General features: G+C 70.8%; 35 protein-coding genes. 33 read left to right on the top strand and 2 right to left on the bottom strand.

Annotation, left to right across the window (positions count from 1 at the left end):
- The first annotated feature begins 151 nt into the window (after positions 1-151).
- From ACIBBH_RS39720 to ACIBBH_RS39605, 24 genes are all read left to right on the top strand, one after another.
- A complete protein-coding gene (locus ACIBBH_RS39720; RefSeq protein ID WP_399413434.1) occupies positions 152-1666 on the top strand; it encodes a bifunctional folylpolyglutamate synthase/dihydrofolate synthase in 1515 nt (504 codons plus the stop codon).
- 11 nt (positions 1667-1677) lie between these two features.
- Positions 1678-2037, top strand: coding sequence for a DUF4233 domain-containing protein (locus ACIBBH_RS39715; protein ID WP_399413432.1), 360 nt, complete (start codon positions 1678-1680; stop codon positions 2035-2037).
- A gap of 64 nt (positions 2038-2101) precedes the next feature.
- The gene (gene ndk, locus ACIBBH_RS39710) at positions 2102-2515 is read left to right on the top strand and encodes a nucleoside-diphosphate kinase (protein WP_399413430.1); all 414 of its coding nucleotides are present in this window, start codon (positions 2102-2104) and stop codon (positions 2513-2515) included.
- 691 nt (positions 2516-3206) lie between these two features.
- Positions 3207-4226 (top strand): rod shape-determining protein, encoded by a 1020-nt coding sequence (locus ACIBBH_RS39705; RefSeq protein WP_132851700.1) that lies wholly within the window; start codon positions 3207-3209, stop codon positions 4224-4226.
- A gap of 111 nt (positions 4227-4337) precedes the next feature.
- A complete protein-coding gene (gene mreC / locus ACIBBH_RS39700; protein WP_399413428.1) occupies positions 4338-5276 on the top strand; it encodes a rod shape-determining protein MreC in 939 nt (312 codons plus the stop codon).
- Positions 5277-5290: 14 nt separating this feature from the next.
- On the top strand, positions 5291-5968 hold the full coding sequence (gene mreD / locus ACIBBH_RS39695; RefSeq protein WP_399413426.1) for a rod shape-determining protein MreD: 678 nt from the start codon (positions 5291-5293) through the stop codon (positions 5966-5968).
- Between the two features lie 160 nt (positions 5969-6128).
- Complete coding sequence (gene mrdA / locus ACIBBH_RS39690) at positions 6129-8378, top strand: penicillin-binding protein 2 (protein WP_399413425.1); 2250 nt, start codon at positions 6129-6131, stop codon at positions 8376-8378.
- Positions 8375-9571 (top strand): rod shape-determining protein RodA, encoded by a 1197-nt coding sequence (rodA, locus tag ACIBBH_RS39685; protein ID WP_399413423.1) that lies wholly within the window; start codon positions 8375-8377, stop codon positions 9569-9571. Before mrdA ends, rodA begins: the two co-directional genes overlap by 4 nt.
- Before the next feature lie 37 nt (positions 9572-9608).
- Positions 9609-11108: a CHAD domain-containing protein gene (locus ACIBBH_RS39680; RefSeq protein WP_399413421.1), complete on the top strand. Its 1500-nt coding sequence runs from the start codon at positions 9609-9611 to the stop codon at positions 11106-11108.
- Positions 11109-11228: 120 nt separating this feature from the next.
- Entirely contained in the window at positions 11229-13184 is a 1956-nt protein-coding gene (locus ACIBBH_RS39675; protein ID WP_399413419.1) for a TIGR03960 family B12-binding radical SAM protein, read from the top strand.
- 170 nt (positions 13185-13354) lie between these two features.
- On the top strand, positions 13355-15985 hold the full coding sequence (locus ACIBBH_RS39670) for an amino acid permease (protein WP_399413417.1): 2631 nt from the start codon (positions 13355-13357) through the stop codon (positions 15983-15985).
- 100 nt (positions 15986-16085) lie between these two features.
- Entirely contained in the window at positions 16086-16634 is a 549-nt protein-coding gene (locus ACIBBH_RS39665; protein ID WP_399413415.1) for a hypothetical protein, read from the top strand.
- Between the two features lie 12 nt (positions 16635-16646).
- Entirely contained in the window at positions 16647-17531 is an 885-nt protein-coding gene (locus ACIBBH_RS39660) for a hypothetical protein (protein WP_399413413.1), read from the top strand.
- Between the two features lie 46 nt (positions 17532-17577).
- Positions 17578-18375 (top strand): TIGR03936 family radical SAM-associated protein, encoded by a 798-nt coding sequence (locus ACIBBH_RS39655; RefSeq protein WP_399413411.1) that lies wholly within the window; start codon positions 17578-17580, stop codon positions 18373-18375.
- Between the two features lie 256 nt (positions 18376-18631).
- Entirely contained in the window at positions 18632-22807 is a 4176-nt protein-coding gene (locus ACIBBH_RS39650) for an Rne/Rng family ribonuclease (RefSeq protein WP_399413409.1), read from the top strand.
- 246 nt (positions 22808-23053) lie between these two features.
- Positions 23054-23374, top strand: a complete 321-nt coding sequence (gene rplU / locus ACIBBH_RS39645) for a 50S ribosomal protein L21 (RefSeq protein WP_399413407.1) — start codon at positions 23054-23056, stop codon at positions 23372-23374.
- A 14-nt stretch (positions 23375-23388) separates the two neighbouring features.
- Complete coding sequence (gene rpmA, locus ACIBBH_RS39640; RefSeq protein ID WP_023550764.1) at positions 23389-23643, top strand: 50S ribosomal protein L27; 255 nt, start codon at positions 23389-23391, stop codon at positions 23641-23643.
- 127 nt (positions 23644-23770) lie between these two features.
- The gene (gene obgE / locus ACIBBH_RS39635; RefSeq protein ID WP_399413405.1) at positions 23771-25207 is read left to right on the top strand and encodes a GTPase ObgE; all 1437 of its coding nucleotides are present in this window, start codon (positions 23771-23773) and stop codon (positions 25205-25207) included.
- Positions 25208-25400: 193 nt separating this feature from the next.
- A complete protein-coding gene (locus ACIBBH_RS39630; RefSeq protein ID WP_399413403.1) occupies positions 25401-26888 on the top strand; it encodes an FG-GAP and VCBS repeat-containing protein in 1488 nt (495 codons plus the stop codon).
- 204 nt (positions 26889-27092) lie between these two features.
- Positions 27093-28640, top strand: coding sequence for an alkaline phosphatase D family protein (locus tag ACIBBH_RS39625; protein WP_399413401.1), 1548 nt, complete (start codon positions 27093-27095; stop codon positions 28638-28640).
- A 105-nt stretch (positions 28641-28745) separates the two neighbouring features.
- Positions 28746-29912, top strand: coding sequence for a hypothetical protein (locus ACIBBH_RS39620; protein ID WP_399413399.1), 1167 nt, complete (start codon positions 28746-28748; stop codon positions 29910-29912).
- A 194-nt stretch (positions 29913-30106) separates the two neighbouring features.
- On the top strand, positions 30107-31603 hold the full coding sequence (locus ACIBBH_RS39615; RefSeq protein ID WP_399413397.1) for a D-ribitol-5-phosphate cytidylyltransferase: 1497 nt from the start codon (positions 30107-30109) through the stop codon (positions 31601-31603).
- 197 nt (positions 31604-31800) lie between these two features.
- A complete protein-coding gene (locus tag ACIBBH_RS39610; RefSeq protein ID WP_399413438.1) occupies positions 31801-33891 on the top strand; it encodes a hypothetical protein in 2091 nt (696 codons plus the stop codon).
- Positions 33892-34164: 273 nt separating this feature from the next.
- Positions 34165-35376 (top strand): glycosyltransferase family 2 protein, encoded by a 1212-nt coding sequence (locus tag ACIBBH_RS39605; RefSeq protein WP_399413395.1) that lies wholly within the window; start codon positions 34165-34167, stop codon positions 35374-35376.
- Positions 35377-35396: 20 nt separating this feature from the next.
- On the opposite strand, the gene ACIBBH_RS39600 is transcribed toward ACIBBH_RS39605, so the two are convergent.
- Entirely contained in the window at positions 35397-36815 is a 1419-nt protein-coding gene (locus tag ACIBBH_RS39600; protein ID WP_399413393.1) for a polysaccharide pyruvyl transferase family protein, read from the bottom strand.
- A 231-nt stretch (positions 36816-37046) separates the two neighbouring features.
- Here ACIBBH_RS39600 and proB point away from each other — a divergent pair, with 231 nt between their 5' ends.
- The 5 genes from proB to ACIBBH_RS39575 all read left to right on the top strand — a co-directional run bounded on the left by proB (position 37047) and on the right by ACIBBH_RS39575 (position 41931).
- Positions 37047-38153 (top strand): glutamate 5-kinase, encoded by a 1107-nt coding sequence (gene proB, locus ACIBBH_RS39595; protein WP_399413436.1) that lies wholly within the window; start codon positions 37047-37049, stop codon positions 38151-38153.
- A gap of 137 nt (positions 38154-38290) precedes the next feature.
- Positions 38291-38716, top strand: a complete 426-nt coding sequence (locus ACIBBH_RS39590) for a hypothetical protein (RefSeq protein WP_399413391.1) — start codon at positions 38291-38293, stop codon at positions 38714-38716.
- A gap of 95 nt (positions 38717-38811) precedes the next feature.
- Positions 38812-40098 carry a glutamate-5-semialdehyde dehydrogenase gene (locus tag ACIBBH_RS39585; protein ID WP_399413389.1) on the top strand — a complete coding sequence of 429 codons (1287 nt, stop codon included), beginning with the start codon at positions 38812-38814 and terminating at the stop codon, positions 40096-40098.
- A gap of 86 nt (positions 40099-40184) precedes the next feature.
- A complete protein-coding gene (locus ACIBBH_RS39580; RefSeq protein WP_399413387.1) occupies positions 40185-40772 on the top strand; it encodes a hypothetical protein in 588 nt (195 codons plus the stop codon).
- 88 nt (positions 40773-40860) lie between these two features.
- On the top strand, positions 40861-41931 hold the full coding sequence (locus tag ACIBBH_RS39575; protein ID WP_399413385.1) for a hypothetical protein: 1071 nt from the start codon (positions 40861-40863) through the stop codon (positions 41929-41931).
- A gap of 75 nt (positions 41932-42006) precedes the next feature.
- Here the strand turns inward: ACIBBH_RS39575 and ACIBBH_RS39570 are convergent, their stop codons facing one another.
- Complete coding sequence (locus ACIBBH_RS39570; RefSeq protein ID WP_399413383.1) at positions 42007-43104, bottom strand: M48 family metallopeptidase; 1098 nt, start codon at positions 43102-43104, stop codon at positions 42007-42009.
- 102 nt (positions 43105-43206) lie between these two features.
- On the opposite strand from ACIBBH_RS39570, the gene ACIBBH_RS39565 reads away from it, so the two are divergent.
- The 4 genes from ACIBBH_RS39565 (at position 43207) to ACIBBH_RS39550 (ending at position 46113) form a co-directional block, all read left to right on the top strand.
- Positions 43207-43368, top strand: a complete 162-nt coding sequence (locus tag ACIBBH_RS39565; protein ID WP_399413381.1) for a hypothetical protein — start codon at positions 43207-43209, stop codon at positions 43366-43368.
- A 130-nt stretch (positions 43369-43498) separates the two neighbouring features.
- Positions 43499-43663: a hypothetical protein gene (locus ACIBBH_RS39560; RefSeq protein WP_399413379.1), complete on the top strand. Its 165-nt coding sequence runs from the start codon at positions 43499-43501 to the stop codon at positions 43661-43663.
- Between the two features lie 46 nt (positions 43664-43709).
- On the top strand, positions 43710-44396 hold the full coding sequence (gene nadD, locus ACIBBH_RS39555; RefSeq protein ID WP_399413377.1) for a nicotinate-nucleotide adenylyltransferase: 687 nt from the start codon (positions 43710-43712) through the stop codon (positions 44394-44396).
- A gap of 16 nt (positions 44397-44412) precedes the next feature.
- Entirely contained in the window at positions 44413-46113 is a 1701-nt protein-coding gene (locus ACIBBH_RS39550; protein ID WP_399413375.1) for an LCP family protein, read from the top strand.
- Positions 46114-46204: the final 91 nt, after the last annotated feature.

Genomic DNA, 46204 nt, shown 5'->3' with positions numbered 1-46204 from the left:
AACGCTCGGCTGGGAAACCCCAGCCGAGCGACTGCATAAACTGCTCGCCGTCTGACACAACCGATCATGTGTTGCGACGATCCCTAGAATCCGCCTTCAGCTCCGGGGGCCTTGGCCCACGTCTGTCAGCGACGCTCCGTAGACTGGCCCCGTGAGTGACCTCCCCGGCAACAGTGAGCAGCCCGACCCCCTCGACTCCTTCGAAGAGATCATCGCGGCGGAGACCGACCGCGACCCCGATCTCGCGGTGATCGAGGCCGGCAGCCGCACCCTGCGCACGCAGGGGGGGCCGCCGCAGGCGGACGTACCCGCGCGGCCCGAGGACCCCGAGGTCGACAAGGCGCTGCGCGAGGTCGAGGCGGAGCTGGCGACGCGCTGGGGCGAGACCAAGCTGGAGCCCTCCGTCGGCCGGATCTCCGCGCTGATGGACGTCCTGGGCGAGCCGCAGCGCTCGTACCCCTCGATCCACATCACGGGGACGAACGGCAAGACCTCCACGGCCCGCATGATCGAGGCGCTGCTGGGCGCCTTCGAGCTGCGCACGGGGCGGTACACCTCGCCGCACGTGCAGTCGATCACCGAGCGGATCAGCCTGGACGGGGCGCCCATCTCCGCCGAGCGGTTCGTCGAGACCTACCAGGACATCAAGCCGTACGTGGAGATGGTCGACGCGCAGCAGGAGTTCCGGCTCTCCTTCTTCGAGGTGCTCACCGGCATGGCGTACGCGGCGTTCGCGGACGCGCCCGTGGACGTGGCCGTCGTGGAAGTGGGGATGGGCGGTTCCTGGGACGCCACCAACGTCATCGACGGGGATGTCGCCGTCGTCACGCCGATCGGCCTCGACCACACCGACCGGCTCGGTGAGACGCACGCCGAGATCGCCACGGAGAAGGCGGGCATCGTCAAGCAGGGCGCGACCGTCATCCTGGCGCAGCAGCCGGTGGACGCGGCGCAGGTGCTGCTGAAGAAGGCGGTGGGGGTCGACGCGACCGTGGCCCGTGAGGGGCTGGAGTTCGGCGTCGTGGCGCGGCAGGTGGCGGTCGGCGGGCAGTTGGTGACGCTGCGCGGGCTGGGCGGTGAGTACCCGGAGGTCTACCTCCCGCTGCACGGGGCGCATCAGGCGCACAACGCGGCCGTCGCGCTCGCCGCCGTCGAGGCGTTCTTCGGGGTCGGCGCGCGGCGGGCGGAGCCGCTGGACGTCGACACCGTCCGCAAGGCCTTCGCGGCCGTCTCCTCGCCGGGTCGGCTGGAGGTAGTACGGCGGTCACCCACCGTCGTCCTGGACGCGGCGCACAATCCGGCGGGCGCGCAGGCGACCGCGGAGGCCGTGCGGGAGGCGTTCGACTTCAGCCGGCTGATCGGGGTCGTGGGCGCGAGCGGCGACAAGAACGTGCGCGGGCTGCTGGAGGCCTTCGAGCCGCTCTTCGCCGAGGTCGTCGTCACTCAGAACTCCAGCCACCGCGCCATGGACGCCGACGAGCTGGCCGCGATCGCCGTCGAGGTGTTCGGCGAGGAGCGGGTGCAGGTCGAGCCGCGGCTGCCGGACGCGCTGGAGGCGGCCATCACGCTGGCCGAGGAGGAGGGCGAGTTCGCCGGCGGCGGCGTCCTCGTCACCGGTTCCGTCATCACGGTCGGCGAGGCCCGACTGCTGCTGGGGAAGGGCTGAAGGGGACTCCCATGCGAACACTCTGTTCTTCCACCCTGATCGGCGAGTTCTTCGTCATCGGCTTCGCCGGGCTGGTGGCGATGAAGGACGACGACCTGTCGACGTCGACGGTGTGGACGGTCTGCGGCATCGCGATGTTCCTGAGCGTGGCGCTGTGCGGCATGGTGACCCGGCCCGGGGGCGTGGCCCTCGGCTGGGCCCTGCAGATGGCGCTGGTCGCCTCCGGGTTCTTCGTGCCGATGATGTTCTTCCTGGGGGCGGTGTTCGCGGCGCTGTGGTGGGCGTCGGTGCATTTCGGGCGGAAGGTGGACGAGGCCAGGGCGAGATTCGCCGCGCAGGGGGAGTCCTCCACCACAGCTGACGCTGCGTAACAGGCGTACGGACACGCCCTGTAACCTCGTCCCACCGCACACGTCCGTCAGAAGGAGTCCTCCCGTGACCCAGCGCACCCTCGTCCTGCTCAAGCCCGACGCCGTCCGTCGCGGCCTGACCGGCGAGATCATCAGCCGTATCGAGCGCAAGGCCGGCTGGCAGATCACCGCGCTGGAGCTGCGCACGCTGGACCAGGAGACGCTGGAGCAGCACTACGGCGAGCACAAGGGCAAGCCCTTCTACGAGCCGCTCGTGGAGTTCATGGCCTCCGGTCCGGTCGTGGCCATGATCGTCGAGGGCGAGCGCGTCATCGAGGGCCTGCGCGCCCTGGCCGGCCCCACCGACCCGATCGCCGCGCCCCCCGGCTCCATCCGCGGCGACTACGGCGTCATCGTCCGCGAGAACCTGATCCACGCCTCCGACTCCGAGGAGTCGGCCGACCGCGAGGTGAAGATCTTCTTCCCGGGCCGCGCCTGACGGCTCCGCTGTGCCGCCGGGGCTGCGCCGGGCCGGAACCGGGCACCGTGACCGCGCGTGTCCACCGCCGCCGGCCCACGAGCCCCGGCAGACCGGCCCGGCCACCGGCGCCCGCGCCGCCGTTCGGGTGACGCGCGCGCTCGGCCCGCCCCGTGTTCGGGCCTGCGGTGCCGTCCTCGGGCGGCCGATTCGCCCCGCCCCGAACCGGCTCCACCCCCGAGCCACCGGCGCCCCGCCCCGCCGTCGCACCGTCCGACCCACGCGCCGCCCGCCTCCGAGCGGTCCGGCCCGCACATCGCGCTCTGCGAGAAGTCAAATCCGCGCACCCGGACGGCCCCGCCCATGCCCACCCCGGGGCCCCGAAGGAGGCCGCACCAGCCTCTCGCGAAGCGAATTCCCCAGGGTTTTTTCTGAGGGGCCGTCACCTCGGCCCGCCCCTTGACCTGCTCCACCCGTACCTTTTCGGCCGCCGCTTGGCATATGCGTGCCGATCGGGGGAACGCGTGCCCCCGTTGGGCCGTCTCCACAAGCGAGGCGCTCGGCCATCTGCTGACAATGGCGAAGACCCTCGCGCAGTGTTCGTGCAGGCGCGTTTACGATGGAAGCCTTCACGTCACAGCACCCACCTCGCCGACCTGAAAAGCCCTCAAAAGCTCGTGGGAAGGCCAGACGAATCCTGATGGGGAACTCAATGTCGTTCATCGGCCGTGACATGGCTGTCGACCTCGGGACCGCCAACACGCTGGTGTACGTCAGGGGTCGCGGGATCGTACTCAACGAGCCGTCCGTCGTCGCGATCAACACGAACACCGGTGGCATCCTCGCGGTCGGGGCCGAAGCGAAGAAGATGATCGGGCGGACCCCGGGCAACATCGTTGCCGTACGCCCGCTGAAGGACGGCGTCATCGCCGACTTCGAGATCACCGAGCGGATGCTCCGCTACTTCATCCTGAAGATCCACAAGCGGAGGTATCTCGCGAGGCCGCGCGTCGTGGTCTGTGTGCCCTCCGGCATCACCGGCGTCGAGCGCCGCGCCGTGATTGAGGCGTCGTCCCAGGCCGGTGCCCGCCAGGTGCACATCATCGAGGAGCCCATGGCGGCAGCCATCGGCTCCGGCCTGCCGGTCCACGAGGCCACCGGCAACATGGTGGTGGACATCGGCGGCGGTACCACGGAGGTCGCGGTCATCTCGCTCGGCGGCATCGTCACCGCCCAGTCCATCCGCGTCGCGGGCGACGAACTGGACAACGCGATCATCCAGCACATCAAGAAGGAGTACAGCCTCCTCCTCGGTGAGCGGACCGCCGAGCAGATCAAGATCACGATCGGCTCCGCGTACGAACTCGACACTGACGAGCACACCGAAATCCGCGGCCGGGACCTCGTCTCCGGGCTGCCGAAGACCGTCGTCATCTCCGCCGCCGAAGTGCGCAAGGCGATCGAGGAGCCCGTCAACGCGATCGTCGACGCCGTGAAGACGACCCTCGACAAGTGCCCGCCGGAGCTGTCCGGCGACATCATGGACCGGGGCATCGTCCTGACCGGCGGCGGCGCCCTGCTGCGCGGGCTCGACGAGCGGCTGCGCCGGGAGACCGGCATGCCGATCCACATCGCCGAGGACCCGCTGGACAGCGTGGCGCTCGGCTCCGGCAAGTGCGTCGAGGAGTTCGAGGCGCTCCAGCAGGTCCTGGACGCCCAGCCGCGCAGATGACGTAACTCTTCGATTCCGCCGTACGAGATGATCTCCTCTCGTACGGCGGATCGTTGATATAGAGGCACAAGCTCCCAGAAATTCCTATGAGGAAGGGCACGGCCGCCGCACGTGAGGGACACGAAAGAGAGCCGGCTGCTCCTGGTGCTGCTGATCGCCATCGCCTTCGCGCTGATCACGGTGGACATCCGCGGCGGCCAGAACTCCCCGGTCGACGGTGCCCGGCAGGCCGCGGCCGCGGTCTTCGGCCCGATCGAGAACGGGGTGTCGTCGGCGGTCGACCCGGTCGGCAACGCCGTGTCCGCGGTCCGTGACTCCGGTGCGCGGCACGACCGGCTCGCCCGGCTGGAGAAGGAGAACGCGGCTCTCAAGGCGAAGCTCGGCAGCGACGAACGCAACCGCAGCCGCCTGAAGCAGCTCGACAGGATGCTGAAGATCGCGGGCGAGGGCCAGTACGGCATCAAGGGCGCCGAGGTGATCGCCATAGGCTCGGCCCAGGGCTTCTCCTGGACCATCACCATCGACGTCGGCGCGAACGACGGCATCAAGCGGGACATGACCGTGCTCAACGGGGACGGCCTGGTCGGGCGCGTCACCACCGTCGGCCCGAACACCTCCACCGTGCTGCTGGCCAACGACCCCGACTTCACCGTCGGCACCCGGATGGAGGGCAGCGACGAACTCGGCTTCGCCTCCGGGCAGGGCGACCGCCCGCTGCGCGTCGAACTCCTCAACGGCAAGGCGGAGGTGAAGAAGGGCGACCGGCTCGTCACCTTCGGCTCCCAGGCCGACAAGCCGTTCGTGCCCGGCGTGCCCGTAGGCGTCGTCTCCCGGGTCGACCCCTCCGGCGGCGGCCTGACCCGCACCCTGTACGTCACGCCGTTCGTCGGCTTCACCAAGCTCGACATCGTCGGTGTCGTCGTCGAGGCGCCGAAGAAGGACCCGCGCGACGAGGTGCTCCCGGCCAAGCCCCAGCCGACCCCGACGCCGACGGTGACCGTGACGGTCACCCCGTCCGCCGACGCGACCGCCAACGACCAGCAGCAGTAGGAGCTCGAAGTCCCATGCGTCTCAACCGGATCCTGCTCTCCACCGCGCTGGTCGTCGTCGCCCTGGTCATCCAGGTCAGTGTCCTCGCCCGCCTCCATCTCCCGGGCGCCGTACCCGACCTGCTGCTGCTCACCGTGCTGGGCCTGGCGATCGTCTACGGCCATGTCGGCGGCGCCCTCGTCGGCTTCGGTGCGGGACTCCTCGCCGACCTCGCCCCGCCCGCCGACCACGCCGCCGGCCGGTACGCGCTGGTGCTGTGCGTCGTCGGCTACTTCGCCGGGCTCATCAAGCCGGAGAACGGCCGCCTGAAGTCGGCCACCGGCCCGATGGTCGTCGTGGTCGCCGCCGCGATCGGCTCGACGCTGCTGTACGCCGGGGTGGGCGCCCTCGTCGGTGACACCGCCGCCCGCCATGTCGGCCTCGTCAGCCTGCTGACCACGGCCGCCGTGTACGACCTGCTGCTCGCGCCGTTCGTCGTGCCCGGGATCATCGCCCTGGCCCGCCGTGCCGAGAACGACCCGCTCGCGGAGACCACCTCCGCGACCAAGGCCACCGACATCTCCTCGGGCTGGCTCTCCTCCGGTACCGGCCTGCGCATCGGCAGCCAGCGCGGCGGCCTGGGCGGCCTGAAGGCCAAGGCCCGCACCCGCACCACGCGCGTGGGCCGCATCAAGGGAGTCAAGCGGCCGTGAACGCCGGTGAGTTGACGACCGTGAGCGCGTCCGGGCCGCGCGGAGGCGCGCACAGCTCCGTCGTATATGACACATACACACACTGAGAGGGGGAGGCAGCCGCAGTGACCAGTGCCCACCCGTCTCCCACCACCACCCTTCCAAGGAATGGGCTTCGCCCATGACAAATATTCCGGAGACCGGACGGACCCCACGGGTCCAGACCCGGCTCGTCGTGATCCAGATCCTCGTCCTCTCCCTGCTCGGCACCCTCGGCGGGCGCCTGTGGTACCTGCAGATCCGTGAGGGCGCCGAATACCAGAAGGAAGCCTCCGGCAACCACGTCCAGCAGGTCGTCCAGCCCGCCGTACGCGGCTCGATCCTGGACGCGCGGGGCGTGGCCCTCGCCGACAACGAGACCCGGCTGGTGGTCTCCGCCTCCCGTACCGACCTGCTGAAGCAGAAGGACGGCGGCAAGGCCGTCCTCACCAAGCTGGCCGGGGTCCTCGGCATGGACCCCGAGGAGGTCATGCAGAAGGTCCGGCTGTGCGACGCCAAGACCCCGCAGCCGTGCTGGAACGGCTCCCCGTACCAGCCGATCCCGATCACCGACGAGGCCACCCCCAAGCAGGCCCTGCAGATCCGCGAGCGCGCCGAGGACTTCCCCGGCATCACCGCCGAACCGGAGGCCGTGCGCCGCTACCCGGCCCCCGGCAAGGCCAACACCTCCCAGGTCCTGGGCTACCTCTCGCCGGTCACCGACAGCGAGATCCAGCAGGCCAAGGACACCGACTCGCCCTACCTGCGCTCCGACATGGTCGGCCGCAACGGCCTGGAGCGCCAGTACGACAAGGAACTGCGCGGCAAGGCCGGCGTCACCCGCTACGAGGTCGACAACCTCGGCCGCGTCATCGGCAAGGCCGAGGCGGACTCCGCCGAGCCCGGCGCCAACCTCGTCACCAGCATCGACTCCCGGGTCCAGCGGGTCGCGGAGTACGAGCTGGACAAGGCCATGAAGATCGCCCGCCAGCAGTACGACAAGATCACCGGTGAGAACTACAAGGCCGACTCCGGCGCGGTCGTGGTGATGGAGGCCAAGACCGGCCGGATCGTCGCCATGGCCTCGGCCCCGGCCTACGACCCGAACGTCTGGGTCGGCGGCATCTCCGCCAAGGACTACAAGAAGCTCACCGGGAAGAACAGCGACTACCCGCTGCTCAACAGGGCCATACAGGGTCAGGCCGCGCCCGGTTCGACCTTCAAGGTGGTCTCCACGGCCGCCGCCGTCCAGGCCGGCTACGAGTGGGACGGCGGGTATCCGTGCACCAGCTCGTACTCCGTCGGCGGTCAGGTGTTCAAGAACTTCGAGGGGGAGAGCTTCGGCCCGATCTCGCTCGGCCGGGCGCTGGAGGTCTCCTGCGACACCGTCTTCTACGGCCTCGCCGACAGGGAGTGGAAGAGGGACGGCGGCATCAACCCCAAGAAGGGCCAGCCCAAGGACTACTTCTTCAAGACCGCCCACCAGTTCGGCCTCGGCAAGGAGACCGGCGTCGACCTGCCCAACGAGGTCACCGGCCGCGTCCCGGACCGCCAGTGGAAGCTGGCCTACTGGAAGGCCAACAAGGACGCCTGGTGCAAGACCGGCAAGAAGGACGGCACGTACGTCGAGAAGATCGCCTACGAGAACTGCCTCGAGGGCAACAAGATGCGCGAGGGTGACGAGATCAACTACTCCATCGGCCAGGGCGACACCCTCGTCACGCCGATCCAGGAGGCCATGATCTACGGCGCCCTCGCCAACGGCGGCACCGTCCACACGCCGACCATCGGCAAGGCGATCATCAGCGCCGACGGCCGGACGGTCCAGGAGATCAAGCCCCGGACCCGCGGCAAGCTGCCGGTCAGCCGGGCCACGCTCAAGGGCATGGACTCGGCCCTCGCCGGCGTCATCACCCGCGGTACCGCCGCCTGGAAGTTCGGCGGCTGGCCCCAGGACAAGATCGAGCTGCACGCAAAGACCGGTACCGCCGAGGTCTACGGCAAGCAGACCACGTCGTGGCTGGCCACCTACAGCAAGGACTACACGGTCGTCATGACGATCGCCCAGGCCGGTACGGGTTCCGGCGCCTCCGGTGAGGCCGTGCGCAACATCTACAGCGCGATGTACGGCGTCCAGGCGGACGGCTCGATCGACAAGAAGAAGGCGCTGCTGCCCACCCCGCAGAAGGGCCTGCCGAAGGTCCGTACGGACGGCACGATCAAGTCGCCGAAGGTCTCCGACGACCCCGCCAAGGACGTCCAGGCCACCCCGACGGACTCGGCGTCCCCGGACGAGTCGCAGCCCGCGGCGACCACCGCCTCGCCCGACACCGGCAACCGCGACACCCGCAGGCGGCGACGCGGGCGGGGAAGCCGGAGGATGCTCACATGACCGGCGCCAACAGCTTCTCCGTCTCCGGGTACGGCCCCGAGCGGCCCGGTTGGACCCGGATCCTCGCCCGCGACTCGATGGCCCGCCGGCTGGACTGGCCGATACTGCTGGCGGCCCTCGCGCTGTCCATGCTCGGCTCGCTGCTGGTCTACTCCGCGACCCGCAACCGTACCGAGATCAACCAGGGCGACCCCTACTTCTTCCTGGTCCGGCACCTGATGAACCTCGGCATCGGGATCGCCCTGATGATCGGCACGGTCTGGCTCGGCCACCGGGCCCTGCGCAACGCCGTGCCGATCCTCTACGGCGTGTCGGTGCTCCTCTCCCTGGTGGTCCTCACCCCGCTCGGCGCGACGATCAACGGCCAGCGCAACTGGCTCGTCATCGGCGGCTTCTCGCTCCAGCCCGCCGAGTTCCTCAAGGTGACGATCATCCTGGGCATGGCGATGCTGCTGGCCGCGCGGGTGGACGCGGGCGACAAGCCGTACCCGGACCACCGGACCGTGTTCCAGTCCCTGTGTCTGGCCGCCGTACCGATCCTGATCCTGCTGCTCATGCCCGACCTCGGCTCGGTCCTGGCCATGGTGGCGATCATCCTGGGCGTGCTGCTCGCCTCGGGCGCCTCCAACCGCTGGGTCTTCGGCCTGCTCACCGCCGGGGTCATCGGCTGCATCGCCATCTGGCAGCTGCACATCCTGGACGAGTACCAGATCAACCGCTTCGCGGCGTTCGCCAATCCCGACCTCGACCCGGCCGGCGTCGGCTACAACACCAACCAGGCGCGCATCGCCATCGGCTCCGGCGGCCTGACCGGCGCGGGCCTCTTCCACGGCTCGCAGACCACCGGCCAGTTCGTGCCCGAGCAGCAGACCGACTTCGTCTTCACGGTCGCGGGAGAGGAGCTGGGCTTCCTCGGCGCGGGCCTGATCATCCTCCTGCTGGGCGTGGTCCTCTGGCGTGCCTGCCGCATCGCCCGCGACTCCACCGAGCTGTACGGCACGATCGTCGCCGCCGGGACAGTGGCCTGGTTCGCCTTCCAGTCCTTCGAGAACATCGGCATGACCCTGGGCATCATGCCGGTCACCGGCCTGCCGCTGCCGTTCGTGTCGTACGGCGGCTCGTCGATGTTCGCGGTGTGGGTGGCGGTGGGCCTGTTGCAGTCCATCAGGGTGCAACGGCCGATGTCCGCATAGGGGGATTACCCAGGTGAATCGCGGCTAGATTCGGTTCATGGCGGATACGAAGCGGGAGATCGAGCGCAAGTACGAGTCCGACGAGAGCGGTCTGCCCGACCTGACCGGCGTCGCCGGGGTGGCGGGCGTGCTCGACAAGGGCGTCGTGGAGCTGGACGCCACCTACTACGACACCCTCGACGAACGCCTGGCCGCCTCCCGCCTCACCCTGCGCCGCCGCACCGGCGGCTCCGACGCCGGCTGGCACCTGAAGTTCCCGGTCGGTCCGGGTGTGCGCGACGAGATCCGGGCGCCGCTGTCGGACACGGTCCCGGACGACCTCATGGCCCTGGTCCGCTCCCGTGTCCGCGACGCGGAACTGCTCCCTGTGGTCCGGCTGCGCTCCGTCCGCGACGTACGCCACCTCGTCGACGCCGACGGGCGGCTGCTCGCCGAGGCCAGCGTGGACGCCGTGACGGCGGAGCGCCTCACCGGCAGCGGCGGCCTGGCCCAGTGGACCGAGATCGAGGTGGAGCTCGCCGACGACGGGGACCCCGCCTTCCTCGACAAGGTGGAGAAGCGGCTGCGCAAGGCGGGCGTACGACCGTCCACGTCACCCTCGAAGGTGGCCAGGGCACTGGCGGAAACCGCGCCGCAGAAGAAGGGACGGCAGCGGCCCGCCGAGCCCGTCACCGCCGGCGACCACGTCCTCGCCTACCTCCGCGCGCAGCGCGACGCCATCGTCGAAGCCGACCCGGCCGTACGCAGGGACGTCGAGGACTCCGTGCACCGCATGCGGGTGGCCACCCGCCGGGCCCGCAGCGCCCTGCGCGCCCACCGCAAGCTGTTCGACCGGGCCGTCACCGACCCGATCGGAGACGATCTGAAGTGGCTCGCGGGCGAACTGGGCGCCGACCGCGACCGGGAGGTGCTGGCCGAGCGCCTGACGGCGGCCCTGGACGAGCTGCCGGACACGCTGGTCCGCGGCCCCGTGGGCGACCGGGTGCACGCCTGGGCGGAGGGCGGGCGCGGCGGATCGCGGTCCCATGTCATCGGCGTCCTGGACTCCGAGCGGTACCTGGCGCTGCTCGACACCCTGGACGCCCTGCTCGCCGACCCGCCCCTGCGGAAGCGGGCCGGGAAGAAGCCGTCCAAGGTGATCTCCAAGGCCGTACGCAAGGAGCTGCGCCGGGTCTCCCGGCTCGTGGAACAGGCGATCGACACGCCGCCCGGCCACGACCGCGACACCGCCCTGCACGAGGCCCGCAAGAAGGCCAAAAGCACCCGCTACACGGCGGAGGCCGCCACACCCGCCCTCGGCTCCCCGGCCGCGACTCTGGCCAAGTCCATGAAGTCCCTGACGAAGCTCCTCGGCGAACACCAGGACAGCGTCATGGCCCGCCAGACCCTGCGCGAGCTGTCCGCGGTGGCGCACGCGGCGGGGGAGGACACGTTCACGTACGGGGTGCTGTACGGGCGGGAGGAGCAGCGGGCGGCGGCGGTGGAGGCGGAGCTGCCGGAGACCTGGAAGAAGACCCGGTCCCGGGCGTCCGTCTGAACGTCTCCCGGGCGCCTCCTCGGGCGTCTCATGGGGCATCTCTTCGGGCGTACGGGGGAGGCCCCCGGCCGGGTTACGCTAGATGGTCACCCCTGTCAGCTCACGAAGGTAACCCCCGCGATGTCTGTCGAGTCGGTCTTCCCACAGCTCGAGGCCCTGCTCCCGCATGTGCAGAAGCCGATCCAGTACGTAGGCGGCGAGCTCAACTCCACCGTCAAGCCGTGGGACAGCTGTGACGTCCGCTGGGCGCTCATGTACCCGGACGCGTACGAGGTCGGCCTGCCCAACCAGGGCGTCATGATCCTCTACGAGGTCCTCAACGAGCAGGAGGGCGTCCTCGCCGAGCGCACCTACAGCGTGTGGCCGGACCTGGAGGCGCTGATGCGGGAGCACGGCGTCCCGCAGTTCACGGTGGACAGCCACCGCCCGGTGAAGGCCTTCGACGTGTTCGGTCTGTCCTTCTCCACGGAGCTGGGCTACACGAACATGCTCACGGCCCTGGACCTGGCGGGCATCCCCCTGGAGTCCAAGGACCGCACGATCGACGACCCGATCGTGCTCGCGGGCGGCCACGCGGCCTTCAACCCCGAGCCGATCGCCGACTTCATCGACGCGGCCGTCATCGGTGACGGCGAGCAGGCCGTGCTCGACATGACCCGGATCATCCGCGAGTGGAAGGCGGAGGGCCGCCCCGGCGGCCGCGAGGAGGTCCTCTTCCGCCTGGCGAAGACCGGCGGGGTGTACATCCCGGCCTTCTACGACGTCGAGTACCTCCCCGACGGCCGTATCGCCCGCGTGGTCCCGAACAAGTCGGGCGTCCCGTGGCGCGTGTCGAAGCACACGGTCATGGACCTCGACGAGTGGCCGTACCCCAAGCAGCCCCTGGTCCCGCTCGCCGAGACGGTCCACGAGCGCATGTCGGTGGAGATCTTCCGGGGCTGCACGCGCGGCTGCCGCTTCTGCCAGGCGGGCATGATCACCCGCCCGGTCCGCGAACGCTCCATCACGGGCATCGGCGACATGGTCGACAAGGGCCTGAAGGCGACGGGCTTCGAGGAGGTGGGCCTGCTGTCGCTCTCCTCGGCGGACCACTCGGAGATCGGCGACATCGCCAAGGGCCTGGCCGACCGCTACGAGGACGACAAGATCGGCCTTTCGCTGCCCTCCACCCGCGTCGACGCCTTCAACATCGACCTGGCGAACGAGCTGACGCGCAACGGCCGCCGCTCCGGCCTGACCTTCGCCCCGGAGGGCGGCTCGGAACGCATCCGCAAGGTCATCAACAAGATGGTCTCGGAAGAGGACCTGATCAGGACCGTCGCCACCGCCTACGGCAACGGCTGGCGCCAGGTGAAGCTGTACTTCATGTGCGGCCTGCCGACGGAAACGGACGAGGACGTGCTGCAGATCGCCGACATGGCGACCCGCGTCATCCAGAAGGGCCGCGAGGTCTCCGGCTCCAACGACATCCGCTGCACGGTCTCGATCGGCGGCTTCGTCCCCAAGCCCCACACCCCGTTCCAGTGGGCCCCGCAGCTGTCGGCCGAGGAGACGGACGCCCGCCTCGAAAAACTCCGTGACAAGATCCGCGGCGACAAGAAGTACGGCCGCTCCATCGGCTTCCGCTACCACGACGGCAAGCCCGGCATCGTCGAGGGCCTGCTGTCCCGGGGCGACCGCCGCATCGGCGCCGTCATCCGCGCCGTGTACGACGACGGCGGCCGCTTCGACGGCTGGCGCGAGCACTTCTCCTACGACCGCTGGATGCGGTGCGCGGAGAAGGCGCTTGCCCCCTTCGGCGTCGACGTCGACTGGTACACCACCCGCGAGCGCACCTACGAGGAGGTCCTGCCCTGGGACCACCTCGACTCCGGCCTGGACAAGGACTGGCTCTGGGAGGACTGGCAGGACGCCCTCGACGAGACCGAGGTGGAGGACTGCCGGTGGACGCCTTGCTTCGACTGCGGGGTGTGCCCGCAGATGGACACGGCCATACAAATCGGCCCGACCGGCAAGAAGTTGCTTCCCCTGACGGTCAAGAACGCCGCGCCGGCGCCCAGCGGTCACACGCACTGAGGTGAGCGAGGCACTCCACACCGGGTGACGGAAGCGCTGGCCATGTGACCTTCTTGGGCCCCTTCCTGTTCCGGAAGGGGCTCAGTGGTGCGCGGCGAATCGGGTGACCGGCGGCTTTCCGACTGCCCCTGCTCTGTTGCGGAGGGGGTGGCCCGGCGTTGGAATCAAGTGTGAGGCACTTTCGCGGCGCCGTGTCCGCCGGCCGCCCCGCTCCCGGGACGGGGGCCGGCCGGAAGGGGCTCCAGAACGACGCCCTGGGCATGTTCTCCTCGGTGGTCATCGGGCTGGCCTCCACCGCCCCGGCCTACAGCATCGCCGCGACGCTGGGCCTCATCGTGGCGGCGGTCGGCCCGCAGGCCCCGATCGTCACGATGGTGGCGTTCGTCCCGATGCTGCTGATCGCGTACGCCTTCCGGGAGCTCAACGCGAGCAACGCCGACTGCGGAACCACCTTCATCTGGACGACCCGGGCCTTCGGCCCACGCACCGGCTGGATGGGCGGCTGGGGCATCATCGTCGCCAACGTCATCGCCATGGCGAGCCTCGCCGAGATCGCCGGCACCTACAGCTTTCGGTTGGCGGGCCTGAACGGACTGGCGGAGGACCGGCTGTGGACCACCGTGGCGGGCATCGTCTGGATCACCGTGATGACCACGGTCTGCTATGTCGGCATCGAGCTCTCGGCCGCCGTCCAGCGCTGGCTGCTGTGCCTGGAAGCGGGGATGCTGGTCCTTTTCGCCGTGGCCGCGCTGGTCAGGGTCTACACCGACCCTCCCCCGACGGCGATCCATGTCTCCGCCTCCTGGTTCAACCCCTTCGAGGTGTCCTCGGCGAAGGCCCTCACTTCGGGCCTCCTGGCGGCGGTCTTCATCTACTGGGGCTGGGACACCGCCGTCTCGATCAACGAGGAAACCGTCGACAGCACACGCATCCCCGGGCGTGCCGCGGTCATGTCCACCGTGCTGCTCCTGATCATGTACGCGTTCGTGACCACCTCGGCGCAGTCCTTCGCCGGAGTCGGCTCCTCGGGCGTCGGGCTGGGCAACACCGACAACTCCGACGATGTGCTCTCCGGACTGGGCGACGCCGTCTTCGGGAGCCACGACACAGGGCTTCTCCTGTCGAGACTGCTGATCCTCATGGTGCTGACCTCGGCGCTGGCCTCCACCCAGACCACCATCCTGCCGCTGGCCCGGACCGTCTTCTCCATGGCGGTCCACAAGGCCCTCCCCTCCCGGTTCGCCCGGGTCCACCGCAGGTTCCTCACCCCGACCTGGTCGACCGTCGGCATGGGGGCGGTCTCGATCGCCTTCCTGGTCCTGCTGGCCTCCTTCAGCGGGAACGTGCTGGCCGACTCGATCGATTCGGTCGGCCTCGCGATCACGTTCCAGTACGGGCTGACCGGGTTCGCCTGCCTGTGGTACCACCGCAAGATCCTCACCCGCAGCACCAAGGACCTGGTCTTCAAGGGCGTATTGCCAGGGCTGGGCGGGCTGATCATGCTCTGCCTGTTCCTCTACGCCACCTTCGTCTACGCGGCCCCGGGGTACGGTGCGACCAGCGTCGACCTGCCGCTGATCGGACCGACCGGCGGGGTCACCGTTCTGGGCCTGGGTGCCCTGCTGCTCGGTGTCGTGCTGATGCCGGCAGTCACCCGTGGCCACGCGGTGGCCCTGAAACTCCAGCGGAGCCTGCTTCCGCGCCGTCTGCCGCCGCACACCGCCCTCGACTCGGCGAGCCGCTACCTGCCCGCCGACAGCGGGTCCGGGGTGGGCGGCGACTGGTACGACGTAATCCCCCTGTCGGGCACCCGGGTCGGCCTGGTCGTCGGGGACGTGCTCGGTCACGGCCTGCGCGCCGCGGCCACCATGGGACGCCTGCGTACGGGTGTGCGGGTCCTGGCCCGGCTGGACCTGAGCCCGGACGAGCTCCTGGCCCGCCTGGACGACCTGGTCGAGCAGACCGCGCACGAGCGCGAGGCCGGCCACGGTCCGGGCCACCCGAGGCCGCAGGCCGACGAGGCCCGGGGGGTGAGCTGCCTGTACGTGGTGTACGACCCCGTCTCGGGGAGGTGCAGCCTGGCGCGGGCCGGGGAGTCGGTGCTGGCGGTCGTCGAACCGCACACGTGCGTCGTCGACTATCCGGAACTGCCTCCCGGACCGCCGCTGGGAATCGGTGGCCTGCCCTACCGGAGCACGGAACTTCAGCTCTCGCCGGGCAGCCTCGTCGCCCTCTTCACGGGAGGCCTCCTCCAGGCGGCCGACGGCCGGGACGCCGGGCTCGGGCAGCTGTCCCAGGTTCTCGCCGACGGCGGAACGTCCCTGGAAGAGCTGTGCGACCGGGCGGTGACCACCCTGCTGCCCGGGCCGGTCGACGAGGACGCGACGCTGCTCGTGGCCCGCACACGCCTGCTCGACCGGAACCAGTTCACCCAGTGGGAACCGCCCCCGGACCCGGCGGCGGTGGCCACCATCCGCACCGCCGTCAGCAAGCAGCTCGGCGACTGGGGGCTGGACGACCTGGCGTTCACCAGTGAGCTCATCGTCAGCGAACTGGTCACCAACGCCATCCGCTACGTCGGCGGCCCGATCCAGGTACGCCTGATCCGTGACCGGACCCTGATCTGCGAAGTCTCCGACACCGGCCACACCGCGCCCAATCTGCGGCACGCCGCGAGCGACGACGAGGGAGGCCGGGGCCTGTTCATCATCGCGCAGTTGACCCACCACTGGGGCACCCGCTACACCTCCACCGGCAAGACGATCTGGACCGAGCAGGACCTGCCGCCGAGCGGGGAGTGACCGGTACGCCGAGCCCGGTGGGCTTTCGCACGGATAATCTACTGACACGAAGGGCCGACGTCGGGGAGGTCCGTATGGGGCGTTTGGGGAGACTGGTCCAGTGTCGAGGCGTAGGGTGCCCGCGGGTGCCTGGATAACCGGGCTGTTGGTGGGGGCACTTGCCGTGGTGCTCGTGCTGTCCGTGCAGGCCCGGAGGGACATTCCGAACGCGCTGACCGGTGGTGCGTCCCCGACGCCGAGTGCGAAGGCTCCCCACTCCTCCGCGCCCGAGCCGCCGCGGTACGAGGTGCCCGCCGGCTCCGGTTCGGGACGCCGGGTGGTGTATTCGGTGGGGCAGAAGCGGGTGTGGCTGGTCGGGGCCGACGGGAAGTCCCTGCGTACGTTCGGGGTCTGGCCCGGGACGGTGACGCCGGCCAAGGGGGCCTATTCCGTGACGTTCCGGCGTGAGACGGGCGTCGGCAGTGACGGCGTGGAGATAGAGAACGCCGTTTACTTCGGGACTTCTTCCGCTTTCTCCAATGCGGTCGACGGGTCGTCACCGTCGCCCAGTCCCGGCCTGCGCACCGGCGCCGTACGCGAGCGCGCGGCGGACGGCAAGGCGATGTGGGACTTCGCCACCAAGGGGACGACCGTCCAGGTCGTCGGTTAGCCGCCGCCGGACATGGAGATGCAGAAGCCGCCGCCCCCGCCCGAGCGCGCGCAGGGGTGTCTCGTCGTCGCGCTCCGGATTCCCGTACGGATCGTCGTGCTCGTGCTGGTCGTGCCGGTGCGGCTGGTGTGGGACGCGTCGGCGGCCGTGGCGCGGTTCCTGTGGCGGTACCTGCTGACGCCCGTCGGCAGGGGGATCGCCTGGCTCGTCCACACGCTCGTCGTGGTGCCCCTGGGGTGGCTGTACCGGTATCTGCTCACGCCCCTCGGGCACGCCCTGGTCCGGCTGTACGCGCGCGTGCTCACACCGGTCGGGCACGCGGTGATGTGGGTGCTCAGACCGGTGGGGCAGGCCGTCGCCCGGGTGGTGCGGATGGTCGCCACCGGCATCGGCATGGTCCTGTCCGGCATCGGCACCGTCCTGTACTGGATCGCCCGTGTCCTGCTGGTGCTGCCCGCGCTCGCCCTGTGGCGGTGGGTGCTCACGCCGGTCGGCCGGGTGCTCGCGGTGATCGGGCGCGAGATCGGGGCCGCGCTCGGGCACGCCTGGCGGATCGCCGGGTATGTCTCGCTCGCTGTCGGACGGGTCCTCGGGACCCTCATCCGGTGGATCTTCGTGGAGCCGGCGCGGTGGGTGTACCGCACCGTCCTCACGCCGGTCGGGCATGTCGTACGGGACCTGGTGCTGCGGCCCGTCGCCGAGGCCGCCCGGGCCGTGGGGCGGGTCACCCGGCAGGCGCTCGCCGCCGCCCGGGAGGCCGCCCGGCAGGCGCGGGCCGACGTCCGCCGGACGCTCTTCGGCGAGCCCCGGCAGCCGGAGCCGGTGGCCCGGCGGGAACCCTTGGGCCGCGAGACACGTACTCTTGGTAGCAGTACGACCGCTCTCACGAAGGACTAGGACACTGGGCAAGCGACAGCCCGAAGGCCCGCCGCCCGCTCCCGCGGTGCAGCGCATCCGACTGCGCTACACCAAGCGCGGCCGCCTCCGGTTCACCAGCCACCGTGACTTCCAGCGCGCCTTCGAGCGTGCGCTGCGCCGTGCCGAGGTGCCGATGGCGTACTCGGCGGGGTTCACGCCGCATCCGAAGGTGTCGTACGCCAATGCCGCACCCACCGGCACGGGCAGTGAGGCGGAGTACCTGGAGATCGCGCTCACCGAGGCGCGTGACCCGGAGAAGTTGCGCGTCCTCCTCGACGAGTCGTTGCCCGCCGGGCTCGACGTCATCGAGGCGGTAGAGGCCCGTACGCCGGGGCTCGCCGACCGGCTGACGGCTTCCGTGTGGGAGCTGCGGCTGGACGGCGTCGACCCGGCCGAGGCGCAGCGCGCGGTGGCGGCCTTCAACGGGGCCGGCACCGTCGAGGTCCAGCGCATGACCAAGAACGGCGTCCGTACCTTCGACGCCCGCTCGGCCGTCGTGAACCTCGAGTGCTCCTCGAGTGAGGAAACACAGAGTTCGCAGGCTGATAGGCCGATCGACCAGCCCTGTGCGATACTGCGGCTGGTTGTTCGGCACGTGACGCCTGCCGTACGACCCGACGACGTCCTGTCCGGACTCCGCGCCGTGGCCGACCTGGCGCCGCCGGTCCCCGCAGCGGTGACCAGGCTGGCGCAGGGGCTGTTCGATGAAGAGACCGGCACGGTGACCGACCCGCTCGCGCCCGACCGCGAGGCAGTGGCGGCCCTCACAACGGCCGCTCCCACTGCCGCCGCGACGGCGCCGGTGACGGAAGGTTCCGCGTAGGGACGGACGTCGTAGCGCCGCCCTCGTACTCGGGAGCCACCTGGGTCGGGCAGCGCACCGACCAGAAGACTTTCGCCAGGCCGTACGCATTCGGCGTACGGAACCGGCGAGACAGGACACAGAGAGCTCCCGTGTGGCGCCCGCGCCCCGGACGGCGGCACCGCGCACCGCGCGAGCCGCGGACGTCAACGGCGGTCGACCAGATCGACGCCGGACCAGGCGCGGCGCCCGGGAGCCTGACGGGAGAAACGCCCGCATGCTCGAGCCGACCGAACCCACAGAGGGTTCCGAACCCAACACCCCCAGCGACACCCTGCCGCCGCGTCGTCGGCGCCGTGCCGCTTCCCGCCCCGCGGGGCCGCCCGCCGGAGCCGAGGCCCCGGCCGAGGTCACCGCGCCGGCCCTAGCGGCCGCCGAGGTCGACGAGGTCGAGGAGAAGGTGGCCGCCGAGGCCCCCGCCGTCGTAGAGGAGGCCGCGCCCGCCGGGCGTCCGCGTCGTCGTGCGACCCGCCGGGCGTCCGCGCCCGTCGGTTCCCCGGCGTCGGCGGAAACCGCCGAGACGGTCGTACCCGCCGCTGCCCCGGCTGCCGAGGAGGCGCCCGCGGCCGTCGCGCCGGCCGAGGCCGACGAGGCCGCGGAGGAGCCCGCTCCGCCCCGTACCCGCCGCCGTGCCACGCGCCGCGTGGCCGCGCCGGCCGGTGCTCCCGCGCCGGCGGAGGTCAGCGAGACCGGGACCGGGACCGCAGTGGCCCCTGCGCCCGAGGCCGCTCCGGCCGCCGCCGAGACGGAGGTCGCCGAGGCGCCCGCGGTCGTGGAGGAGGCCGCGCCCGCCGCCCGTGCGCGTCGCCGTGCGGCTCGCCGGGCGTCCGCGCCCGCCGGTGCGCCGAAGGCCGCCGAGGAGGCCACCGAGGTCGCTGAGGTGGACCAGACCGCCCCGACCACCGCGGCTGACGTGACCAGCGAGGTCACCGAGGTCACCGAGGCCCCCGCTGCCGCCGAGGCCCCGGCCCCCTCCGCCGAGGAGGAGGCCGCCCCGCGCCGTACCCGCCGCCGTGCCACGCGCCGCGTGACCGCGCCGGCCGGTGCCGCCGTGACCGAAGAGGCTTCCGTGACCGAAGAGGCACCCGCACCCGCCGCCGAGCCCGAGCAGGCCGCCGAAGCCCCGGCCGTCGAGGCGCCGCAGGCTCCCGCCGCCGAAGCGCGGCAGGCCCCCGCCGAGGCTGCCGCCCCGCGTCGCCGCCGCCGGGCCGAGCGGCAGGCCGCGACCGGCTTCGCCGAGCCCGCGCAGCCCGTCGCCGCCGAGGCCGAGGCGCCGCGTCGCCCGGCACGGCCCGCCGTGGCCGTGTTCCAGGCGCCCGTTTTCACCGAGCCGAAGTTCCAGACCCCGCAGCGGGCCGCCGCCGAAGCGGCCGCCGAGGCTGCCGAGGTCGATGACCTCGATGAGGTCGAGGAGGTCGAGGAGATCCGGGCGGCCGAGGAGTTCCCGGAGGAGCAGACCGGCTCGCGTCGCCGCCGTCGCCGCCGGGGCGCCGACTACGGCGACGAGGCCGAGGCCCGGACCGCCGAGACCACCGTCGAGGACGAGGCCGAGGAGGCCGAGGAGCCGGAGGAGCCGGTCGAGGACGCCGCCGAGGGCGACGAGGCCGAGGAGACCGGTTCGCGTCGGCGTCGTCGGCGCGGTGGCCGGCGCCGTCGTCGCGGTGACGCCGTCGACGGCGAGACCGGTGAGGGCGCGGACGCCGAGGCCGAGGAACTCGCCGCCGAGCAGGCCGAGCAGGACGCCGAGGACACCGCCGAGCAGGAGGAAGAGGACGTCGAGGAGGCCCGTTCGGAGGAGTCCGGCGGCTCCAGCTCCAGCAGCCGTCGCCGCCGCCGGCGCCGTCGTCGCGCCGGTGACTCCGGCGTCGACACCGAGCTCGGCGAGGACGACCCGGAGCGCACGGTCGTCAAGGTCCGCGAGCCCCGCAAGGCCGCCGAGCCGTCCGACGAGGTGCAGTCCATCAGGGGCTCGACCCGCCTGGAGGCCAAGAAGCAGCGCCGCCGGGAAGGCCGCGAGCAGGGCCGCCGCCGCGTCCCGATCATCACCGAGGCCGAGTTCCTGGCCCGCCGCGAGGCCGTCGAGCGCGTGATGGTCGTCCGGCAGAACGGCGACCGCACGCAGATCGGCGTCCTGGAGGACGGCGTGCTCGTCGAGCACTACGTCAACAAGGAGCAGTCGACCTCGTACGTCGGCAACGTCTACCTGGGCAAGGTCCAGAACGTGCTGCCGTCGATGGAGGCCGCCTTCATCGACATCGGCAAGGGCCGCAACGCCGTCCTGTACGCCGGTGAGGTCAACTTCGAGGCGCTGGGCATGGCCAACGGGCCGCGCCGTATCGAGTCCGCCCTGAAGTCCGGCCAGCCGGTCCTCGTCCAGGTGACGAAGGACCCCATCGGGCACAAGGGCGCCCGTCTGACCAGCCAGGTATCCCTCCCGGGCCGTTACCTCGTGTACGTCCCCGAGGGCTCCATGACCGGCATCAGCCGCAAGCTGCCCGACACCGAGAGGGCCCGGCTGAAGAGCATCCTGAAGAAGATCGTCCCCGACGACGCGGGCGTCATCGTGCGCACCGCCGCCGAGGGTGCGAGCGAGGACGAGCTGCGCCGGGACGTCGAGCGGCTGCAGGCGCAGTGGGAGGACATCCAGAAGAAGTCCAAGAACGGCAACGCGCCGACGCTGCTGTACGGCGAGCCGGACATGACCGTCCGGGTCGTGCGCGACATCTTCAACGAGGACTTCTCCAAGGTCATCGTCAGCGGCGAGGACGCGTGGGAGACCATCCACGGGTACGTCTCGCACGTCGCCCCGGATCTGGCCGACCGGCTGTCGAAGTGGACCTCCGAGGTCGACGTCTTCGCCACGTACCGGATCGACGAGCAACTCGCCAAGGCGCTGGACCGCAAGGTCTGGCTGCCGAGCGGTGGTTCGCTGGTGATCGACCGGACCGAGGCGATGGTCGTCATCGACGTCAACACCGGCAAGTTCACCGGTCAGGGCGGCAACCTCGAGGAGACGGTCACCAGGAACAACCTGGAGGCGGCCGAGGAGATCGTGCGCCAGCTCAGGCTGCGCGACCTCGGCGGCATCATCGTGATCGACTTCATCGACATGGTCCTGGAGTCCAACCGGGACCTGGTGCTGCGGCGCCTGCTCGAGTGCCTGGGCCGCGACCGTACGAAGCACCAGGTGGCCGAAGTGACCTCGCTGGGCCTGGTCCAGATGACCCGCAAGCGGGTCGGCCAGGGCCTGCTGGAGTCCTTCTCCGAGACCTGCGTCCACTGCAACGGCCGTGGTGTCATCGTGCACATGGAGCAGCCGGCCTCCGCCGGGGGCGGCGGCAAGCGCAAGAAGCGCGGACGCGGTGGCGACGGGCAGGTGACCGAGCAGGAGGCCGTGTCCGTGGCCACCGAGGTCGCCGAGACCGCCGAGGAGGAGGCAGAGGCAGAGGCCGAGGCGGAGGTCGTGGCCGAGGTCGCCGAGCCGGTGGCGCTGCCCGCCCCCGGCTTCGCCGCCGACGAGGAGCTGTACAGCAGCGTCGCCGAGGCGGAGGCCGCCGCCACCCGTGGCCGTACGCGGCGCCGGACGAGCCGGCGGGCTTCGGCTCCGGCGGGCGCGCCCAGGGCGGAGACCCGGAAGGCGGAGGCTGCCAAGGCCGAGGCCGCCGAGCCGGAGGTCGCCGAGGCCCCGACCGCCCAGGAGGTCTCCGTCGCGGCGGAGGCCGAGCGTGCGGTGCGGCCGGAGACGGCCGCCGAGGTGCAGGCCGAGCCCGTGGCCGTCGAGGACCCGGTCCTCCACGCGGTCCAGGCCGAGGCTCCCGCCCCGTCCGTCGAGGAGGCCGCGCCCAAGGGCCGTACGCGCCGGCGGGCGACCCGGAAGGTGTCGGCCCCGGCCGGTTCTCCCCCCGGTGCCGAGGCGGCCGTGGTGACGGTCACCGAGCCGGCGGCGCCCGTCGCCGAGACCCTGGCGGCGCAGCCCGAGGCCGCCCCGGCCCCGGCCGAGGAGACGCCCGCCGAGGCCGCCGCCCCGGCCCGCCCGCGCCGCCGTGCCGTGCGCAAGGCCACCGCGCCCACCGCGCCCGAGGAGGCGGCCGTCGTGGTCGTCCCGTCGGCGGAGGTGGCGGAGGCACCGTCGGCGGAGGCTCCGGAGGCTCCCGCCGAGGCCCCGGAAGCGGTCGAGGAGGCCGCCCCGGCCAAGAAGACGGCCCGCAAGGCCGCCAAGAAGGCCACGGCGAAGAAGGCCGCCACGAAGGCGACCGCGGCGAAGAAGACCGCGGCCAAGAAGACGGCCGCCAAGAAGACGACGGCCAAGAAGACGGCGAAGACCGCCAAGACGGCCGCCGCCAAGTCGACGGCGAAGAAGACCACGATCTCCGCCGCCACCGACGAGGCCTGACCCGGCGAGGGCCGAAAGCGAGGTGCGGCCGGTCCACGTGACCGGCCGCACACCGGCGGGGCCCGGCCCGGTTTGACCCCTTCGGCCGTGGCCCCGTAACCTTGACCGTCGGCGTGTCCACTGACACGCCACATCCCCGTAAACCTCTTCCTCCCGGGCACCGGGTTGGCCGGGAGAGGCCGTCCGCGTTTGTCGGGCGGCTGGACTGCGGGGGTGCCGTTCCCCGAGCGAGAGAGTGAGATCCGCGTGTACGCCATCGTGCGCAGCGGTGGTCGCCAGCACAAGGTTGCTGTCGGCGACATCGTTGAGGTTGACAAGATTTCCACTGCCCAGGTTGGCGACACGGTCGAGCTCTCGACCCTGCTCGTTGTCGACGGCGACTCCGTGACCAGCGACCCGTGGGTGCTGGCCGGTATCAAGGTCCAGGCCGAGGTCGTGGACCACCACAAGGGCCAGAAGATCGACATTCTGCGCTACAAGAACAAGACCGGCTACCGTCGTCGTCAGGGCCACCGCCAGCAGTACACGGCGATCAAGGTCACTGAGATCCCCACGGCTGCGAAGTAAGGGACTGAGAACAGATGGCACACAAGAAGGGCGCATCGTCCACCCGGAACGGTCGCGACTCCAACGCCCAGCGGCTCGGCGTGAAGCGCTTCGGCGGTCAGGTCGTCAACGCGGGTGAGATCCTGGTCCGCCAGCGCGGCACCCACTTCCACCCGGGCGCCGGCGTCGGCCGTGGCGGCGACGACACGCTGTTCGCGCTGCAGGCCGGTGCGGTGGAGTTCGGTACCCACCGTGGCCGCAAGGTCGTGAACATCGTTCCGGTCGCCTGAGCTCAGGCTTCAGACCGAACGTTTCGCGAGGCGGACCTCACTTCCCGGTCGGGAAGGCGGGTCCGCCTTTCGCGTGTTACAGCAGTAGACAAGCCCTGAGTAACCGAAGTGCTGGAGGCACCCCACCATGACCACCTTCGTGGACCGCGTCGAGTTGCACGTCGCCGCGGGTAACGGAGGCCACGGCTGTGCCTCCGTCCACCGTGAGAAGTTCAAGCCGCTGGGCGGCCCGGACGGCGGCAACGGCGGCCGGGGCGGTGACGTGATCCTCACCGTCGACCAGTCCGTGACCACGCTCCTCGACTACCACCACTCCCCGCACCGCAAGGCCACCAACGGCAAGCCCGGCGAGGGCGGCAACCGCTCCGGCAAGGACGGGCAGGACCTGATCCTGCCGGTGCCGGACGGCACGGTCGTCCTGGACAAGGCGGGCAACGTGCTCGCCGACCTGGTCGGGCACGGCACGTCCTACGTTGCCGCGCAGGGCGGCCGGGGCGGTCTCGGCAACGCGGCGCTGGCCTCGGCCCGGCGCAAGGCGCCCGGCTTCGCGCTGCTCGGCGTGCCCGGCGACGTCCAGGACATCGTCCTGGAACTGAAGACGGTCGCCGACGTGGCGCTCGTCGGCTACCCGAGCGCCGGCAAGTCCTCGCTGATCTCCGTGCTGAGCGCGGCGAAGCCGAAGATCGCCGACTACCCGTTCACCACCCTCGTGCCCAACCTGGGCGTCGTCACGGCGGGCTCGACCGTGTACACCATCGCCGACGTGCCGGGGCTGATCCCGGGAGCCAGCCAGGGCAAGGGACTGGGCCTGGAGTTCCTGCGGCACGTGGAGCGGTGCAGCGTGCTGGTGCACGTACTGGACACGGCGACGCTGGAGTCCGACCGCGACCCGGTGTCCGACCTCGACATCATCGAGGCGGAGCTGCGCGAGTACGGCGGGCTCGACAACCGCCCCCGGATCGTCGTCCTGAACAAGGTCGACGTGCCCGACGGCAAGGACCTCGCCGAGATGGTGCGGCCCGACTTGGAGGCCCGCGGTTACCGCGTCTTCGAGGTGTCGGCGGTGGCGCACATCGGGCTGAAGGAGCTGTCGTACGCGCTCGGTGAGCTGGTGGGCAGGGCGCGGGCCGCGAAGCCGAAGGAGGAGGCGACACGGATCGTGATCCGGCCGAAGGCCGTCGACGACGCGGGCTTCACGGTGACCCGCGAGGACGACGGGCTGTTCCGGGTGCGCGGCGAGAAGCCCGAACGCTGGGTGCGGCAGACCGACTTCAACAACGACGAGGCCGTCGGCTACCTCGCCGACCGGCTGAACCGCCTCGGTGTCGAAGAGGAGTTGATGAAGGCCGGCGCCCGTGGCGGGGACGGCGTGGCCATCGGCCCGGAGGAGAACGCGGTCGTCTTCGACTGGGAGCCCTCGGTCATGGCCGGCGCGGAGATGCTGGGCCGGCGTGGCGAGGACCACCGGTTCGAGGAGCAGCGGCCGGCTGTGCAGCGGCGCCGCGACCGGCAGGCGGAGCGAGATGATTCGCTGCGGGAGTTCGACGACTTCGAGCCGTTCTAGCCCACTTCGAGTCGTTTCGGTTCACCTGATCGAGGGGCGCCCCGCGTGGGGCGCCCTCTCGCGTTGACGCAGGGACAATTCGAGGCGCCCTCCGGGGCAACCCCCGCGCCCTCCGGCGAGTCGAACAGGACGCCGCGGTCGGGATCGTCATGGATCTCCGCGGTCCCCTGTCTCTCAGACGCCCGGAGCCGACGTGTCCCACCCCCGTTCGTCCCGCCGCCGACTCGCGGCAGCCACCGGCGCCGCCCTGGTCACGGGTGCCCTGCTGGTGCCCGCGGCGGGGACCACCGCCGCCGCGGGGACGCCCAGTGCCAAGCACCTGCACGACGACTTCAACGGGGACGGCTACTCCGACCTCGCGGTGGCGGCGCCCTCGGCGACCGTCGGCGGCAAGAAGACCGCCGGTTACGTCGCCGTCGTGTACGGCTCGGTGAGCGGGCTGCAGACCTCGACGAAGCAGGTGTTCAGCCAGAACAGCGCGGGGGTGCCCGGCGGCGCCGAGACGGGCGACAGGTTCGGCGGCGCGCTGACCACCGCCGACCTGGACAAGGACGGGTACGCGGACCTCGTCGTCGGGGTGGGCGGTGAGGACACGGCCGATGGGACCGACGCCGGGCTCGTCGAGGTGATCTGGGGCGGGCCCCAGGGGCTGTCCGGTGGTGCCTCGCTGGCCGGCGGCAAGGCGTACGACACGCTGGGCGCCCAGGGGCACCTGGCGGCCGGTGACGTCGACGGCGACGGGGCGCCGGACGTGGTGACCGTCGAGAACGCCCACGACCTGCGGGTGCTCAACGGTCCCTTCGCGCGGGACGGCTCCACGGTGCACGGCGGGCAGGTGGTCAGGGACCAGTTCGACAGCCGCGTCCTGGACCTGGCCACGGGCGACCTCAACGGCGACGGCATCACCGACGTGGCGGCCACCGAGAACGACGGTGACGAGTGGGACGCCCGTCGCGTCGTGCACTGGACGGGCACCCACGGCGGGCTCACGGCGTACACGCTGGTGTACGACATCGACGGCGCCGGACTCCAGGGCGGCGAGAACCTCGGCATCGGGGACGTCAACGCCGACGGCTACGCCGACATCGTGGTGGGCCGGGCCGTCGAAGGCTACGACAGCGACCTGGACACCCCGCTGGCCAAGGGCGGCCGGATCACCTGGATCCCGGGCACCTCGGACGGGCCCGACGGGGTGAAGGCGGTGTTCGTCAACCAGGACAGCGCCGGGGTGCCGGGTGTCGCCGAGCCGGGGGACGGCTTCGGCACGGACGTCTCGGTCGCCGACACCGACGGTGACGGCTACGCCGACATCGTGACGGGCCTGCCCGGTGAGGGCTTCGACGGCGTGGCCGGCGCCGGCAGTGCCGTCGTCCTGCGCGGCGCCGCGAACGGGCCGACGGGCAGCGGCGCCGCGTCGTTCAGCCAGAACACGAGTGGCGTGCCCGGTACCGCCGAGACGAGCGACCGCTTCGGCGGTGCCCTGCACCTGGTCGACGCCAACCACGACGGCCGGGCCGAGCCGGCCGTCGGCGCGCCCGGCGAGAACTCGGACGCCGGGGCGGTGTGGGTGTTCAAGTCGACCGGCTCCGGGATCACCCCCACCGGTTCGTTCACCTTCGGCAGCGGCACTCTGGGCACCGTGGCCTCCGGAGCACGGCTGGGATCGGGCTTCTCCTGCTGAACTCCTTGGCAGACAATTCCATCTGACGTCCCATAAGACCCGTTGCGGCCAGATCACGTTCGTCGTTCTGTTCCCGTGTCGCAACGGGTCTTCTGTTGTCTGCCTATCTGTCATGCACGCGAAGGCTTCCGTTCAGCGCGCTGACCCTCCGGCCGTGGGAGCTTCCGAGTGTTCAAGTGGCCACTGTGGCAAGGGAGTTTGCGCATGACCGGAGCATCGCCCGACCGACGCCGGTTTCTGACCGCCGGTGCCGCCGTCCTCGGCGCCGCGGCCTCCGCCCAGCTCTGGCTGCCGACCGCCGCGCGGGCAGCCGAAACACCGCTGCCGGACGGGGTGTTCAGCCTCGGCGTCGCCTCCGGCGATCCGCTGCCGGACGGCATCGTGCTGTGGACCCGGCTCGCCCCCGACCCCCTGGGCGGCGGCGGCATGCCGGACGCCGTGGTCCCGGTGGAGTGGGAACTCGCCGAGGACGAACGCTGCAGAAAGACCGTGCGCCGGGGCGTCGCCCAGGCCCGGCCCGAGTACGGGCACAGCGTTCACGTGGACGTACGGGGGCTGCGCCCGGAGCGCACGTACTGGTACCGCTTCCGCGCCGGCGGCCAGATATCGCCCACCGGCCGCACCCGCACCGCTCCCCACCCGCACCGCAAGGGCGGCTCGCTGCGCATCGCGCTGGCCTCCTGCCAGAACTGGCAGCACGGCTACTTCACCCCGTACGCCGACATGCTCGCCCAGGACCCCGACTTCGTGCTCTTCGTCGGCGACTACATCTACGAATCGTCGCCCTCGGCGACGGCCGTCCGCCGGCACGAGGGCACCGGAGAGCCGTACACCCTGGTCCAGTACCGCAACCGCTACGCCCAGTACCGCTCCGACCCCGGCCTCGCGGCGATGCACGCGAACGCCCCCTGGGTGGTCACCTTCGACGACCACGAGGTGGACAACGACTGGGCCGGGGAGATCCCGCAGGACCCCGGCAAGCAGACGCACGAGGCGTTCGTGGCCCGGCTGACGGCGGCCTTCCAGGCGTACTACGAGCACATGCCGGTCCGCGCCACCGCCGTACCCGACGGCCCCCACATCCAGATGTACCGCCGTCTGGAGTTCGGCCGTCTGGCCCGGCTCAACGTGCTGGACACCCGGCAGTTCCGCAGCGACCAGGCCACCAGCCAGGCCGGCGCCCAGGATCCGTCGATGACCATGCTCGGCGCCGGCCAGAAGGAGTGGCTCCTCGACGGGCTGCAGGACTCCCCGGCGCGCTGGAACCTCATCGCCTCGCAGATCATGATGGCCGAGACCGACCTCCAGCTCGGCGAGGGCAAGCTCTGGTACTACGACGCCTGGGACGGCTACCAGGCCGAACGCAACGCGTTCCTGGAGGAGTTCACGGCCATCCGCAACCCGGTCGTGCTCAGCGGCGACCGGCACCTGACGATGATCAGCGACCTCAAGGAGGACTTCGCCGACCCGGACTCCGACGTCGTCGGCGCCGAGTTCGTCGGCACCTCCATCTCCAGCAGCGGCGACCAGGACCAGGCCGCCTTCCACGCCCAGTGGGACCCGCTGATGGCGGACAACCCGCACTGGAAGGTGATCGACGCCCACCGCGGCTACCACCTCTTCGACATCCGCCGTGACGGCATCGACGCCCGGGTCCGGGTCGTGGACACGGTGCTCAAGCCGCAGGCGACGGCGAGCACGCTGGCCACGCTGCGGGTGGAATCGGACGAACCGGGCGTCCAGGTCGTGTGAGCCGCGCCTCGGACATGCAGTCTGTGTGACGAGAGCCTGGGACTCAGCTGTGGCCCAGGCTCCTCTCAGGTCACCCTCAGGTGTTCCTCTTACCGTTCGTTGGCCATGGAGACGGACTGTACGAAAGACGCCGAACCGACGGCCCTGCCGGTCGGCACCCGCCTGCTGCACATCGGCCCGCACAAGACCGGGACCACCGCCCTCCAGGGCGCCCTGTTCGCCGCGAAGGAGACGCTTCCCCGGTACGGCGTCGAGTTCCCGGCGCCCAGCCGCCACCCCATGGAGGCCGCCCTCGCCGCCTGCGCCCGGCCCGCGATGATGGGGGACGCCCGCCCCACCGGCGAGCACTGGACCCGGCTGCTGGAACAGGTGCACGCCACCGGCGGACGCACCTCGGTGGTCAGCAGCGAGTTCTTCGCCGACGCCCCGGACGGCGCCACCATCGAGCGGATCGTCGGCCGGCTCGGCGGTGACCGCGTGCACGTACTGGTCACCCTGCGCCCGCTGACGAAGATCATGCCCTCGCAGTGGCAGCAGTACGTCCAGAACGGGCTGCGCATGGGCTATGAGGACTGGCTGGAGCACATGCTCCGCAAGGCCCCGTACGAGAAGCCCAACCCCAGCTTCTGGCACCGCCACCGGCACGACCGCCTCGTGGAGCGCTGGGCCCGGGTGGTCGGCCCCGAGGGGGTCACCGTCGTCGTGGTCGACGACCGGGACCGGAGTGGTCTGCTGCGCACCTTCGAGGCGCTGCTCGGTCTGCCCGCCGATCTCCTGCAGCTCGTTCCGGACACGGCGAATCGGTCCCTTACCCGCGCCGAGACCGAAATGCTGCGGAATCTTAATGTGGAATTCCGCGGCAATGGACTGCCCGATGAGCTGTATTCCAGGCTCGTCCGCAACGGCGCGGTCATGCATATGAAGAACGCGTGCAGCCCCACCCCCCGGGACGTGAAGATCACCACGCCCCGGTGGGCCGTCGAGGCCGCCGCCGCGATCGGCGCCGAAACAGCCGGACGGATCGACGCGTCGGGCGTCCGTGTCCTCGGTGATCCGGCCCTGCTGTCCGCCGTTCCGGAGCAGCCCGAGGCGGTGCCCGACGAGGCCCGCATCGCGCCGGAGGTGGCCGCTCGGGCGCTGTACGGAGCCCTGGCCGCGGCCGCTTCCGTGCCCGTCCGCCCCGCGCGGGCGCGCAGTGTTCACCAGACGCCGTCGAAGGAACTCGTCCGCGTACTCGGGCACCGCTGCCTGAAGCGGCTGCGCCGGCGCTGAAGACTCCGCCGGCGCTTGTGGAGTTACTCACAGAAATTCCATGGAACGCACAAAGAGGGCATCGCTCGTCACCAGCGGTGCAAGGTGAATGAGAGGTTGCGCGCACATATGCGGTGGCGGTCGCTCACCTTGCACTGCGGTAACCCGAAGTGGGACCATTTCCGCGTTCCCTGTCGCCCCAAGGTAGGTCACCTGTGTCCCAGCACATAGCCAAGCCCCGTACCACCGCAGTGATCCTGGCCGGTGGCACCGGTCAGCGGGTGGGTCTGTCGATCCCCAAGCAGCTGCTGAAGATCGCCGGCAAGGCAGTCATCGAGCACACCCTGACCACCTTCGAGAGGGCCGACTCGATCGACGACATCATCGTGCTGATGGCGCCGGGCTACGTGCCCGACATCGAGAAGATCGTCGCCAAGGCCGGGTTCCGGAAGGTCAAGAAGATCATCGAGGGCGGCTCGACGCGGAACGAGACCACCGAGCGCGCCATCGCGGCCCTGGGCGAGGGCCTGGCCGAGGGTGAGGACCTCAACGTCCTCTTCCACGACGCCGTACGCCCCCTGCTGTCCCAGCGCGTCATCGACGACTGCGTGGCGGCCCTGGAGCGTTACGAGGCCGTGGACGTCGCCATCCCGTCCGCGGACACCATCATCGTCACGCGCACGCACGGCCAGGACGGCGAGTTCATCACCGAGATCCCGGACCGCTCCCGGCTGCGCCGCGGCCAGACCCCGCAGGCCTTCAAGCTGTCCACGATCCGCCGGGCCTACGAGGTCGCCGCCGGCGATCCCAACTTCCAGGCCACCGACGACTGCTCCGTCGTGCTCAAGTACCTGCCGGACGTGCCGGTCCACGTCGTCGCGGGCGACGAGTACAACATGAAGGTGACGCAGCCGGTCGACGTCTTCATCGCCGACAAGCTCTTCCAGCTCGCCTCCACCGCCGCGCCCGAGCAGAACGGCGAGGAGGACTACCGCCGGCTGCTCACCGGCAAGACGATCGTCATCTTCGGCGGCTCCTACGGCATCGGCAAGGACATCGCCGAACTCGCCGAGTCCTACGGCGCCTCCGTGTACGCGCTGGGCCGCTCCACCACCGGCACCCACGTGGAGAACCCGGAGGAGGTCGACGACGCGCTGTCCAAGGCGTACGCGGAGACCGGCCGGATCGACTACGTCGTCAACACCGCGGGCGTACTGCGCATAGGCAAGCTGGCCGAGACCGACAACGCCACCATCGAGGAGGCGCTGAAGGTCAACTACCTCGCCCCGGTGCAGATCGCGCGGTCCTCGTACAAGTACCTGGCGGAGACCAAGGGCCAGCTGCTGCTCTACACCTCCAGCAGCTACACCCGCGGCCGCGCCGAGTACAGCCTCTACTCCTCCACCAAGGCCGCCATGGTGAACCTCACCCAGGCGCTGTCCGACGAGTGGGCCGGCGACGGCATCCGCGTCAACTGCATCAACCCCGAGCGCACCGCCACCCCGATGCGCACCAAGGCCTTCGGCCAGGAGCCCGCGGGCAGCCTGCTCTCCTCCGAGGCGGTGGCCCGTACCTCGCTCGACGTGCTGCTGTCGGAGCTGACCGGGCACGTCATCGACGTCCGCCAGCAGGACCCGACGGCGGGTGCCGCCAAGGCGAGCGGGTTCGAGCAGGCGCTGGCCTCGGTCCTGGACCGTCAGGACGGCGTGTAATAATCAAGATAATTAGCGATCAGGAATTCAGGCCTCTGTGGGTGCTCGTTCAACGGGTATTCGCAGAGGCCTGAGTCCGTACACCTCGCGAATTACCGATTAACCCGCACACCTCTCGGCATTTCAGAACAAAACCGGCACTCCCCCCTCCCAGAGCAGGTTTCTCCGTGATATCCACCGCTATACGCGTCGCCCGGGTGGGCAGCGCGGCAGAGCTGGCCGCGGCGGCCCTCATGATGCTGGGCTTCCCGGCGCTCATGCTGGCCGCGCTGGTCCCGAGTGTGTACGCCTTCGCGGCCGCGGCCGCCGTGACGTACTTGGCGGACCACTATCTGCACCGCAAGGGCAGCTACCTGATCAACCGCCTCAGCAAGGTGCGGGCCGGCCTGTCGATCCGCTTCCTGATCCGGCAGCTGCTGCTGGTCCTGCTGCTGGCCCGGCTGTCCCTGACGGACGACCTGATCTTCTACGGGGCCATCGCCTGCTTCATCGCCTTCTACGGCCTGCAGGCCCCGCACGGCGCGCTGGTCACCCTGATCCGCAACCGCCGCCGGATGCCGGTCGCCACCCGCAATGTCGACCTGAAGTCCCGCATCCGCATCCCGGACGCCCCGCCGCGCCGCCTGCTGCACCGCTCCGCCGAGAAGATGCTGCACCTCGACCTCGCGGCCGTGTCCGGTCTGCTGGTCTCCGGTGTCATGGACTCGGCCGTGGCCGGGTTCGCCGGCATCGGACTCACCGTCGGCCTGGGCAGCCTGTACGTCCTCGCGCTCATGCCGTACGTGCGCGGCAAGAAGGTCCCCCCGAAGGCCGAGCAGGTGCTGGCCGCCGTCGACGACTGGCTGGCCGCCCACAAGCCCGAGACGGTGCTGTACTTCTCCGGCTCCAAGGACTCCGCGTACCAGGTCAACATGTGGCTGGAGACGATGGAGCAGCTGGACACCCGGCCGCTGATCATCCTGCGCGAGCGGGTCATCCTGAGCAATCTGGCGCCCACCACGGTCCCCGTCATCTGCGTGCCCGGAGGGGTGCACCTGATGAACATGGACCTGTCCACGGTGCGTGTCGCGCTCTACGCGGCGAACGTCGGCAAGAACATCCACCTGCTGCGCGTGCCCACCATGAAGCACGTCTTCATCGGCCACGGCGACAGCGACAAGCTGGCCAGCGTCAACCCGTTCAGCAAGGTGTACGACGAGGTGTGGACCGCCGGCCGGGCGGGCCGCGACCGCTACGCCATCGCCGACGTCGGCGTCCGTGACGACGACATCGTGGAGGTCGGCCGCCCGCAGCTGGCGCCGATCCGGACCTGGCAGGGCGTGCCCGAGGGGCGCATCCCCACGGTCCTGTACGCCCCCACCTGGGAGGGCTGGGACGGCAACCCCGGCAACACCTCGATCGTGCTCGCCGGCGAGAACATCGTGAACAAGCTGGTGAAGGCCGACCCGCCGGTCCGCGTGCTGTACAAGCCGCACCCCTTCACCGGCACCGTCAGCGCCGAGGCCAAGGCCGCCCACCAGCGGATCACCGCCCTGGTCGAGAAGGCCGCCGCCGGGCGCGCCGCCGATCCGCGCTTCACCGCCGACGCCGCCGCCCAGACGCAGGCCAGGGCCGAGCTCACCCGGATCGAGGCCCGCCTCGCCGAACTGGCCGGCGTGAGCGGCGAGAAGGGCGACGAGGCCGAGGCCAGCCGCGACGGCGTGGTCGACGTCAAGAAGCACGAGGAGATCGCCCGGCTGCGCGCCGAGTGGAACGACGCCTACTGGCGCTCCTTCCCCGCCTGGGAGCACCGGGTCATCACGGGCGCCGAGCCGCGCCTGTACGACTGCTTCAACGTCTCCGACGCGATGGTCTCCGACATCTCCAGCGTGGTCTCCGACTTCATCGCCAGCGGCAAGCCGTACGCGGTGACGGACTCGGCCGGGCTGGGCGCGGAGGAGTTCAAGCGGCAGAACACCGCGGTGCGCGCCGCGGTGATCCTCTCCAACAGCGCGGCCGAGCTGGGCGGGCTGCTGGACGCCGTGCGCGACCCGGCGGCCGATCCGCTGGCCGCCGGCCGCAAGGAGCTCAAGCAGTACCTGCTGGGCCCGGACGAGCCGAAGTCCATCGACCAGTTCAACACCGCGGTGGCCAACCTCGCCCTCAAGTCCGAGGCTCGCAACGTCGGCCAGGAGTCCCGCGCGGCCGGCACCGCCGCCGACCCGGCCGAGGCGGACGAGCTGGCGAACGCGGTACCCGGTCAGCGGGTGTCGTCCACCGGTGACACGGACGGTGTGGTCGCGGGCTGAACCGCCCGGCCCCCTACGGCCCCCAGGAGCTGACGCTCCTGGGGGCCGTACTCTTTCCCGGCTCTTACCGTCCCCTGAGCACCTCTCACCTCCCGCGTACTGTCCGGTGCAGCCCGCCGCGAACAGCGGCCGTCGCGTTGCTGTGTGACGTACACCACTGATTCCGGGCGTGGGGGCAACCGCTTCCCCTGGTTACCCGTCTAACAGATTGCGAATGATGTGATTCGGGGGAAATGCTCCATTGACCATGGAGAAATGTGACAAGGGGGAAATGTGACCGTCGTGACGCAACCTGATGTGACTGTGATCATCGGGGCGTACGAAGCGATGCCGTACCTGGTCGAGTGCCTGGCATCCGTCGAGGCTCAGACCATCGACCCGGAGCGCATCGAGGTCATCGCGGTGGACGACGGCTCGACCGACGGAACGGGGGAGTACCTGGAGGAGTTCGCGGCCCGCGCGCCCATGCCGGTCACCGTGGTCCGGCAGAAGAACTCCGGCGGCCCCAGCGGCCCGCGCAACGTCGGTCTCGGCAAGGCGTCCGGACGGTACGTGTTCTTCCTGGACGCCGACGACCGGCTCGGCCCCGAGGCCCTGGAGCGCATGGTGGCCATGGCCGACAAGAACGGCACCGACGTGGTCCTGGGCCGCGTCGAGGGGGTCAACCGCACGGCGCCGAAGTCGATGTGGGGCAAGACCCTCGACCGTACCGACGTCTTCTCGTCCAACATCAAGTTCACGCTCAGCGCGCAGAAGCTGTTCCGCCGCGCGCTGCTGGAGAAGCACGGCATGCGGTTCGACGAGTCCCTGTGGACCGGCGAGGACGCGCTGTTCACCATGGAGGCCTACCTGCGGGCCGACGGCGTCTCGGTCGTCGCCGACTACACCTGCTACTACCTGGTCGGCCGCGACGACGGCAAGCACGTCACCAAGACCGGCAGCTACACCCTGCGCTTCGACTCCGCGCGCGCCCTGATGGGCCTGATCGCGCGGATGGTCCCCGCGGGCCCCAAGCGTGACACGCTCATGGTCCGGCCCTTCCTCGTCACCCTGCTGCCGCAGTTCGGGCCCAAGTACCTCAAGGACAGCGAAGAGGTACGGCGGCACAAGCTCGAGCTGGCCAAGCCGCTGATGGACGCCCACTGGAACCCCGAGGTCGCCCGCCGCCTCAAGGTCCACGAGCGGCTGCGGCTGCACCTGGTGGCCGCGCAGGAGCCCGAACTCCTCAAGGACGTCGTGGAGTTCGTCAAGGCGAAGAAGCAGGCCGCCGCCGTCCTGGAGAAGCGGGGCACCGAGCTCTACCTCGTCTACCCGCACTTCCGCTCCAGGAAGGCCGGCATCCCCGACTGGGTCTATCTCGCCGAAGCCCGCGAGGCCCGCGCCTTCGAGGGATACCGGGAGGCCGCCGCCAACTCCTTCCTGCGCCGCGCCCTGCGCAAGGTGCGGCGGTCGCTGCCCACGGGGGGCTTCACGGCGGCGGCCTGACCCGGTCCTCCAAGGAACCCTTACTGCCACCCCGCCTGCAGGGCCCGCTTGATGGGGCGGCCCACCACGCGGCGGGCGCGGCGGTAGACGCTGGCGGCGGGGGCGACCGGCGTGGCCCGGGCCTTGGCGGCCTTCGCCGACTTCGCGCCCGTCCGCGCCAGTTCCCGCCGCAACTGCGCGTTGTCGGCGGAGAGTTCGGTGATACGGCTCTGCAGCCAGCCGAACCGCGTGGTCAGCGAGGTGATGTCCGCGTCGTTCCAGGGGCGGATGCCCGGCGGGAACGACAGCGACTCCATCCGCTCCTCGAAGGCCGCGCCGCCGTCGCCGTGGGTGAAGGTGTTCTCCAGCCCGTTCCTGTCCAGGAACGCGGTGAACCGCTCGAAGCGCTCCGCGTGCCCGCCGACCAGGCCGCCGAAGTCGGCCTGCTCGTACAGCCGCGCCGGGTCGGCGGCCCGAGGGTCCTTGACGACCTCGGCGAGCCGCTGGTGCGGGATGTCGAAGTAGCGGCACAGCTCCAGCGTCCGCGAGTCCCCGCACAGCACGGTCGCGGGCGTACCGGCGAGCAGGGCCGCGATGTTGCCGTGGATGCGGGAGCCGAAGGAGAAGTCGAAGGCGCGCAGGTCGTCGATCCAGGTCACGGGATCGATGTACACGCGGACCTTGTCCTCCCGGTACATCGGGTGGTCGGGGTGCGTGGGCATCGCGGTCACCAGGGCGTTCGGGTCCGACAGGTCCCGCCAGTGCAACTGCCGCGCGTCGCTGAGGTTCTGGCCGACGAAGCGCAGGTGCGGATAGCGCTCGTGGGTGCGGGCGATGATCCGGTCCAGGCCCTGCTTCTCCACCGCGCTGTGCGAGCCGTTGACCGCGATGCGCGAGTCGGGGGTCAGCGCGGGGGACTTCTTGCGCACGTCGAGCTCGCGGCCGTACATGAACAGGGACGGGCAGCCGATGACCTCGACGTCCCGGAAGCCCATGTCCTTCAGGTACTGCTCGGTGAACTCGCCCCGCACGCCGATCGACGCGCTGCGGTCGAGCACCGCCGAGCAGAACTCCCGCACCGCCGGCTCCATCGGCTTCAGCCGGGCCGGGTTGTAACCCACGCCGGCCTGCGCGCCGACGCCCAGCACGATCACGGGGATCTTGAGCTTGCTGATGAGTCTGGTCATCCGCTTCAGCCGGCTCTCGAAGGACGGGCGGAAGGCGTTGGCGAGCGGGACGACGAAGGCGTCGTACTCCTCGTTGATGCGGCCCGCCGCGGCCACGTCGGTGCCGATCCCGTTCGAGACCACCTCGGTGCCGGGTGTCTCGAGGATCTTGTGGGCGGCGTCACTGAAGATCAGGTTGCCGGAGTTGGTGGCGATCACGTCTCGATGGAGGGCTTCCTCGACCGGGACGACGTCGTGGGGGCTCTTCCCCGATCGGAGGAGTATGCGCTTCACGCGGCGAACTGTAGGTGACACAAGGTTCAAATTAAGTTTGTGCGGGCTTTAATTTCTATAAGCAACCGGTGCAACCTTTTTGCCGTACGCGGCACGTGAGCGCGCGGTTACCGGGCCTGTCCGGTGACTGGACCGATGCGCGACGGACGATCTCTTTCGCGTAGATTGCCGGGTGGGGAGCCGCACCGAAGCGAGGGGACAGAGGGCAAGGTGGCAAGGGCAAGGCAGGCCGTGGGCGAGGCCCGCAGGATCGTCGTCAAGGTGGGCTCGTCGTCGCTGACCACCGCCGCGGGCGGCCTGGACGCCGACCGGGTCGACGCGCTCGTCGACGTCCTCGCCAAGAGCCGCAGCGGGGGAGAGAAGGAGATCGTGCTGGTCTCCTCCGGCGCCATCGCCGCCGGACTCGCCCCGCTGGGTCTGCGCCGCCGCCCCAGGGACCTCGCCCGCCAGCAGGCCGCCGCCAGCGTTGGCCAGGGCCTGCTCGTGGCCCGCTACACCGCCTCCTTCGCCCGCTACGGCGTCCGCGTCGGCCAGGTGCTGCTCACCTCCGACGACATGAGCCGCCGCGCCCACCACCGCAACGCCTCCCGCACCCTCGACAAGTTGCTGGCCATGGGCGCCCTCCCGGTGGTGAACGAGAACGACACCGTCGCCACCGACGAGATCCGCTTCGGCGACAACGACCGCCTCGCCGCCCTCGTCGCCCACCTCGTCCACGCCGACCTGCTGGTCCTGCTCTCCGACGTGGACGGCGTGTACGACGGTGACCCGAGCAAGCCCGGCACCTCGCGGATAGCCGAGGTGCGGGGGCCCGCCGACCTCTCCGGGGTGGAGATCGGCAGCGCCGGCAAGGCCGGTGTCGGCACCGGCGGCATGGTCACCAAGGTCGAGGCCGCCCGCATCGCGGCCGCCGCCGGCATCCCCGTGGTGCTGACCAGCGCGATCCACGCGGCCGAGGCGCTCGCCGGCGGCGACACGGGCACTTACTTCCACCCCACCGGCAAACGCTCCGCCGACCGGCTGCTGTGGCTCCAGCACGCCTCCACCCCGCAGGGATCCCTGACGCTGGACGACGGGGCCGTGCGCGCGGTCGTGGAGCGACGTACGTCGCTGCTGCCGGCCGGAATCGCCGCCGTCGAGGGCGAGTTCAACGCCGGCGACCCGGTCGAGCTGCGCGACGGCAGCGGGCGCGCGGTGGCCCGCGGGCTGGTCAACTTCGACGCCAAGGAGATCCCCCAGCTGATCGGACGTTCGACCCGGGAGCTGGCGCGCGAGCTCGGCCCGGCGTACGAACGGGAGGTCGTACACAGGGACGACCTGGTAGTCCTGCACTCGTAAAACGGGGCGTAACGGCCGCCCCCGCTGGGGGACGTTCCGTAAAACCGCCACGCGAAGGCGTGCGGCCTGCTCAACTTTGCTGAGGGGCGTGTTTCAGGCGCACGCCCCGCCACGGGCAGAGCGTGAAGGAGGCCGTCGTGAGACGAGTGCGCCCTGGGACGGCGTCCCGCGGTGCTCTGACGAGCGTCGCGGCCGGGGACGCCTACGAGGAACCCGAGGACCTGCCCCGCCTGTGGCACGTCACCCTCAGCGTCTCGGGGCCGGAAGTCCCCCTCGGGGACCTGCGGCGCGCCCTGGAACAGCTCGCCCACGACCACCCCTTTCTGCTGACCAGCAGATATGCGGGCGACCACGCGGAGATCCGGTACTGGGAAGAGGCCCGTGACCTGCACGACGCCGCCGCCGTCGCCCTGCGCCTGTGGGGCGAGCACCGGCAGACGGCGGGGCTGCCGCCCTGGGAGATCGTCGGCCTGGAGGTCATCGACCGCGAGACCTACCACCAGCGCGTCGCCGAGGGCTACGGCCCGCCGCCCGCGACCCCTGTAGGGGTTCATCCCTTTTGATCCTGTCCTGATCCGGCCTCGATCCCCGCTTCGGCTCCGTCTCGGGGTATGGGATGAACGGTGGACGGGCCTGTGCGGCGCACTACCCTTCCCTCATGACCACGCTCTCGCCGTACGACTCGATGTCCCCGGTCACCCAGGCCGCCTACCGGGCCAAGTCCGCCGCCGCCGACCTCGCGCCGCTGCCGCGCGCAGTGAAGGACGACGCGCTGCTCGCCATCGCGGACGCCCTGGAGGTCCGGACGAGCGAGATCGTCGAGGCCAACGCCAAGGACGTGGCCAAGGCCCGGGAGAACGGCACCAGCGAGGCCATCGTCGACCGGCTCACCCTCACCCCCGAGCGGGTCCGCGCCATCGCCTCCGACGTCCGTGACGTCGCGAAACTGCCCGACCCGGTCGGCGAGGTCGTCCGCGGTTCCACCCTCCCCAACGGCATCGACCTGCGCCAGGTCCGCGTCCCGCTCGGCGTGGTCGGCATCATCTACGAGGCCCGCCCGAACGTCACCGTCGACGCCGCCGCCCTCTGCCTGAAGTCCGGCAACGCCGTGCTGCTGCGCGGCTCCGCCTCCGCCTACGAGTCGAACACCGCCCTCGTCAGGGTGATCCGGGACGCCGTCGGCGGCGCCGGGCTGCCCGCCGACGCCGTGCAGCTGGTACCGGGGGAGAGCCGGGAGAGCGTGCGCGAGCTGATGCGCGCCCGGGGGCTCGTCGACGTGCTGATCCCGCGCGGCGGCGCCTCGCTGATCCAGACCGTCGTCGCCGAGTCGACCGTCCCCGTCATCGAGACCGGCACCGGCAACTGCCACGTCTACGTCGACGCCCAGGCCGACATCGACATGGCGATCGAGATCCTGATCAACTCCAAGGCCCAGCGGGTCAGCGTCTGCAACGCCGCCGAGACCCTGCTGGTCCACCAGGACATCGCCCCCGAGTTCCTCCCGCGCGCCCTGGACGCCCTCGCCGAGGCCGGGGTGACCGTGCACGCCGACGAGCGCGTGATGGCGTACGCCAAGGGCTCCCGGGCCACCGTGGTCGAAGCCACGCCGGACGACTGGGACACCGAGTACCTCTCGTACGACATCGCCGCCGCCGTCGTCGACTCGCTCGACAAGGCCGTCTCCCACATCCGGCTGTGGAGCTCCGGCCACACCGAGGCGATCGTCACCACCTCCCAGCAGGCCGCCCGCCGCTTCACCCAGCTGGTCGACTCGACCACGGTCGCGGTGAACGCCTCCACCCGCTTCACCGACGGCAGCCAGTTCGGCTTCGGTGCCGAGATCGGCATCTCCACGCAGAAGCTGCACGCGCGCGGCCCGATGGGTCTGCCGGAGCTGACCAGCACCAAGTACATCGTGACCGGGGACGGGCACGTACGGCGCTGACGGCCGAGGGCGCGGTCCGGGCCGACGGGCGGCCCGCGTGAGAGGCGTCTCACCAGACGGATGAATTTCCATACCGTCTGCCCAAATTGACCCCCCAGGTCTACTCTGGTTCCGTGCCGGAGGACGTGGGGGGCACGCCGTTCCCTGACGGCTGGGAGCCCGACGACGACCACGACCACGGGGTGTCGGACGATGAGTTCGCCTCCGTGGTCTTCGACGAGGCATTCGTACAGGCGGCCGTGGTGCACGAGCCGACCGCCGTCGAACGCCTCCTGGCCGCCGCCCAGGCCAGAGCCGAGGCCTCCGAGGCCGAAGCCCGCCGCGCCCACGCCAGAGGCGAGCGGTACAGCCCCGACGGCACCGATCTCGGCCATGATCGGGACCTCGACGACCTGGACGACCCCGACGCCCCGGCCCACGGCTACGGCGCCCCCGGGCCCTACGGCAAACAGGTCCGCTGGCACCGCCCGGTCGCCTGGCTGCTCGCCCTCGTGATGGGCATAGGCATGGTCGCGCTGGCCTTCGCCGCGGTTTATCGCGGCGCCTCCTCGGGTAGCCGGGACCAGGTGCCGGCCCCCGCCCCGACCGGCCTGGAACAGGGCACCGCTGCGGCCCCCACCGCGTCCGCCTCCTTCTCCCAGCCGGCGGTCTCGGCGACCCCGCGCTCCCCCTGAGCCTCCAGGGCTCCCTTGGTGAGAACCTGTCAGAACTTGTCGTGTAGCAGGGCGTTTACCTGAGGCCCACGAGACCTACTCTGAAAGTATGGGCGGGCCTGGAGACCCACCTGAGGGGACACCCGAGGGCGGCCCCGGTGGTGGAGAGGACGAGTACCGATCCGTCGTCTTCGACGAATCCTTCGTCCGTGCTGCCCGCCTCCAGGAGTACTCCGCGCGGGAGCGCATGGCCGACCACGCGCCCGCCGTCCGCCGCCGCCCGCCCCTGCACCGTGGGCTGTCCGGGCAGGTGCTGGTCCTGGTCCTGCTGATCGCCGTCGCCTTCGGCACCGCGATCTACATGGGCGTCCGCCACCCCTACAGCTCCCCGCAGGCCCGGCGGGCCGTCGATCCCCTGCGGATGACCGTCATCCCGCTCGTCCCCCAGGGCAAGGTGCCCGGGGCCGCTGACGTCGAGTACCTGTACGCGCACAGCCCGGCCGCGCAGTTCGCCGTCGGCGCCGACGGCATACCACTGCCCGCGTCCCGCAGCACCGCGCACTTCTCGGACGGCCAGGTCGTGACCGCGCTCACCACCGCCAAGGACTACATCGTCCACTCCTCGCTCTACCCCGAGGTGCTCGACAGCAGCGAGGTCCAGCCCGCCCGCGCCCTCGTCGACCCCGAGCAACTCGAACAGTTCGACCAGAGTTTCGGGCATCCGGCCGCGGACGGCCGCCACGCCCCGACCGGCTGGATGGTCCGCTTCGACCCCACCCGTGCCGAGCTGGCCGACCGGAAGATCCGCGTCCAGGGCAGCCTCCAGGCCGTCGAGACCGACTCGTCCACGCTCGAGGTGACCGCCGACCACACCTTCGTGTACGCACTCCGGCCGACCGGGGCCGATGCCGAGGCCCCGGTGTCCCTGTTCACCGTCCGCCGCGAGCTGACCTTCCGCTTCGACCGCGACGACCTGCGCACGCACCAGGTCCAGCTGGTCGTCTCCTACGTCCAGGCGGGTCCCCTCTCCTGCGCCGAGGACGCCACGAACCACCTGAACCCCCTCCTGGCCGGCCAGACCGCCAGGACAGGCGGCCCGGCGGGTACGGATCCCTACGCGACGGGCAGTGCCACCGCCCTGTGCGGGACGCTGGCCACTGGGGCACAGCCGAAGGTGTGAGCCCGGGACGGCCGGCGCGTCCCGGCGGCGCCGAAGCCGCCTCGGCCGCCGGGCGGCGCGGGGGCAAGCCGGCGGTTACTCCTCGTCCCGCGGCGGAGCGTCGGTCGGCGGCTGGTCCTTCGGGGAGGGCGGGCTCGTGAAGCCGTTGAAGCCGCGCCGGACCCGGCCGCCCAGGTCCCCGGCCCCGCCGGCGAGGTCGGTGACCAGCTTCATCAGCGGGTCCTTGGAACTCTTCACGTCGCTGGCATAGCTCGCCGCCGACTCCCGGAACGAGTCGCTGACCGAGGTGTCCTTGTCCTCGCTGCGGCGCGGGTAGTGCCCGTCCATGAGCCGCTGGTAGTCCCGCGACTCGGCCCACTTCTTCAGCTCGGCCGCCCGGACGGTGGTGAAGGGGTGGGAGCGCGGCAGCACGTTGAGGATCTTCAGCACGGAGTCGCGCAGGTCGCCCCCGGCCTCGTACTCCTCGGCCTGCTGCAGGAACGCGTCCACGTTCATCTCGTGCAGGTGGTTACCGCCCGCGATCTTCATCAGGCCGCGCATCGAGGCCCGCAGGTCCTGCCCGACAAGGAGGCCGGCGCGGTCAGCCGAGAGTTCCGACTTGCGGAACCACTCCCGCAGCGCCGTCACGATCGCCAGGACCGCGAGGTTGCCCAGGGGTATCCAGGCGACCTTGAGGGCGAGGTTGGTCAGGAACAGCAGGATCGTGCGGTACACCGCGTGGCCGGACAGCGCGTGCCCCACCTCGTGGCCGACGACCGCCCGCATCTCCTCCTCGTCGAGCAGCTCGACGAGCCCCGTGGTGACGACGATGATCGGCTCGTCCAGGCCGATGCACATCGCGTTCGGCTGCGGATCCTGCGTGACGTACATCGGCGGGACCTTCTCCAGGTCCAGGATGTAGCAGGCGTCCCGCAGCATGTCGTTCAGGTGGGCGAACTGCTGGTCCGAGACGCGCACCGAGTCGGACAGGAACAGCAGCCTCAGGCTCCGCTCCGGAAGCAGCCCGCTGAGCGCCTTGAACACCGTGTCGAAGCCGCTCAGCTTCCGCAGCGCCACCAGCGCCGAGCGGTCGGCCGGGTGCTCGTACGCACGCGAGGAGATCCCCGGGAAACGCCTGCGCTGCCTGCTCGGCACGCGCCCGTTCCCGTTGTTCGCCTGGCCGTCGTCGGACATTCTTCCCCCATGTGCGTCTGAAGTACCCCATGTGCCCCCGAGGCAGGGCCCAGCCTAGGCGGAGATACCGTGGACGGGCAGTACAGCGGAAGGAGTCCCGTCATGGAGCACATCCCCGCAGTCGCCTGGCTGACCGAGGCCGCGAGCGCCGCACCCCGGCAAGGGGCGGGGAATCTGCTCCGGATCGTGCTGATCGTGATGGTCCTGGGCTGCGTGCTGACCGCCTGGTTCCTGCTGCGCGGGTACAAACGCAAGGACGACTGAGCGACCCGCGAAGTTCCCCCGCGTTCCCCCGGCGTCCCCAACGGCGGAGTCGGCGTGATCGGCGCCGGACCGCCCGCATACGATGAGCCGACATCTTTATCCCGCCCACACCGGATAGGTTCTGCCGAAGATGAGCTTCCACAGCACCGCTGCCCAGTTGGTCACTCTCGCCGCCGAGGGCGAGGAGCACGGCGGAAACCACCCGAGCCTCAGCCCCTACCTCACCGGTGGCGGCGCGTTCTTCATCCTGCTGCTTCTGCTGTGGATCACCACCCGCTTCAACCGCGACCGCTGAACCGGGCTTCCGGGGCCCGTAGGCCGGGCCGGTAGGGTCTGCACGCATGGGAGAGCAGGACATGCCTACCGGTCCGGCGAACGACACGGCCGCCGACACGGTGAAGGCCGCCGAGTACCGGCCGGGCAACGGCCCCGAGCACACGGGCAAACGCCGCCTGGGCGTGATGGGCGGAACGTTCGACCCGATCCACCACGGGCATCTCGTGGCGGCCAGCGAGGTCGCCGCGCAGTTCCACCTGGACGAGGTGGTGTTCGTCCCCACCGGCCAGCCGTGGCAGAAGACCCACCGCAAGGTCTCCCCGGCCGAGGACCGCTACCTGATGACGGTCATCGCGACCGCCGAGAACCCGCAGTTCTCGGTGAGCCGCATCGACATCGACCGCGGCGGCCCCACCTACACCGTCGACACCCTGCGCGACCTGCGGGCGCTCAACCCCGACACGGACCTTTTCTTCATCACCGGCGCCGACGCCCTCGCCCAGCTGCTGACCTGGCGCGACAGCGAAGAGCTGTTCTCCCTGGCACACTTCATCGGAGTCACCCGCCCCGGTCACCACCTGACCGACCGCGGCCTGCCGGAGGGCGGTGTCTCGCTCGTCGAGGTTCCCGCGCTGGCCATCTCCTCCACGGACTGCCGCGCGAGAGTCGCCAAGGGCGACCCCATCTGGTACATGGTGCCGGACGGCGTCGTGCGCTACATCGACAAGCGCGAGCTGTACCGCGGCGAGTGAGCCGAGAGGGGCACCGGTGAACGACCGATACGACCCGGGGTACGGGGCAGACCAGTACGAGCTCGTCGGCTACGACGAGTACGGCCGGCCCGTCTACCGGCAGATCCCTGCGCAGCAGACTCCGCAGCAGACCTACGACCAGTACGGCCGGCAGGGCTACGGCTACGACCCGTACGCCACCGGGCAGCAGCAGCCCGCGCCGGCGTACGACCCCTATGACACCGGTCAGCAGGCACCGGACCCCTCCTACGACTCCTACGGCCAGTACGGCACCGGAGCGCACGGCGGTGGCGGCCCCGCGCCGGCGTACGACCCCTACGGGCAGGCGGCGACCAGTGGCCGGCAGCCCCGGGTCGCCGAGCAGACGGCCTACATCCCGCAGCAGACCGGGCCCGCCGAGGCCGAGGGTGCGGACGTCCAGGGGGCCGGCGAACGGGATTACCACACCGAGCAGTTCGCCTTCGTCGAGGAACCCGACGCCGACTCCGAGGACGTCATCGACTGGCTGAAGTTCACCGAGAACCGCACCGAGCGCCGCGAGGAGGCCCGCCGCCGCGCCCGCAGCCGGGTCATCGCCCTCGTCGTCGTCCTCGCGCTGGTCGCGGTCGGCGGCGTCGGCTACCTCTGGTACGCCGGAAAGCTTCCCGGCCTGTCCTCCTCCGGCTCGAAGTCGGGCACCACCACGGCCGCGGGCGCCCAGAAGCGCGACGTGATCGTCGTCCACCTGCACAACACCGCCAGGGGTGGCACCTCGACGGCGCTGCTCGTCGACAACACCACCACCAAGCAGGGCACCACCGTGCTGCTGCCCAACTCCCTCGCCCTGACCGGCGACGACGGCAGCACCACGACCCTCGCCAAGTCGGTCGACGACGACGGCTCCTCCGGCACCCGCGACCAGCTCGACACCGTGCTCGGTACCAACATCCAGGGCACCTGGCGCCTCGACACCCCCTACCTGCAGAACCTCGTCGAGCTGGTCGGCAACATCGACGTCGACACCAACGCCGACGTGCCCGACCCGGACGCTAAGAAGAAGGGCACCTCGCTCCTCGTCCACCAGGGCAAGGACCAGACCCTCAGCGGCAAGATGGCCGTCGCCTACGCCACCTACCGGGGCTCCGGCGAGTCCCAGAACGCCCAGCTCGAGAGGTTCGGCCAGGTCATGCAGGGCGTGCTGCGCAAGATGTCCTCCGACCCGTCGGCCGCCACGGTCACCGTGCAGACACTGGCGCAGATCCTCGACCCGCCGCTGACCGACAAGGACCTGGGCGCCTTCCTCGCCAAGCTCGCCGACCTCGCCAAGGGCGGCGACTACGAGACGGCGCTGCTGCCCGTCCAGACCGACGGCACGCTGAGCGCGCAGACCAGCGACAGCGTGGTGAAGGACATCCTCGGCGGCACCGCCAGGAGCCCCGACGCGGACTCAGCCGTCCGGGTCTCCGTCCAGAACGCCACCGGCGCCAAGGACGACACCGAGAAGGCCCGCGTGGTGCTCCTCAACGGCGGCTTCACCTTCCTGGAGGCCGGCACGGCATCCTCCGCCCGGGCGACGTCCCAGGTGATCTACGCCGACGCCGCCGACAAGGAGAACGCCACCGAGGTCGCCAAGACCCTGGGCCTGCCCGCCGGCTCGGTGACGAAGGGCACGGTCAGCTCGGGCGCCGACGTCTCGGTGATCCTCGGCCAGGACTACAAGCCGTCGTCGTCCTCCTAGTAGCGCGTCGCTGCTTAATTGCGGCGTGTCTGGTGGGTTCCTCCTTCCCTTTTGCCGGACAGGACTCCGTCATGGGTTCACAGAAGAAGCG

Origin of the sequence: Streptomyces sp. NPDC051636 (assembly GCF_044453765.1) — a bacterium.
GTDB lineage: Bacteria > Actinomycetota > Actinomycetes > Streptomycetales > Streptomycetaceae > Streptomyces.
The sequence above is the reverse complement of the archived record's forward strand: the minus strand, read 5'-3'. Positions and strand labels throughout refer to the sequence as shown.

What these genes read in the sequence shown, in the direction of transcription:
- ACIBBH_RS39715 (WP_399413432.1), top strand. Translation starts at nt 1,678, where the DNA reads ATGCGAACACTCTGTTCTTCCACCCTGATCGGCGAGTTCTTCGTCATC.
- ACIBBH_RS39705 (WP_132851700.1), top strand. Translation starts at nt 3,207, where the DNA reads ATGTCGTTCATCGGCCGTGACATGGCTGTCGACCTCGGGACCGCCAAC.
- mreD (WP_399413426.1), top strand. Translation starts at nt 5,291, where the DNA reads ATGCGTCTCAACCGGATCCTGCTCTCCACCGCGCTGGTCGTCGTCGCC.
- mrdA (WP_399413425.1), top strand. Translation starts at nt 6,129, where the DNA reads ATGACAAATATTCCGGAGACCGGACGGACCCCACGGGTCCAGACCCGG.
- rodA (WP_399413423.1), top strand. Translation starts at nt 8,375, where the DNA reads ATGACCGGCGCCAACAGCTTCTCCGTCTCCGGGTACGGCCCCGAGCGG.
- ACIBBH_RS39680 (WP_399413421.1), top strand. Translation starts at nt 9,609, where the DNA reads ATGGCGGATACGAAGCGGGAGATCGAGCGCAAGTACGAGTCCGACGAG.
- ACIBBH_RS39675 (WP_399413419.1), top strand. Translation starts at nt 11,229, where the DNA reads ATGTCTGTCGAGTCGGTCTTCCCACAGCTCGAGGCCCTGCTCCCGCAT.
- ACIBBH_RS39660 (WP_399413413.1), top strand. Translation starts at nt 16,647, where the DNA reads ATGGAGATGCAGAAGCCGCCGCCCCCGCCCGAGCGCGCGCAGGGGTGT.
- ACIBBH_RS39650 (WP_399413409.1), top strand. Translation starts at nt 18,632, where the DNA reads ATGCTCGAGCCGACCGAACCCACAGAGGGTTCCGAACCCAACACCCCC.
- rpmA (WP_023550764.1), top strand. Translation starts at nt 23,389, where the DNA reads ATGGCACACAAGAAGGGCGCATCGTCCACCCGGAACGGTCGCGACTCC.
- obgE (WP_399413405.1), top strand. Translation starts at nt 23,771, where the DNA reads ATGACCACCTTCGTGGACCGCGTCGAGTTGCACGTCGCCGCGGGTAAC.
- ACIBBH_RS39625 (WP_399413401.1), top strand. Translation starts at nt 27,093, where the DNA reads ATGACCGGAGCATCGCCCGACCGACGCCGGTTTCTGACCGCCGGTGCC.
- ACIBBH_RS39620 (WP_399413399.1), top strand. Translation starts at nt 28,746, where the DNA reads ATGGAGACGGACTGTACGAAAGACGCCGAACCGACGGCCCTGCCGGTC.
- ACIBBH_RS39585 (WP_399413389.1), top strand. Translation starts at nt 38,812, where the DNA reads ATGACCACGCTCTCGCCGTACGACTCGATGTCCCCGGTCACCCAGGCC.
- ACIBBH_RS39575 (WP_399413385.1), top strand. Translation starts at nt 40,861, where the DNA reads ATGGGCGGGCCTGGAGACCCACCTGAGGGGACACCCGAGGGCGGCCCC.
- ACIBBH_RS39570 (WP_399413383.1), bottom strand. Translation starts at nt 43,104, where the DNA reads ATGTCCGACGACGGCCAGGCGAACAACGGGAACGGGCGCGTGCCGAGC.
- ACIBBH_RS39565 (WP_399413381.1), top strand. Translation starts at nt 43,207, where the DNA reads ATGGAGCACATCCCCGCAGTCGCCTGGCTGACCGAGGCCGCGAGCGCC.
- ACIBBH_RS39560 (WP_399413379.1), top strand. Translation starts at nt 43,499, where the DNA reads ATGAGCTTCCACAGCACCGCTGCCCAGTTGGTCACTCTCGCCGCCGAG.
- nadD (WP_399413377.1), top strand. Translation starts at nt 43,710, where the DNA reads ATGGGAGAGCAGGACATGCCTACCGGTCCGGCGAACGACACGGCCGCC.